General features: G+C 66.9%; 46 protein-coding genes, 4 tRNA genes, 1 pseudogene and 1 riboswitch (2 of these 52 only partly in view). Of the genes and pseudogenes, 15 read left to right on the top strand and 36 right to left on the bottom strand.

Translation table 11 applies throughout. The annotated features are described in order from the left end of the window. The 13 genes and pseudogenes from rpoC to EJE94_RS05325 form a co-directional block, all read right to left on the bottom strand. On the bottom strand, positions 1 to 1,501 hold the 5' portion of the coding sequence (gene rpoC, locus EJE94_RS05385) for a DNA-directed RNA polymerase subunit beta' (RefSeq protein ID WP_121240420.1). 2,708 nt of this gene lie to the left of the window's left edge; the window shows 1,501 of its 4,209 coding nt (coding positions 1–1,501); it begins with the start codon at positions 1,499 to 1,501; its stop codon lies beyond the left edge, outside the window. A 32-nt stretch (positions 1,502 to 1,533) separates the two neighbouring features. Beyond that, a complete protein-coding gene (rpoB, locus tag EJE94_RS05380) occupies positions 1,534 to 5,637 on the bottom strand; it encodes a DNA-directed RNA polymerase subunit beta (protein ID WP_121240419.1) in 4,104 nt (1,367 codons plus the stop codon). A gap of 167 nt (positions 5,638 to 5,804) precedes the next feature. Next, the gene (gene rplL / locus EJE94_RS05375) at positions 5,805 to 6,179 is read right to left on the bottom strand and encodes a 50S ribosomal protein L7/L12 (protein ID WP_121240418.1); all 375 of its coding nucleotides are present in this window, start codon (positions 6,177 to 6,179) and stop codon (positions 5,805 to 5,807) included. Positions 6,180 to 6,230: 51 nt separating this feature from the next. Then, positions 6,231 to 6,734: a 50S ribosomal protein L10 gene (gene rplJ, locus EJE94_RS05370; RefSeq protein WP_121240417.1), complete on the bottom strand. Its 504-nt coding sequence runs from the start codon at positions 6,732 to 6,734 to the stop codon at positions 6,231 to 6,233. 252 nt (positions 6,735 to 6,986) lie between these two features. After that, complete coding sequence (rplA, locus tag EJE94_RS05365; RefSeq protein ID WP_121240416.1) at positions 6,987 to 7,694, bottom strand: 50S ribosomal protein L1; 708 nt, start codon at positions 7,692 to 7,694, stop codon at positions 6,987 to 6,989. Position 7,695: 1 nt separating this feature from the next. After that, complete coding sequence (gene rplK, locus EJE94_RS05360) at positions 7,696 to 8,127, bottom strand: 50S ribosomal protein L11 (RefSeq protein WP_121240415.1); 432 nt, start codon at positions 8,125 to 8,127, stop codon at positions 7,696 to 7,698. A 109-nt stretch (positions 8,128 to 8,236) separates the two neighbouring features. Next, positions 8,237 to 8,770 carry a transcription termination/antitermination protein NusG gene (gene nusG, locus EJE94_RS05355; RefSeq protein WP_121240414.1) on the bottom strand — a complete coding sequence of 178 codons (534 nt, stop codon included), beginning with the start codon at positions 8,768 to 8,770 and terminating at the stop codon, positions 8,237 to 8,239. Then, the gene (gene secE, locus EJE94_RS05350; RefSeq protein ID WP_121240413.1) at positions 8,767 to 9,120 is read right to left on the bottom strand and encodes a preprotein translocase subunit SecE; all 354 of its coding nucleotides are present in this window, start codon (positions 9,118 to 9,120) and stop codon (positions 8,767 to 8,769) included. The genes nusG and secE overlap by 4 nt, the downstream gene beginning before the upstream one ends. A 63-nt stretch (positions 9,121 to 9,183) precedes the next feature. Next, positions 9,184 to 9,259: transfer RNA gene (locus EJE94_RS05345), tRNA-Trp, on the bottom strand. A gap of 63 nt (positions 9,260 to 9,322) precedes the next feature. Next, a pseudogene (gene tuf / locus EJE94_RS05340) lies at positions 9,323 to 10,514 on the bottom strand (elongation factor Tu). A gap of 39 nt (positions 10,515 to 10,553) precedes the next feature. Next, a tRNA-Thr gene (locus EJE94_RS05335) sits at positions 10,554 to 10,628 on the bottom strand. 26 nt (positions 10,629 to 10,654) lie between these two features. Then, positions 10,655 to 10,728 (bottom strand) — tRNA-Gly (locus tag EJE94_RS05330). Positions 10,729 to 10,784: 56 nt separating this feature from the next. Beyond that, a tRNA-Tyr gene (locus EJE94_RS05325) sits at positions 10,785 to 10,869 on the bottom strand. Between the two features lie 132 nt (positions 10,870 to 11,001). Here EJE94_RS05325 and EJE94_RS05320 point away from each other — a divergent pair. The 3 genes from EJE94_RS05320 to EJE94_RS05310 all read left to right on the top strand — a co-directional run bounded on the left by EJE94_RS05320 (position 11,002) and on the right by EJE94_RS05310 (position 13,864). Then, positions 11,002 to 11,598, top strand: coding sequence for a malonic semialdehyde reductase (locus EJE94_RS05320; protein WP_121240411.1), 597 nt, complete (start codon positions 11,002 to 11,004; stop codon positions 11,596 to 11,598). A gap of 1 nt (position 11,599) precedes the next feature. After that, positions 11,600 to 12,985, top strand: a complete 1,386-nt coding sequence (locus tag EJE94_RS05315) for an FAD-binding oxidoreductase (RefSeq protein ID WP_121240410.1) — start codon at positions 11,600 to 11,602, stop codon at positions 12,983 to 12,985. 177 nt (positions 12,986 to 13,162) lie between these two features. Next, positions 13,163 to 13,864: a P-loop NTPase family protein gene (locus EJE94_RS05310; protein WP_243642531.1), complete on the top strand. Its 702-nt coding sequence runs from the start codon at positions 13,163 to 13,165 to the stop codon at positions 13,862 to 13,864. An 11-nt stretch (positions 13,865 to 13,875) separates the two neighbouring features. On the opposite strand, the gene EJE94_RS05305 is transcribed toward EJE94_RS05310, so the two are convergent. After that, positions 13,876 to 14,517, bottom strand: a complete 642-nt coding sequence (locus EJE94_RS05305; protein WP_121240409.1) for a response regulator transcription factor — start codon at positions 14,515 to 14,517, stop codon at positions 13,876 to 13,878. 143 nt (positions 14,518 to 14,660) lie between these two features. Here EJE94_RS05305 and EJE94_RS05300 point away from each other — a divergent pair, with 143 nt between their 5' ends. Continuing rightward, positions 14,661 to 15,062: a PhaM family polyhydroxyalkanoate granule multifunctional regulatory protein gene (locus EJE94_RS05300; RefSeq protein WP_121240408.1), complete on the top strand. Its 402-nt coding sequence runs from the start codon at positions 14,661 to 14,663 to the stop codon at positions 15,060 to 15,062. Here EJE94_RS05300 and EJE94_RS05295 read toward each other — a convergent pair. The 7 genes from EJE94_RS05295 to EJE94_RS05265 form a co-directional block, all read right to left on the bottom strand. Next, positions 15,030 to 15,938 (bottom strand): AEC family transporter, encoded by a 909-nt coding sequence (locus EJE94_RS05295; protein WP_121240407.1) that lies wholly within the window; start codon positions 15,936 to 15,938, stop codon positions 15,030 to 15,032. The genes EJE94_RS05300 and EJE94_RS05295 overlap by 33 nt on opposite strands. A 50-nt stretch (positions 15,939 to 15,988) precedes the next feature. Then, positions 15,989 to 16,822: a peptidylprolyl isomerase gene (locus EJE94_RS05290; protein WP_121240406.1), complete on the bottom strand. Its 834-nt coding sequence runs from the start codon at positions 16,820 to 16,822 to the stop codon at positions 15,989 to 15,991. A 34-nt stretch (positions 16,823 to 16,856) separates the two neighbouring features. After that, positions 16,857 to 19,997, bottom strand: coding sequence for an efflux RND transporter permease subunit (locus tag EJE94_RS05285; RefSeq protein WP_121240405.1), 3,141 nt, complete (start codon positions 19,995 to 19,997; stop codon positions 16,857 to 16,859). A gap of 351 nt (positions 19,998 to 20,348) precedes the next feature. Next, positions 20,349 to 21,854, bottom strand: a complete 1,506-nt coding sequence (locus tag EJE94_RS05280) for an efflux RND transporter periplasmic adaptor subunit (RefSeq protein ID WP_121240404.1) — start codon at positions 21,852 to 21,854, stop codon at positions 20,349 to 20,351. Continuing rightward, positions 21,851 to 23,134 carry a TolC family protein gene (locus tag EJE94_RS05275; protein WP_121240403.1) on the bottom strand — a complete coding sequence of 428 codons (1,284 nt, stop codon included), beginning with the start codon at positions 23,132 to 23,134 and terminating at the stop codon, positions 21,851 to 21,853. Before EJE94_RS05275 ends, EJE94_RS05280 begins: the two co-directional genes overlap by 4 nt. Before the next feature lie 4 nt (positions 23,135 to 23,138). Beyond that, entirely contained in the window at positions 23,139 to 23,429 is a 291-nt protein-coding gene (locus EJE94_RS05270; protein ID WP_121240402.1) for a copper-binding protein, read from the bottom strand. Positions 23,430 to 23,493: 64 nt separating this feature from the next. Next, positions 23,494 to 23,862, bottom strand: a complete 369-nt coding sequence (locus EJE94_RS05265) for a hypothetical protein (protein ID WP_124962398.1) — start codon at positions 23,860 to 23,862, stop codon at positions 23,494 to 23,496. Positions 23,863 to 24,006: 144 nt separating this feature from the next. On the opposite strand from EJE94_RS05265, the gene EJE94_RS05260 reads away from it, so the two are divergent. Genes EJE94_RS05260 through EJE94_RS05250 form a run of 3 tightly spaced genes read left to right on the top strand, consistent with a single transcriptional unit; the run spans position 24,007 to position 28,342 of the window. Further along, positions 24,007 to 24,675: an ABC transporter ATP-binding protein gene (locus EJE94_RS05260; RefSeq protein WP_121240400.1), complete on the top strand. Its 669-nt coding sequence runs from the start codon at positions 24,007 to 24,009 to the stop codon at positions 24,673 to 24,675. Then, a complete protein-coding gene (locus EJE94_RS05255) occupies positions 24,672 to 27,224 on the top strand; it encodes an FtsX-like permease family protein (RefSeq protein ID WP_121240399.1) in 2,553 nt (850 codons plus the stop codon). The genes EJE94_RS05260 and EJE94_RS05255 overlap by 4 nt, the downstream gene beginning before the upstream one ends. Positions 27,225 to 27,238: 14 nt before the next feature. Beyond that, a complete protein-coding gene (locus EJE94_RS05250) occupies positions 27,239 to 28,342 on the top strand; it encodes a lipocalin-like domain-containing protein (protein WP_207855748.1) in 1,104 nt (367 codons plus the stop codon). Between the two features lie 45 nt (positions 28,343 to 28,387). On the opposite strand, the gene fusA is transcribed toward EJE94_RS05250, so the two are convergent. The 6 genes from fusA to EJE94_RS05220 all read right to left on the bottom strand — a co-directional run bounded on the left by fusA (position 28,388) and on the right by EJE94_RS05220 (position 41,288). Then, entirely contained in the window at positions 28,388 to 30,460 is a 2,073-nt protein-coding gene (gene fusA, locus EJE94_RS05245) for an elongation factor G (RefSeq protein ID WP_121240397.1), read from the bottom strand. A 14-nt stretch (positions 30,461 to 30,474) separates the two neighbouring features. Further along, positions 30,475 to 32,295, bottom strand: coding sequence for a glutamine--fructose-6-phosphate transaminase (isomerizing) (gene glmS / locus EJE94_RS05240; RefSeq protein ID WP_121240396.1), 1,821 nt, complete (start codon positions 32,293 to 32,295; stop codon positions 30,475 to 30,477). A gap of 82 nt (positions 32,296 to 32,377) precedes the next feature. Continuing rightward, positions 32,378 to 33,742, bottom strand: coding sequence for a bifunctional UDP-N-acetylglucosamine diphosphorylase/glucosamine-1-phosphate N-acetyltransferase GlmU (gene glmU, locus EJE94_RS05235; RefSeq protein ID WP_121240660.1), 1,365 nt, complete (start codon positions 33,740 to 33,742; stop codon positions 32,378 to 32,380). 115 nt (positions 33,743 to 33,857) lie between these two features. Then, positions 33,858 to 35,318 carry a glutamate synthase subunit beta gene (locus EJE94_RS05230; RefSeq protein ID WP_121240395.1) on the bottom strand — a complete coding sequence of 487 codons (1,461 nt, stop codon included), beginning with the start codon at positions 35,316 to 35,318 and terminating at the stop codon, positions 33,858 to 33,860. Beyond that, a complete protein-coding gene (gene gltB, locus EJE94_RS05225; protein WP_121240658.1) occupies positions 35,318 to 39,955 on the bottom strand; it encodes a glutamate synthase large subunit in 4,638 nt (1,545 codons plus the stop codon). Before gltB ends, EJE94_RS05230 begins: the two co-directional genes overlap by 1 nt. Positions 39,956 to 40,085: 130 nt before the next feature. Further along, positions 40,086 to 41,288, bottom strand: coding sequence for a class I SAM-dependent rRNA methyltransferase (locus tag EJE94_RS05220; protein WP_121240394.1), 1,203 nt, complete (start codon positions 41,286 to 41,288; stop codon positions 40,086 to 40,088). Positions 41,289 to 41,338: 50 nt separating this feature from the next. Here EJE94_RS05220 and EJE94_RS05215 point away from each other — a divergent pair, with 50 nt between their 5' ends. Then, a complete protein-coding gene (locus tag EJE94_RS05215) occupies positions 41,339 to 41,704 on the top strand; it encodes a DUF2784 domain-containing protein (protein WP_121240393.1) in 366 nt (121 codons plus the stop codon). A 2-nt stretch (positions 41,705 to 41,706) separates the two neighbouring features. Here the strand turns inward: EJE94_RS05215 and xerC are convergent, their stop codons facing one another. The 6 genes from xerC to EJE94_RS05185 are packed head-to-tail and all read right to left on the bottom strand — an operon-like array spanning position 41,707 to position 46,404. Continuing rightward, complete coding sequence (gene xerC, locus EJE94_RS05210; RefSeq protein WP_121240392.1) at positions 41,707 to 42,594, bottom strand: tyrosine recombinase XerC; 888 nt, start codon at positions 42,592 to 42,594, stop codon at positions 41,707 to 41,709. Beyond that, positions 42,594 to 43,247, bottom strand: coding sequence for a DUF484 family protein (locus EJE94_RS05205; RefSeq protein WP_121240391.1), 654 nt, complete (start codon positions 43,245 to 43,247; stop codon positions 42,594 to 42,596). The genes xerC and EJE94_RS05205 overlap by 1 nt, the downstream gene beginning before the upstream one ends. 12 nt (positions 43,248 to 43,259) lie before the next feature. Then, positions 43,260 to 44,108, bottom strand: a complete 849-nt coding sequence (gene dapF / locus EJE94_RS05200; protein WP_121240390.1) for a diaminopimelate epimerase — start codon at positions 44,106 to 44,108, stop codon at positions 43,260 to 43,262. Then, the gene (locus EJE94_RS05195; RefSeq protein WP_121240389.1) at positions 44,105 to 44,515 is read right to left on the bottom strand and encodes a CoA-binding protein; all 411 of its coding nucleotides are present in this window, start codon (positions 44,513 to 44,515) and stop codon (positions 44,105 to 44,107) included. Before EJE94_RS05195 ends, dapF begins: the two co-directional genes overlap by 4 nt. A gap of 48 nt (positions 44,516 to 44,563) precedes the next feature. Continuing rightward, positions 44,564 to 45,430: a lysophospholipid acyltransferase family protein gene (locus tag EJE94_RS05190; RefSeq protein ID WP_121240388.1), complete on the bottom strand. Its 867-nt coding sequence runs from the start codon at positions 45,428 to 45,430 to the stop codon at positions 44,564 to 44,566. Continuing rightward, entirely contained in the window at positions 45,427 to 46,404 is a 978-nt protein-coding gene (locus EJE94_RS05185; RefSeq protein ID WP_121240387.1) for a lysophospholipid acyltransferase family protein, read from the bottom strand. The genes EJE94_RS05190 and EJE94_RS05185 overlap by 4 nt, the downstream gene beginning before the upstream one ends. 188 nt (positions 46,405 to 46,592) lie before the next feature. Here EJE94_RS05185 and metK point away from each other — a divergent pair, with 188 nt between their 5' ends. The 6 genes from metK (at position 46,593) to metF (ending at position 54,560) form a co-directional block, all read left to right on the top strand. Continuing rightward, the gene (gene metK / locus EJE94_RS05180; protein ID WP_121240386.1) at positions 46,593 to 47,759 is read left to right on the top strand and encodes a methionine adenosyltransferase; all 1,167 of its coding nucleotides are present in this window, start codon (positions 46,593 to 46,595) and stop codon (positions 47,757 to 47,759) included. A gap of 343 nt (positions 47,760 to 48,102) precedes the next feature. Beyond that, the gene (locus EJE94_RS05175) at positions 48,103 to 50,823 is read left to right on the top strand and encodes a bifunctional diguanylate cyclase/phosphodiesterase (RefSeq protein WP_121240385.1); all 2,721 of its coding nucleotides are present in this window, start codon (positions 48,103 to 48,105) and stop codon (positions 50,821 to 50,823) included. Between the two features lie 79 nt (positions 50,824 to 50,902). Further along, positions 50,903 to 51,328 (top strand): hypothetical protein, encoded by a 426-nt coding sequence (locus EJE94_RS05170; protein WP_121240384.1) that lies wholly within the window; start codon positions 50,903 to 50,905, stop codon positions 51,326 to 51,328. 44 nt (positions 51,329 to 51,372) lie between these two features. Beyond that, a riboswitch (S-adenosyl-L-homocysteine riboswitch) is annotated at positions 51,373 to 51,444 on the top strand. 89 nt (positions 51,445 to 51,533) lie between these two features. Further along, positions 51,534 to 52,931 carry an adenosylhomocysteinase gene (gene ahcY / locus EJE94_RS05165; protein ID WP_207855744.1) on the top strand — a complete coding sequence of 466 codons (1,398 nt, stop codon included), beginning with the start codon at positions 51,534 to 51,536 and terminating at the stop codon, positions 52,929 to 52,931. An 86-nt stretch (positions 52,932 to 53,017) separates the two neighbouring features. After that, positions 53,018 to 53,740 carry a TlyA family RNA methyltransferase gene (locus EJE94_RS05160; RefSeq protein WP_121240383.1) on the top strand — a complete coding sequence of 241 codons (723 nt, stop codon included), beginning with the start codon at positions 53,018 to 53,020 and terminating at the stop codon, positions 53,738 to 53,740. Beyond that, complete coding sequence (gene metF / locus EJE94_RS05155) at positions 53,730 to 54,560, top strand: methylenetetrahydrofolate reductase [NAD(P)H] (protein WP_121240382.1); 831 nt, start codon at positions 53,730 to 53,732, stop codon at positions 54,558 to 54,560. The genes EJE94_RS05160 and metF overlap by 11 nt, the downstream gene beginning before the upstream one ends. Here metF and EJE94_RS05150 read toward each other — a convergent pair. Further along, a complete protein-coding gene (locus tag EJE94_RS05150; RefSeq protein WP_121240381.1) occupies positions 54,553 to 55,071 on the bottom strand; it encodes an energy transducer TonB in 519 nt (172 codons plus the stop codon). The genes metF and EJE94_RS05150 overlap by 8 nt on opposite strands. Positions 55,072 to 55,112: 41 nt before the next feature. Here EJE94_RS05150 and EJE94_RS05145 point away from each other — a divergent pair, with 41 nt between their 5' ends. Continuing rightward, positions 55,113 to 56,024, top strand: coding sequence for an ankyrin repeat domain-containing protein (locus tag EJE94_RS05145; protein ID WP_121240380.1), 912 nt, complete (start codon positions 55,113 to 55,115; stop codon positions 56,022 to 56,024). A gap of 9 nt (positions 56,025 to 56,033) precedes the next feature. Here the strand turns inward: EJE94_RS05145 and EJE94_RS05140 are convergent, their stop codons facing one another. Beyond that, a complete protein-coding gene (locus EJE94_RS05140) occupies positions 56,034 to 56,918 on the bottom strand; it encodes a DMT family transporter (protein ID WP_243642530.1) in 885 nt (294 codons plus the stop codon). A 221-nt stretch (positions 56,919 to 57,139) separates the two neighbouring features. Beyond that, positions 57,140 to 57,671 carry the 3' end of a helicase HerA-like domain-containing protein gene (locus EJE94_RS05135; protein WP_121240378.1) on the bottom strand. It continues 989 nt past the right edge of the window, so only the last 532 of its 1,521 coding nucleotides appear in the window; its start codon lies off the right edge, out of view; its stop codon occupies positions 57,140 to 57,142.

The raw sequence follows: 57,671 nt of genomic DNA, 5'->3' as shown, positions 1-57,671 counted from the left end.
TCGGCGCGCCGTTGGCGGGCGACAGCACGTTGTTCGAGGCGAGCATCAGCGTGCGCGCCTCCATCTGTGCTTCCAGGGACAGCGGCACGTGCACGGCCATCTGGTCGCCGTCGAAGTCGGCGTTGAAGGCGGTACACACCAGCGGGTGCAACTGGATCGCCTTGCCTTCGATCAGCGTCGGCTCGAAGGCCTGGATGCCGAGGCGGTGCAGCGTCGGCGCGCGGTTGAGCAGCACCGGGTGCTCGCGGATGACTTCCTCAAGGATGTCCCAGACGACGGGCGTCTCGGATTCGACCTCCTTCTTGGCGGCCTTGATGGTGCTGGCGACGCCGAGCTTCTCGAGGCGCTCGAAGATGAAGGGCTTGAACAGTTCCAGCGCCATCTTTTTCGGCAGGCCGCACTGATGCAGCTTGAGCTGAGGGCCAACGACGATGACCGAACGGCCCGAGTAGTCGACACGCTTGCCCAGCAGGTTCTGGCGGAAGCGGCCGCCCTTGCCCTTGATCATGTCGGCCAGCGACTTCAGCGGACGCTTGTTGGCGCCGGTCATGGCCTTGCCGCGGCGGCCGTTGTCGAGCAGCGAGTCGACGGCCTCCTGCAGCATGCGCTTCTCGTTGCGGACGATGATGTCCGGCGCCTTCAGTTCGAGCAGGCGCTTGAGGCGGTTGTTGCGGTTGATGACTCGGCGATACAGGTCGTTGAGGTCGGAGGTGGCGAAGCGGCCGCCATCGAGCGGTACCAGCGGGCGCAGGTCGGGCGGCAGCACCGGCAGCACTTCCAGCACCATCCACTCGGGCTTGATGCCGGAAGTCGTGAAGGCCTCGAGCACCTTGAGGCGCTTGGCGATCTTCTTGATCTTGGCCTCGGAACCGGTCGTTTCCAGTTCCTGGCGCAGGGTTTCGATCTCGCGGGGGATATCGAGGCTATGCAGCAGCTCGCGCACGCCCTCGGCGCCCATGATGGCGGTGAATTCGTCGCCGTGCTCCTCGACCTTGGCGAGGTAGTCGTCCTCGGACAGCAGCTGGCCGCGGTTGAGCGGGGTCATGCCCGGATCGACAACGACGAAGGCCTCGAAGTAGAGCACGCGCTCGATGTCGCGCAGCGTCATGTCGAGCACCATGCCGAGGCGGCTGGGCAGCGACTTGAGGAACCAGATGTGGGCGGTCGGCGAGGCGAGTTCGATGTGGCCCATGCGCTCGCGGCGCACCTTGGACTGGGTGACCTCGACGCCGCATTTCTCGCAGATCACGCCGCGGTGCTTGAGGCGCTTGTACTTGCCGCAGATGCACTCGTAGTCCTTGACCGGGCCGAAGATCTTGGCGCAGAAGAGACCGTCGCGCTCGGGCTTGAAGGTGCGGTAGTTGATGGTCTCGGGCTTCTTCACCTCGCCGTAGGACCAGGAACGGATCTTGTCGGGCGAAGCGAGCCCAATGGTGATCGCGTCAAACTCCTCCTCGGCGGCGATGTTCTGCTTGAACAGGTCGGCAAACAGACTTTTCATGTCAGGTTCTCCAGATGTCGAGGTGACGCGAATCAATAACGCTCAAGGTCGATGTCGATGGCGAGCGAGCGGATTTCCTTCACCAGTACGTTGAAGGATTCCGGCATGCCCGCGTCGATCTTGTGCTCGCCCTTGACGATGTTTTCATACACTTTGGTACGGCCATTGACGTCGTCGGACTTGACGGTGAGCATCTCCTGCAGCGTGTAGGTGGCGCCGTAGGCTTCCAGCGCCCAGACTTCCATCTCGCCGAAGCGCTGGCCGCCGAACTGCGCCTTGCCGCCCAGCGGCTGCTGCGTGACCAGGCTGTAGGGGCCGGTCGAACGGGCATGCATCTTGTCATCGACCAGGTGGTGCAGCTTCAGCACGTGCATGTAACCGACGGTGACCGGGCGCTCGAACGGTTCGCCGGTGCGGCCATCGCTAAGCACGACCTGGGTCTTGGTTGCGGTCATGCTCAGCTTTTTCGCGACGTCCTCGGGATAGGCGAGATTCAGCATGGTGCGGATCTCCTCTTCCTTGGCGCCATCGAACACCGGGGTGGCGAAGGGTACGCCGCCGCACAGGTTGCCAGCCAAGGTCATGATTTCGCCATCGACCAGGCTGTCGAGAGTCTCGCCCTTGCCCGAGGTGTTGTAGATGCTGTTGAGGTACTTGCGCACCTCGGTGGCATTGGCCTGACGCCGCAGCATGTCGTCGATGCGGCGGCCGAGGCCCTTGGCGGCCCAGCCGAGGTGGGTCTCGAGGATCTGGCCGATGTTCATTCGCGACGGCACGCCGAGCGGATTGAGCACGACGTCGACCGGGGTGCCGTCCTCCATGTAGGGCATATCCTCGACCGGAACGATCTTGGAAACGACACCCTTGTTGCCGTGGCGGCCGGCCATCTTGTCACCCGGCTGCAGGCGACGCTTGACGGCGAGGTAGACCTTGACCATCTTCTGCACGCCCGGCGGCAGTTCGTCGCCCTGGGTGAGCTTCTTCTTCTTCGCCTCGAAGGCGATGTCGAAATCCTTGCGCGTCTGCTCCAGGCTGTCGCGCAGGTTCTCGAGCTGCTGCTGCGCATCCTCGTTCTCGAGCGAGACGTCGAACCAGTGATAGTGTTCGAGCCCGGCCAGGTAGTCCTTGGTGATCTTGCTGCCCTTGGCCAGCTTCTTCGGTCCCTTGTTGGCGACCTTGTGCAGCAGCAGCTTCTCGATGCGCGAGAAGGTGTCGCGCTCGACGATGCGCATCTGGTCGGCCAGGTCCTGCTTGTAGCCCTTGAGCATGTCGTCGATGATCGACTGGGCGCGCTTGTCGCGCTCGATGCCTTCGCGGGTGAATACCTGCACGTCGATGACCGTGCCGGACATGCCCGAGGGCACGCGCAGCGAGGTGTCCTTCACGTCGGAGGCCTTCTCGCCGAAGATCGCGCGCAGCAGCTTCTCTTCCGGCGTCAGCTGGGTCTCGCCTTTCGGGGTGACCTTGCCGACGAGGACGTCGCCGGCCTCGACCTCGGCGCCGATGTAGACGATGCCGGACTCGTCGAGACGACCGAGCTGGGCCTCGCCCAGGGTGGCGATGTCGCGAGTGATCTCTTCGGCACCGAGCTTGGTGTCGCGAGCGACGACGGTCAGTTCCTCGATGTGGATCGAGGTGAAGCGGTCCTCGGCGACGACGCGCTCGGAGATGAGGATCGAGTCTTCGAAGTTGTAGCCGTTCCAGGGCATGAAGGCGACCAGCATGTTCTGGCCGAGCGCCAGTTCACCGAGGTCGGTGGAGGCGCCGTCGGCCACCACGTCGCCCTTGGCGATGATGTCGCCGACCTTGACCACAGGCCGCTGGTTGATGTTGGTGTTCTGGTTGGAACGGGTGTACTTGGTCAGGTTGTAGATGTCGACGCCGACTTCGCCGGCGACGGTTTCGGCGTCATGCACGCGCACCACGATGCGATCGGCATCGACATAGTCGATGACGCCGCCGCGCAGGGCCTGCACCGCGGTGCCGGAGTCGACAGCGACTGTGCGCTCGATCCCGGTGCCGACCAGCGCCTTTTCCGGGCGCAGGCAGGGCACGGCCTGGCGCTGCATGTTGGCGCCCATCAGTGCGCGGTTGGCGTCGTCATGCTCGAGGAAGGGAATCAGCGAAGCGGCCACCGAGACGATCTGTCCCGGCGCCACGTCCATGTACTGCACCTCGGCCGGACCCTTGAGCTCGAATTCACCCTTGAAGCGGCAGGACACCAGTTCATCGGTGAGGCGGCCCTTCTTGTCGAGTTCGGCGTTGGCCTGGGCGATGATGAAGTTGCCCTCCTCGATCGCCGAGAGGAATTCGATTTCGTCGGTGACATGGCCGTCCGTCACCTTGCGGTACGGCGTCTCCATGAAGCCATAGTGGTTGGTGCGGGCGTAGAGGGCCAGCGAATTGATGAGGCCGATGTTCGGGCCTTCCGGCGTCTCGATCGGGCAGACGCGACCGTAGTGGGTCGGGTGCACGTCGCGCACTTCGAAGCCGGCGCGCTCGCGCGTCAGGCCGCCCGGACCCAGCGCCGAAACGCGGCGCTTGTGCGTGATTTCGGACAGCGGGTTGGTCTGGTCCATGAACTGCGACAGCTGCGAGGAGCCGAAGAATTCCTTGATCGCGGCGCTGATCGGCTTGGCGTTGATCAGGTCGTGCGGCATCAGGTTGTCGCTCTCGGCCTGGTTCAGGCGCTCCTTGACGGCGCGCTCGACGCGAACGAGGCCGGCGCGGAACTGGTTCTCGGCCAGTTCGCCGACCGAGCGCACCCGGCGGTTACCGAGGTGATCGATGTCGTCGATCTCGCCACGGCCGTTGCGCAGCTCGACGAGGATGCGAATGACGTCGACGATATCCTCGTTCGACAGGGTCGATGCACCGTCGAGAGCCTCGCGGCCGACGCGGCGGTTGAACTTCATGCGACCGACGACGGAGAGGTCGTAGCGCTCCTCCGAGTAGAACAGGCCGTTGAACAGCGACTCGACGGCTTCCTCGGTCGGCGGCTCGCCCGGACGCATCATGCGGTAGATGGCGACGCGCGCCGCCCACTGGTCGGCGGTCTCGTCGGAACGCAGCGTGTTCGAGATGTACGGACCGCGATCGAGGTCGTTCACGTAGAGCGTCTGCAGCGTATCGACGCCGGACTCCATCAGCTTGGCCAGCAGGCTGTCGGTGATCTCGTCGTTGGCCTGGGCGATGATCTCGCCCGTCGCCGGATCGACGACGTTGTGGGCGATGATGCGGCCGACGACGTAGTCGTCCGGGACATGGAGCTTCTTCATCCCGGCCTCGTCCATCTCGCGGATGTGCTTGGCGGTAACGCGTTTGTCCTTGGGCACAACGACCTTGCCGTGCTTGTCGACGATGTCGAATTTCGCCACCTCGCCGCGCAGGCGCTCGGGCACGAGTTCGAGCTGCACGCCCTTCTTGGTCAGGTGGAAGGTGTCGAACTGGAAGAAGGCGGCGAGGATCTGCTCGGACGTCATGCCGATCGCCTTGAGCAGGATGGTCACCGGCATCTTGCGGCGGCGGTCCACACGGAAATAGAGCAGGTCCTTGGGATCGAACTCGTAGTCGAGCCAGGAACCACGGTAGGGGATGATGCGGGCAGAGAACAGCAGCTTGCCCGAGCTATGAGTCTTGCCGCGGTCATGCTCGAAGAACACGCCGGGTGACCGATGCAGCTGCGAGACGATGACGCGCTCGGTGCCGTTGATGACGAACGAGCCAGTGGTGGTCATGAGCGGAATCTCGCCCATGTAAACCTCCTGCTCCTTCACTTCCTTGATCTTTTCGGTGCTCGACTCGCGGTCGAGGATGACCAGACGCACCTTGGCGCGCAACGGCGAGGCGAAAGTCAGGCCGCGTTGCTGGCATTCCTTGACATCGAAGGCAGGCTCGCCCAGCTTGTACTCGACGAACTCGAGACGGGCATTGCCCGAATGCGCAACGATGGGGAAGATCGAGCCGAACGCGGCCTGCAGGCCCTGGGTGCGGCGGCTGGGCGGCGACACGTCAACCTGCAGGAACTGGGTGTAGGACTCCAGCTGCGTCGCCAGCAGGAAGGGCACGTTGAGCACGTTGGCGCGCTTGGCGAAGCTCTTGCGGATGCGCTGCTTCTCAGTGTACGAGTACTTCATGGTCGCTCCGTTCTCTTTTCAGAGTCGATGGTCAGGAGAAAAGCCTGGCTGTCCGGGCCACTCTGCTGACCGCCGATTCGGGTTTTCGTTCAGGTCGAATGGCAGAAAAACACAATGCACAACAGGGCTGGCGACGCCAGTCGCCAGCCCGAACCACGATAGGTCTATTACTTGACTTCGACCTTGGCGCCGGCCTCCTCGAGCTGCTTCTTGAGGGCTTCGGCGTCGGCCTTCGAAATCGCCTCCTTGACGGCCTTCGGGGCGCCGTCGACGAGGTCCTTGGCTTCCTTGAGGCCGAGGCCGGTGGCGGCGCGGACGACCTTGATGCATTCAACCTTCTTCTCGCCGGCAGACAACAGCATGACGGTGAATTCGGTCTGCTCTTCGGCAGCGGCGGCGCCACCACCGGCGGCCGGGGCGGCGACGGCCATGGATGCGGCGGAAACGCCGAATTTCTCTTCAAACGCCTTGACCATGTCGTTCAGTTCCATGACGGTCATGGCGCCGACGGCTTCGAGGATTTCTTCTTTGGTGATAGCCATTGCAATTACTCCTAAGTCTGAATTTCGTGAATTATGTTTCCGTACGGTCGATCAGGCGGTGGCGCCTTCTTGCTCGCGCTTTTTGGCCAGCGCGGCAACCGCACCGACGAAGCCCGAGACCGGCGCCTGCATGACACCGAGCAGCTTGGCGAGAAGCTCCTCGCGGCTGGGAATGGAGGCGAGCGCCTGCACACCGGCCTTGTCGAGAACCTTGCCACTAAAGCAGCCCGCCTTGAGCACCAGCTTGTCATTGCTCTTGGCGAAGTCATGCAACACCTTGGCAGCCGCGACCGCATCCGCCGAGAAGGCGTAGATCAGCGGTCCGACCATCTGCTCCGTGAGGCCGGCGAAGGAAGTGTCGACCACGGCCCGACGCACCAGGGTGTTCTTCAACACCCGCAGGTAAACGCCGCCCTCGCGTGCCTTCTTGCGCAGCGCGGTGAGATCTCCCACCTCGATGCCACGATACTCGGCGACGACAAGAGTCTGAGCCTTGGCGACTTCCGCCGACACCTGGGCCACGATGGCCTTCTTGTCGTTCAGATTAAGTCCCATGAATCCAATCTCCTTTCAAGTCCACACGCGACGAAAAAACCGTCGCACCCACGGCGACCTGGATCAGGAGCACGCCCCGGTTTGCGCCGGGGCGGAAATCCTGTTCTGAGCACACCGTCTGCGCAGGTTGCAAGCATGCTGCCTTGCGATTAAGCCTCGGGAACTTCGTCCGTTCGGCGCCTGCGGTCTTTGACGATCCGCCGCCGCCGCCCGAAGGCGCCGGCCACGGCTCAAAGTTTCTGCTATAGATCCTTACTGTGCCTGAGGCGCAACCAGGCTGGCCTGATCGACGCGCACGCCGCCACCCATGGTGGAAGACAGCGCGACCTTCTTCAGGTACACACCCTTGGAAGCGGCCGGCTTGGCCTTGTTCAGTGCATCGAGCAGCGCGCCGAGGTTCTGCTGCAGCGCCTCGACGGTGAAGGAGGCGCGACCGATGGTGCACTGGATGATGCCGCCCTTGTCGGTGCGGTACTGCACCTGACCGGCCTTGGCATTCTTCACGGCGGTGGTGACATCCATGCTCACGGTGCCGACCTTCGGGTTCGGCATCAGGCCGCGCGGACCGAGGATCTGACCGAGCGCGCCGACCACTTTCATGGCGTCCGGCGTGGCGATGCAGACGTCGAAGTCGATGGTACCGCCCTTGACGCTGGCGGCCAGATCGTCGAAGCCGACGACGTCGGCGCCGGCGGCCTTGGCCTCCTCGGCCTTGGCGCCCTGGGCGAACACGGCGACGCGGACGTTCTTGCCGGTGCCGGCAGGCAGCACGACGGAGCCGCGCACCAGCTGGTCGGATTTCTTGGCATCGACGCCGAGGTTCACGGCGACGTCGATGGACTCATCGAACTTGGCAGTGGCGTTGCCCTTCACCAGGCCCAGGGCCTCGGTGACGGGATAGAGCTTGTTGCGGTCGATGGTGGCGCGCAGCGCCTGGGTGCGTTTGGACAGTTTCGCCATGTCAGACTCCTTCCACGGTGATGCCCATGCTGCGGGCGCTGCCGGCGATGGTGCGCACCGCGGCATCCATGTCGGCGGCGGTGAGATCCGGCATCTTGGCCTTGGCGATCTCCTCGGCCTGGGCGCGGGTGAGATTGCCGACCTTGTCGGTATGGGGTTTCGGCGAACCCTTCTGGATGCCGGCCGCCTTCTTGATGAGGACGGTCGCGGGCGGCGTCTTCATGATGAAGGTGAAGCTCTTGTCCGCGAAGGCGGTGATGATCACGGGAATCGGCAGACCGGGCTCGAGGCTCTGGGTCTTGGCGTTGAACGCCTTGCAGAATTCCATGATGTTGAGACCGCGCTGGCCGAGCGCGGGGCCGATCGGGGGCGAGGGGTTCGCCTTGCCCGCCGGCACTTGCAGCTTGATGTAGCCGACGATTTTCTTCGCCATTACAAATGCTCCTAAGTGAGTGATATCGCGCTGTCGATGACTCTACTGGCGCTCCTCTTGCCCCGGAAAAACCGCCGGGGCGACGGCAAACAACCTGATGCTGTGACGCTTAGGCCTTCTCGACCTGAGAGAACTCCAGCTCGACCGGCGTGGAGCGGCCGAAAATCGTGACCGCGACACGCAGGCGGCTCTTTTCGTAATTGACTTCCTCGACGCTGCCGTTGAAGTCGGTGAAGGGACCTTCCTTCACGCGCACCATTTCGCCGGCCTCGAACAGCACCTTGGGGCGCGGCTTCTCCACGCCCTCCTGCATCTGCTGCATGATCTTGTCGACTTCCCTCTCGGAAATCGGCGTCGGCTTGTTGGCGGTGCCACCGACGAAACCGGTCACCTTGGGCGTGCTCTTGACGAGGTGCCAGGACTCGTCGTCCATGTCCATCTCCACCAGCACGTAGCCGGGGAAGAACTTGCGTTCGGAGATGCTCTTCTGGCCGCCCTTCATCTCGACCACCTCCTCGACCGGGACGAGGATCTGACCGAACTTGTCTTGCATGCCGGCGCGAGCAATGCGCTCGATCAGCGCGCGCTGCACCGATTTCTCGAAGCCGGAATAGGCGTGAACGACGTACCAGCGTTTTGTCATGATTTTTTCCAGCCCAGCACCAGATCGTAAAGCACCCACTCGAGGCTCTTGTCGGTCAACCACAGAAACAGGGCCATGACCACGACGAAGCCGAAGACGATGCCGGTCGTCTGCATGGTCTCCTTGCGCGTCGGCCAGGCAACCTTCTTGGCCTCGGCCGTCGCCTCCTTGCTGAAGCCAAAAAAGCGCTGGCCCGGCTCGGTGTACCAGGCAACGGCAGCGCCGGCACCGACACCCGCGAGCACCGACAGCACGCGCACGATCATCGCCTGTTCGCCGAGCATGTAGAAGCCGGCGAGACCGGCGGCGAGCAGCAGAAGCGCCAGCGCGAATTTGATTTTGTCGGCCATCGTTACGGTACGTTACTGTCCTTGGGCAATGCGTCAGCGATCGGGCGTGCGGCGTGTGTTCGGTGGCAGGGGCGGAGGGAATCGAACCCCCAACCTACGGTTTTGGAGACCGTCGCTCTGCCAATTGAGCTACGCCCCTGCAGCAGAGACTCAAAAGGGCGACACCCTCGCAGGTGCCGCCCCAACAAGCCTTGAGACCCCTTTACTCGATGATTTTGGCGACGACGCCGGCGCCGACGGTGCGGCCGCCTTCGCGGATGGCGAAGCGCAGGCCCTCTTCCATGGCGATCGGGCAGATCAGCTTCACGGTCATCTGCACGTTGTCGCCCGGCATCACCATCTCGACGCCCGCCGGCAGCTCGATGCTGCCGGTGACGTCCGTCGTCCGGAAGTAGAACTGCGGACGGTAGCCGTTGAAGAACGGGGTATGGCGACCGCCTTCGTCCTTCGACAGGACATAGACTTCCGAGTTGAAGTGGGTGTGCGGGGTGATGGAGCCCGGCTTGGCCAGCACCTGGCCACGCTCGATTTCCTCGCGCTTGGTGCCGCGCAGCAGCACGCCGACGTTGTCACCGGCCTGGCCTTGGTCGAGCAGCTTGCGGAACATCTCGACGCCGGTACAGGTGGTCTTGACGGTGGGGCGGATGCCGATGATTTCGATTTCTTCGCCGACCTTGACAATGCCTCGCTCGACCCGGCCGGTGACGACGGTGCCGCGTCCGGAGATGGAGAAGACGTCTTCGATCGGCAGCAGGAAGGGCTTGTCGATGGCGCGCTCGGGGGGTGGGAATGTAGCTGTCGAGGGCATCGGCCAGTTTCATGATGGCGCCTTCGCCGAGGTCGCCCTTGTCGCCTTCCATGGCGAGCTCGGCGCTGCCGTGGATGATGGGGGTGTCGTCGCCGGGGAAGTCGTACTTGCTGAGCAGTTCGCGCACTTCCATTTCGACGAGCTCGAGCAGTTCGGCGTCGTCGACCATGTCGCACTTGTTCATGAAGACGATGATGTAGGGCACGCCGACCTGGCGGGCGAGCAGGATGTGCTCGCGCGTCTGCGGCATCGGGCCGTCGGCGGCGGATACCACCAGAATGGCACCGTCCATCTGGGCGGCACCGGTGATCATGTTCTTGACGTAGTCGGCGTGGCCCGGGCAGTCGACGTGGGCGTAGTGGCGGGCAGCCGTCTCGTATTCGACGTGGGCGGTGTTGATGGTGATGCCGCGCGCTTTCTCTTCCGGCGCCGCATCGATCTGGTCGTAGGCCTTCGCCTCGCCACCAAACTTCGCCGACAGAATCGTCGTGATCGCCGCCGTCAACGTGGTCTTGCCGTGATCCACGTGCCCAATCGTCCCCACGTTCACGTGCGGCTTCGTACGCTCAAACTTGCCTTTTGCCATGATCGATCACCCCAATCAAATGAACAGAATTCTGAAATCTGGTGCCCTTGGCGTGGATCGAACACGCGACCTCTCCCTTACCAAGGGAGTGCTCTGCCACTGAGCTACAAGGGCGAAACTTGTCAAACAATCAAACTGCCTGGAGCGGGTAGCGGGAATCGAACCCGCGTCATCAGCTTGGAAGGCTGAGGTTCTACCATTGAACTACACCCGCCCGCCGTGGCCGCCACACGGCGACCGAAACCGAAATTACCTGCTACAGAGAAACCTTGGTGGAGGGGGAAGGATTCGAACCTTCGAAGGCAGAGCCGTCAGATTTACAGTCTGATCCCGTTGACCGCTTGGGTACCCCTCCAGCGAAACCGCGCATTATCGTCACCTATCGAATTCTTGTCAATGCCTCTCACGGCCCGACTTTCCGGCGCCGCGACGCCATCGCCGGGCCTTAGAATCGACACTCCCATCCCCGACCACAGAGACGAACTCCATGTCCGAAAAAATCTCGCAAGATGCCATCAAGGCCCTTTTCACCGAAGCGCGTACTCACAACGGGTGGATGGACAAGCCGGTCGACGACGCCCTGCTGCATCAGGCGTGGGATATCGCCCGCATGGGCCCGACCTCGGCGAACTGCTCGCCGTTACGCGTCGTCTTCGTCAAGTCGGCCGCCGCCAAGGCCCGCCTCAAGCCGGCCTTGATGGAAGGCAACGTCGAGAAAACCCTGTCCGCGCCTGTCGTCGCCATCTTCGGCCAGGACAGCCGCTTCTTCGAACTGCTGCCCAAACTCTTCCCCCACACCGACGCCCGCCCCTGGTTCGACGGCCCCGGCAAGGAAGAGGTGGCGCGCATCACCGCCTTCCGCAACGGCACGCTGCAGACCGCCTACTTCATGCTCGCCGCGCGCGCGCTGGGCCTCGACTGCGGCCCGATGTCCGGCTTCGACAATGCCGCCGTCGACCGCGAATTCTTCCCCGACGGCCGCGTCAAGTCGAACTTCCTCTGCAACCTCGGCTACGGCGACCCTTCCAAGCTGTTTCCGCGCAGCCCGCGCCTAGAGTTCGACGAGGCCTGCAAGATACTCTGACGTGAGCGCGCTGCCCGCCGTCCTGCTTGACGCCCTGCGTGCCCGCTTCGGCGAGCGCTGCGCCACGAGCGAGGCGGTGCGGCTGCAGCATGGCCGCGACGAATCCTCGTTCGCGCCGGTACCGCCCGACGCCGTCGTGTTCGCGCAGAGCACTGACGACGTCGCCGCGACGGTCACACTCTGTCACCGGCATCGCGTGCCGGTGATCGCCTTCGGCACCGGCACCTCCCTCGAAGGCCACCTGCATGCCGTGCGCGGCGGCATTTCGCTCGACCTCTCCGGCATGAACAGGGTGCTCGCCGTGCGCGCCGGGGATCTCGACGCCTCCGTCGAGGCTGGCGTGACGCGCAAGCAGCTCAACGCCAGCCTGCGCGACACCGGCCTGTTCTTCCCCATCGACCCCGGCGCCGACGCCAGCCTCGGCGGCATGGCGGCGACGCGCGCCTCGGGCACCAATGCCGTGCGTTACGGCACCATGCGCGAGAGCGTGCTCGGCATGACCGTGGTGCTCGCCGACGGCCGCGTGATCAGGACCGGGAGCCGCGCGAAGAAGTCCTCCGCCGGCTACGATCTCACGCGGCTGATGATCGGTTCCGAAGGCACGCTGGGCATCATCACCGAGCTTACCGTGAGGCTTTACCCGCTGCCCGAGGCGATCTCCTCGGCGGTCTGCGCCTTCCCGTCGATCGCTGCAGCGGTGGACAGCGTGATCGAGACCATACAGATCGGCGTTCCCGTCGCACGCATCGAGTTGCTCGACGCGCTCGCGATCAGGGCCATAAACCGCCACAGCAAGACGAGCTTGCGCGAAGCGCCGACGCTGTTCTTCGAATTCCACGGCTCGCCCGCCGGCGTCACCGAGCAGGCGCGGACGGTGCAGGAGATCGCCGCCGGCCACGGCGGCATGGACTTCGAATGGGCAGACAAACCGGAGGACCGCTCGCGCCTGTGGCAGGCCCGCCACGACGCCTATTACGCCTGCCTGGGGCTGCGTCCCGGCGCCCGCTCGCTCACCACCGACGTCTGCGTACCGATCTCGCGACTGGCCGACTGCATCGCCGAGACCGTGGCCGACATCGAGAAGAGCCGCCTGGTCGCACCGCTGCTCGGCCACGTCGGCGATGGCAACTTCCACCTGCTGCTGCTCGCCGACCCGGACAGCACCGGAGAGATCGAGCGTGCCCATGCCTTCTCGCAGCGGCTGGTCGAGCGCGCCATCGGCATGGAAGGCACCTGCACCGGTGAACACGGTGTCGGCCGCGGCAAGCGCAAGTATCTCGAACTCGAGCATGGGGTGGCCGCACTCGACGTGATGCGTACGATCAAGCGCGCGCTGGACCCCGACGACATTCTCAATCCCGGCAAGGTGTTGCCGGACTTGCCATGAACCGACTCGCGGGGCGCAAAACCTGATTGCCGCGTCGCACCGGCCTGCGGCCAAGCCGATAAAACCCGCGATTCCGCCCCATTTCCCCCCATCGCGCCGCCGCCGCGTCCCCAATAATCACCGCCTGACACCCCACCCGTTCGTGCCTTTCGGCTGCGGGCGTGTGGAGGAGGGGACATGGCGGACATCATCTGCGTTATCGGCAACAAGGGCGGCACCGGCAAGACCACGCTTTCGCACATGCTGTGCCAGGGCCTTGGCCTGCTTGGCCAACGTTCGGTCTGCGTCCTTACCGACACGGGACGCGAGCCGCTCCAACCGGCTGGCCGTCGCTACCTCGTCGCCGATGCGCGCAGCCGCGAAGCCCTGGCCAAGGTCGCCGGCAAGATCCGCTCGCTGCCGGCCTGGATGGGCGTGATCGACGGCGGCGGCAACCGCACCGAGATGGACCGCAAGCTCTACGGCCTCGCGGATCTCGTGCTGCTGCCCTTCCGTGATTCGCATGAAGACATTCACGCCCTCATGCGCGACCTCGAGATGTTCCCGCGGGCCTACGCCATCCCGATGCAGTGGCCGATCAATGCATGGCAGCGCGAGGCCGCCGAAACGGCCGTGCAGGACATGCTCGCGCCGTACCGCGACCGCCTGCTCGACCCGGTGTTCGCGCTCTCGGCTTCGAAGCTGCTGCTGCAGAAAGAAATCCCCGGGGCGCTGCCGACGCAACTCGCAAACGCCGCGCGCGGCGTAGCGCACCAAGTCCTGGAACTTCTGCAGATCACCATCGAACACGCCGGCGAGGAAGCCAGCCAGCCGCGCGACCAACCCGCCCATGCAGTCTCGGCGGGCGCGGGGTTCGGCGGCGCACTGAAGGCCGCCTGAGGAGGATCGTCCTACCTGGCTTTCAAGCCGTACCGCCCTGCCACCAGCAGGGCCTGCGAGCGGTTCGAGACACCGAGCGCCTTGAATATCGCGGAAACGTGGATCTTCACCGTGCCTTCGGTCACGCCGATGACCTCCCCGATCTCGCGGTTGGTCTTGCCCTCGACCAGCAGTTCGAGCACGCGCATCTGCGCCGCGGTCAGGTGAAAGCGGGTCTGGATGTTGCCACGCGCCCGTTGCGGCGGCGCTTCGGCGAACTGCGGCGGCAGGTAGTGATCGCCGGCCAGCACCTGGCGCACGGCACCGAGCAGGGTATCGGTCGAACTCGCCTTGGGCACGAAGCCGGCGGCCCCCTGGCGCATGGCACGGCGCACGGTTTCGGCATCGTCGAGCGCCGACAGCATCAGCACCGGCACGTCCGGATGGCGCTTGCGCAGAGCACCGAGCAGCGCCAGGCCACCGGTCCCCGGCAGCATCACGTCGAGGAGTATCAGATCGACGTCGGCGTCTTCGCCGAGAAGCGCCAGAGCCTCATCGGCCGACGCCGCGCCGCGCACCTCGACCGGCTCGTCGTCGCCCGCCAGCGTCTGCAATGCCTGCATCAGGCCCTCGCGCACCAGCGCATGGTCTTCGACGACGAACAATTTCAGCATTTGCGGTCCCCTACGGCCTGGCGCGGAGACTCGATGCGGCCTCCTTTTTTGGTTCAAGTCTAGCACGGCGCCATAAGCGGCCGTCAGCCGCCGGAAAGGCGGCCGGGCGTAGAATGAATCACACGTCTCAACGGAGATCCGCCATGACCGAAAACGCGCAGGAACCACTCGATTTCCTCAAATCCATGTGGGGCAACATGGGCTTCCCTTTGCCGGGCATGGTCGCGCCCACGGTCGACACCAATGAGCTCGAACGCCGCATCGCCGACCTCAAGGCGGTGGAAGGCTGGCTGCGCACCAACCTGTCGATGCTGCAGATGACCATCCAGGGGCTCGAGATGCAGAAGAACACCCTGGCGACGATGCAGGCAATCAGTCAGTCGGCCGCCGGCGCCGACACCAATCCCTTCGCCAATCCGGCGCTGTGGCCGTGGAACTTCATGCAGCAGCAGACCGCCGCCCAGAGCGCCGCCGCTGCGCCGTCGGCCGCGGCCGACGCGACGCCATCGACCTCATCCGCGGACAAGGCCAAGCCAAAGGGGTAAGGTCAGCATGGCCGCCAGCGTGCCCGCCGAGATCAGCCAGGCGACGCTGGCACCATCCCCGCCCATCCGCTGGGCCAAGATATAGGCCGAACTCGCCGTAGGCAGCGCGGCGAAGGCCAGCGCGATATCGAAATAGGGGCCGGACAGCCCGAAAAAGCGGGCGATGCCGATGGCCGCCAGCGGGACCGCCAACAGCTTCACCGCCAGAAACCATGCCGCCGTGCCGTGGCCGCCGCCGGGTGCGCCCCTGAGCCGCAGCGCCGCGCCGACCGCCAACAGGCCCAGCGCGATCGCGGCCTCCGCCAGGCGGCCGAGGAACTGCGCCAGCGGCGCCGGCAGCCCCAGGCCCAGCATGTTCCAGAGCAGCCCCGCCAGCGTCGCCAATACCAGCGGATTCTTCGCCAGTTCGCGCCACAGGCTGACGCCGCCATGCCGCGCCAGCATGCCGACCGCGGCGAAGTTGGCCAGCGGCACCATGGCCCCTGTGACCAGGCCCATTGCCGCGATGCCCGCACCGCCGTGCAGCTTTGCCGCCACCGCGAGGCCGATGTAGCTGTTGAAGCGGAAGGCGCACTGGAACTGCGACGCGAACGAAACAGGCGACAGCATGGACGGAGGAAAGAGCCAGCGCGCCAAACCGCCCAGCAGCATGCCGACGATCATCGCGCCGGCAGCGGTCGCCACCAGTGGTGCCGCCGTTGTCCACGCCAGATCGGCACGGGCCAGGGCGTTGAAAAGCAGGGCCGGGAACAGCACGAAATAGACCAGCTTCTCCAGCCCGGTCCAGAAGTGATCGCCCAAGTGCAGCCAGCGGCGCAAGGCCTGGCCGAGCAGGATCAGCAGGAAATCGGGGAGCAGGGCCAGTGCGACCGGCATCGGATGTCAGGAAACGTGGTGAAGGAGAACGCCGGCTGCCGCGAGCCCACCTACTCGACCTTCGCGCTTTTCAGCAGTTCTCCCAGATGGGTGGCGAGCGCCTGTCGCGCCAGCGCCTGCCGCAACTGCCCCTTGATCTTGTCGTCATAGGGCGGCATGGTGAATGGCCGTGTGTCCTCCACCAGAAGCACGTGCCAGCCAGCAGGTCCCTTGACCGGCTGCTGCGTGGTTTGTCCCTTGGCCAGCTTCGTCGCCGCCTCTGTCAGCTGCGGCGGCAGGTTCGAGGCATTGCGCCAGCCGAGTTCCCCGCCACGCGTGCGACTGCCTTCGTCCTTGGACAAGGCGGCAAGGCTCTGAAAACTCTCGCCGCCGCGCAGGCGGGTGATTACGCCCTTGGCCTCGTCCTCGCTCGCCAGCATGATGTGGCGGACGAGGAATTCCTTGTCGCCCGAGCGCGCCTTGATGCCGTCGTACTCCTTGCGCACTTGCTCGTCGCTGGACGGATGCTTGACCAGGTAATCCTCTTCGTAGGCACGCGCCAGCAGTTCCTCCTGGGCCATGCGCATCCGCGCCCGCAGCACCGCGTTCTTGTCCAGCCCCTGCTTGCGAGCCTGCTGGGCGAACAGTTCCCGCGCCACCAGCTGGTTGCGCACGGCATTCTGCAGGGCCGGCGAGTCGGCAACGCCGGCGGCCCGCCGATCGGCGACGGCGATGCGCGCGTCGATTTCGGGAACCGCAACGCCATTGACGGTGACGACGGGCCGCTGCTGCTCAGCGCTACCCTGCACCGCGGGCTTCTCGGCGGGGTCCTTCTTCGCCGCCAGAGCGACGAGCGGGGTCGTCGCGGCCAGGACGACTGCGATGGCCGAAATCAGTGTTCTCAACGTTTTCTCCTCGACGGGCGACAGTCGGGCAATGTTAACCCACGCGCCGATGTCGCAACCGCCATTCCTCGACCAGGGCATAGATCGCCGGAATCACGATCAACGTGAGCACGGTCGAGGAGATCATGCCGCCGACCATGGGCGCGGCGATGCGGCGCATCACCTCCGATCCCGCTCCCGTGCTCCACATGATGGGCAAGAGGCCCGCCATGATCGCGACCACGGTCATCATCTTCGGCCGCACGCGTTCCACCGCGCCCTCCATCACCGCCGCGTAGAGTTCGGCGGCGCCCGCTCGCCGTCCCGCCAGCGCCGACTTATTCCGCGCGGCTTCCCAGGCGTGGTCGAGGTAGATCAGCATCACCACGCCGGTCTCGGCCGCGACGCCGGCCAGCGCGATGAAGCCCACCGCCACCGCCACGCTGAGGTTGTAGCCGAGCAGGAACATCAGCCAGACGCCGCCGACCAGGGCGAACGGCACCGACAGCATCACGATCAGCGTCGGCGCGAGGCGGCGGAAGTTGAGGTAGAGCAGCAGGAAGATGATCAGCAGCGTGAAAGGCACGACGACCTTGAGCCGCTCCAGCGCCCGCTCCATGTACTCGAACTGGCCGCTCCAGGTGACGTAGCTGCCCTGCGGAAATTTCACCTTGTCGGCCACCGCGCGCTTGGCCTCGGCGACATAGGAACCGATGTCGCGATCGCGAATGTCGACGTAGATGTAGGCCGAGAGCAGCGCGTTCTCGGTGCGGATCGAGGGTGCCCCCTTGACGATGCTCACCTTCGCCACCTGGCCCAGCGGCACCATCGCCGCCTGCCCGCCCATCTCGCTCATGATCGGCACCAGCACGTTGGCCGCGATCTTCTGCGGGTCGTCGCGCAACTCGCGCGGGTAGCGCAACGACACGCCGAAGCGCTCGCGGCCCTCGACGGCCGTGGTCACCATCTCGCCGCCGAGTGCCGTGGCGATGACCTCCTGCAGGTCGCCGACGAGGATGCCGTAGCGCGCCAGTGCCTCGCGGTCCGGTTCGATGTCGAGGTAGTAGCCGCCGGTGATGCGCTCGGCGTAGGCGGAGCTGGTGCCGGGCACGGCCTTGACCACGGTCTCGATCTCGCGCGCCAGACGCTCCATCTCGTCCAGGTTCTTGCCGAAGACCTTGATGCCGACGGGCGTGCGAATGCCGGTGGACAGCATGTCGATGCGCGCCTTGATCGGCATGGTCCAGGAATTGGCGATGCCGGGAAACTGCAGCGCCTTGTCCAGCTCGGCGATGAGGCCGTCCACCGTCAGGCCCGGCCGCCACAGCGACTCCGGCTTGAGGTTGATCACCGTCTCGAACATCTCCACCGGCGCCGGGTCGGTCGCCGTCTGGGCGCGGCCCGCCTTGCCGATCACCGAGGCGACCTCGGGGAAGCTCTTGATGATCTTGTTCTGCGTCTGCAGCAGTTCCGCCGCCTTGGTCACCGACATCGAGGGCAGGCCGGTCGGCATGTAGAACAGCGTGCCCTCGTTGAGCGTCGGCATGAACTCGCTGCCGAGCTTCATCGCCGGCCAGATGGAGACGGCCATCGCGGTCACCGCGATGGCGATGGTCGCAATCTTGGCGCGCATCACCAGCGCGATCACGGGGTGATAGAGCGCGATGAGGATGCGGTTCACCGGATTCTTCGCCTCGGGCAGGATGCGGCCGCGGACGAACAGCAGCATCAGCACCGGCACCAGCGTCACCGACAGCAGCGCGGCACCGGCCATGGCGAAGGTCTTGGTGAAAGCCAGGGGCGCGAACAGGCGGCCCTCCTGCGCCTCCAGCGTGAACACCGGCAGGAAGGAGACGGTGATGATCAGCAGCGAGAAGAACAGCGCCGGCCCCACCTCCTTGCACGCCGCAATCATCGCCTCGGTACGCGACTCGCCTTCCTTCAGCCGCTCCAGATGCTTATGCGCGTTCTCGATCATCACGATGGCCGCATCTACCATGGCGCCGATGGCGATGGCGATGCCGCCGAGGCTCATGATGTTGGAGTTCATGCCGAGCGCGCGCATGGCGATGAAGGCGATCAGCACGCCCACCGGCAGCATCAGGATAGCCACCAGCGCCGAGCGCACGTGCAGCAGGAAGACGATGCAGACCAGCGCCACGATCAGCGATTCCTCGGTGAGCGTGGTCTTCAGCGTGGCGATCGCCCGCTCGATCAGTTCGGAGCGGTCGTAGACGGTCTCGATGGTCACGCCCGCCGGCAGGCCGGCCGCGACTTCCTTGATTTTCTCCTTGACGCTGCCGATCACGTCGAGCGCGTTCTGGCCATAGCGCGCCACCACGATGCCGGACACCACCTCGCCGTCGCCGTTGAGTTCGGCCACGCCGCGCCGTTCGTCCGGGCCGAGTTCGACGCGCGCGATGTCGCGCAGAAGAACCGGCGTGCCCTTATCGGCTTTCACCACCAACTGTTCGAGGTCGGACCTGCCGCGCAAATAGCCGCGGCCGCGCACCATGTATTCGGCCTCGGCCATCTCGATGGCGCGGCCGCCGACGTCGCGGTTGGAATTGCGGATGGCATTGGCCACGGTCATCAGCGACACGCCGTAGGCGCGCAGCTTCACCGGATCGACCGTCACCTGGTACTGCTGGACGAAGCCGCCGATGCTCGCCACCTCGGCCACCCCCTGGGCCTTGGTCAGCTGGTAGCGCAGGTACCAGTCCTGCAGCGTGCGCAGTTCGGCCAGGGTGCGGTTCTTGCCGAGCACCGCGTACTGATAGACCCAGCCGACGCCCGAGGCGTCCGGCCCCAGGCTCGGCGCCACGCCCTGCGGCAGGCGGCCGGCGACGGTGGAGAGATACTCCAGCACCCGCGAGCGGGCCCAGTAGATGTCGGTGCCGTCCTCGAAGATCACATAGACGAAGGAAGCGCCGAAGAAGGAGAAGCCGCGCACCACCTTGGACTTCGGCACCGACAACAGCGCCGTCGTCAGCGGGTAGCTGACCTGGTCCTCCACCACCTGCGGCGCCTGTCCCGGGTACTCCGTGTAGACGATGACCTGGACGTCGGAGAGATCGGGCAACGCATCGAGCGGGGTCTTGACCACAGCGTAGACGCCGGCGAGCACGACGAACAGCGTGGCGAGCAGGACGAGAAAGCGATTGCGCGCCGACCAGTCGATGATGTTGGCTAGCATGTCAGTTGCTCCAGCGCGTTTCGCCCGACCCCTGATGCATGAACCGCCTTGTTCGTTAGGGGGGCGGAGCACGCCAAGGGCGACGGGTGGCCGACGCTGCTCATGTCACCCGAACCGGGCTGCGCCCGGTTCTCCTTCTTTATTTCGCTGCGTCGGCCACCCGCCACCCTTGGCCGGTCACGCCGGTGCGGCCTTTCCGCCAAACACCCGCGACGCCCGCCCGGAGGGCTGGTGGGGTGCTCTGCGCAGCGAAGTAAAGGGGGAGGAGGCGGTCGGAGACCGCCGCCGGAGGACATGAGCGGAGCAGAGCCCCCCACCGGCCCGATCGCGCACCAAACGTCGGGTCTCATTTCAGCGCTTCCTGCTTTCCAGCTTCGTGATCACCCACTCGCCAGGCTTCCTCTCGACGAATTCGAAACTGATCGCCGCGCCCGGCTTGAAGCCGGCCACCAGCGAAGGATTCGCCGGCACGAACTCCATGGTCATCGCCGGCCACTTGAGGCTGGCCACCGGCTCGTGCGTCACCGTCACCGTGCCGGCCTTGCTGTCTATGGCATCTAGGGTGCCAACGGTTTGGTGGCTGACGCTGGCTTTGGTCGGCTCAGACATGCCGCCCAGTGCCGCCTTGAGGTTGCTCTCCGAATCGATGAGGAAGTTGGCAGCGACCACCACCTGCTCTCCTTCCTGCACGCCGTCCTTCACCTCGACGTAGTCGTCGCCGCGCGCGCCCAGCTTCACCTCGCGCGGCTCGAAGCGGCCCTCGCCCTTCTGCACCAGGATCGTCTGCCGCGTGCCACTGTCGATCACCGCCGAGGTCGGCACCGTCACCACCTTCGCCGTGCTGCCGGAACCGACTTCGACGCTGGCGTACATCGCCGGCCGCAGCAGCCCGCCGGGATTGGCCAGTTCGACGCGGATCGGCACCGTGCGCGTCTCGGCCTTCAGCGTCGGGTAGATGTAGGCGATGCGGCCCTCGAAGATCTTGTCGGGATAGGCGTTGATGCGCACGCTCGCCTTCTGCCCGACACTGAGCGAGCCGATGTCACGCTCGAACACGTCGGCGATCACCCAGATGCCGCCGGTGTCGGCGATCTGGAAGAGCATCTCGCCGGGCATGAAGCGCATGCCGGCGACGGCCTTCTTCTCCAGCACCACGCCGCCGGCCGGCGCGCGGTAGGTGAGTGTGCGCGTGGCCTCGCCGCCGGACTTGAGCCGCTCGATCTGCTCGGACGAAATGTCCCAGTTGGAGAGACGGGCCAGTGCCGCGTCGGCGAGCCGGCGCATCGAGGCCTGCGCGTCGGGCGGCGCGTCCTTCAGAGCCGCCAGTCCCTGCGCGGCGAGCTGGTATTCGCGTTGCGCCGAGACCAGTTCGGGGCTGTAGGCCTCGAACAGCGGCTGGCCCTTCGCCACCGGCTGGCCCGTGGCGTTGACATGAAGCTTCTCGACCCAGCCCTCGAACTTCGGCGCGACGTTGTGCAGCCGCCGCTCGTCGACCTCGACGCGGCCCGCCGCGCGGATCGGGCGCGACAGCTCGCGCAGGCTCGCCGCCTCGACCTTGACGCCGAGCTTCTGCACCTTGGCCGTGCTGACCTTGACTTCATTGCCGCCGCCTTCGTCCTCGCCCTCGTAGACGGGGATGTAGTCCATGCCCATCGAATCCTTCTTCGGCGTCTGCGAAGTGTCGGGCAGGCCCATGGGGTTGCGGTAGTAGAGCAACTTTTTCCCGGCGGGAGCCGCCGGTGCAGCAGCGCTCGCCGTGTCCCCCGAGGGGGCTTTCTTCTGGCCGCCGGCCCAATAGCCGGCGCCGGCCGCGATGGCGACGACCAGCGCGAATGCGGCGACTGCGCTTGTCTTCATAGTTCTTCTCCGATCAGTCGTTCGATCTCGGCCAGCCGCACCTGCTGGTCGCCGCGGGCCTTGACGAGGTCCTGCTGCACCTTGCGCACCTGGCGCTGCGCGTCGAGCACCATGGCGAAGTCGACGCGGCCGGTCTCATAGCCGGCCAGGGCCGACTGCAGGGAAAGCTCGGCCTGCGGCAGCAGGCTGCCGGCGATCAGCGCCTCGATGCGCCGCGCCGACTCGAGGCCAGCGAGGCGTTCGCTCAGCTCCGACAGCCCCTGATTCAACGCGGCCTCGCGCCGCGCCCGCGCCGCTTCGGCCATGCGCTCGGCCTCGCGCTCCTGCGCACGGCGGCTGTCCTGCTGCAGCGGTATGTTCAGCTCGAACATCAGCTCCCACTCGGAGACGCGCGAGCCGGTCTGGATCGGAGATATGCCGACGCTGACATCGGGATAGCGATTGCGGTAGGCGAGCTCGCGGCCCTTGTCGGCCGCCGCGATGCGCGCCGCCTCCGCGCCCAGTTGCGGATTGTTGGCGACGAGGCGCGCCTCGAGCGCGGCGAATTCCAGTTTCTCCGGCGGCGGCAGCGGGCGCAGCTTCTCCGGCGGGCGCAGCTTGACGTTGGCCGACGGACGCCCGAGCAAGCTGCGCATGCGCGCACTGGCCTGGGCGCTCTCGCCTTCGAACATCGCGAGGTCGCCCTGCAGCATGGCGCGCTCGGTCTGGGCACGGATCACCTCCTGCTGCGTGCCGATGCCCCCGGCGTAGCGCACCTGCGCGATCTCGCCGATGCGCGACAGCAGGTCGATGTTCTCGCGCAGCAGCCGCAGGATGGAGAGATGGACATGATGCTCGGCGTAGGTCTGCTTGATCCTCGTCGCCAGTTCCATCCAGGTCGCACGCGTTCGCGTCTCGGCCTCGCTGGCACCGGCGACGGCGACGTCGCGCCGCAGCTCGCGCTTGCCGAACCAGGGCAGGGTCTGGGAGATGGTGTATTTGGTGCTGCCGACGCGCGCCGGCAGCACACTTGGACTCGCCGCCGGGTTGGCCTCGTTGGTGATGTCGCGCAGTTCCGTGCGAAACATCGGATCGGGCAAGGCACCGGCCACTTCGATACGCTCCGCGGCGGCGGCCGCCTCGTGACGCATGGCGGCGAACTCCGGATGGCGTTCGCGCGCGAACTCGAGCAGGCTCTCGACGTAGCCGCCGATGTAAACGTCTTCCGCTGCCCGGCCGACCCCGGAGAACGTCAGCCCGGCGACCGCCGCCGCGGTCGCCAGTACGACTTGCGGGCGCACGGCCTTACTTCGCCGCTTCGATGCGCACGACGGTATAGGTGCCGCCGATCTCCTCGACGCGGAAGCGCACCTTGTCGCCCTCCTTCACCTTCTTCAGCATCGCCGGATCCTTGACCTTGAACATCATGGTCATCGGCGGCATGCCGATATTTTCGATGGGCCCGTGGGCGAGGGTCACGCGGCCGGCGGCCGCCTCGACCTTCTTGACGGTGCCCTCGGACAGCGCGTCGGCAGCATGGATGGAAAAGGGGACGACAAGCGCCGCGATGGCGAGCGCACGCAGAATGGCTTTCATGGGAACCTCCCGAATGACGATTGAACGGAAAAGCGGGCCCGCACCGATGCGGGCGCCGGGACTCTCAATTCAAGCGTCTGGGCGGATGCTGCGGAGGTTCGGGAATGAAGCTGGGCGAGGCGAGAACCGGGCGCGCTTCGAAGTCGCGCGCCGGCGGCAGGTGGCCGGCCATGGCCACGGCCGGCAGCATGTAGCCGGCACTGGCGAGGTGGCAGAGTTCGCAGCCGTCGCAGTCCTGGTCGGCAGCGGCACCTGCCGACGGGGCGTCGTTGCCGGCATGGCCACGGCAATGCGCCTCTGACGCCGACGCATCCAGCGCCACGACCTGTTCGGCGGCGTGGCGGCAGTAGGGCATGGCGATCGCCGCCACGGCCTGCAGCGGCAACCACAGGGCGGTGATCAGCAAGGGAAGCAATCGAAACCAGCGGCGCATGGTGAAGCCATTGTAGGAAGCGAACGGTTCGACCGCAAGTCCGCCCCATGGTTCCGCGGCCGCCGCAATGGCCCGAGGCTACCCCGGGCCGCTGCGACTGGCATAAAGTACCGGACTCGCCTCCCGCTCCCGAACCCGCACACCGTGCTCGAACTCGACCGCATCGCCAAGACCCCTCCCGGCGGCCACACGCTGTTCGCCGATCTGTCGCTGACGCTGGCCGGCGGCGAATACGTCGCGATCATGGGCGAGTCGGGTGTCGGCAAGTCCACGCTGCTTAACCTGGTGGCCGGCCTCGATCATCCCGATGCCGGAGAAATCCGCGTCGGCGGCCAGCGCATCTCCGGGCTGGCGGACGAGGCGGCGGCACGCCTGCGGCGCGAGAAGCTCGGCTTCATCTTCCAGGCCTTCCACATCCTGCCGCACCTGACGCTCGAACAGAACGTGCGCGTGCCGCTGCTGCTGTTGCGGCGCGACGACCCCGCACGCGCGGCCGCCATGCTCGAGGCCGTCGGCCTCGGCAGCCGCCTCCATGCCTACCCGCGCGAGTTGTCGGGCGGCGAGATGCAGCGCGTCGCGATCGCCCGCGCCCTGGTGCACCGGCCGGCCCTGCTGCTGGCCGACGAGCCGACCGGCAACCTCGATCCCGAGACCTCCGACAGCGTCCTCGCCCTGCTGCGCGAGGAGATCAAGCAGAACGGCGCGACGGCGATCCTCGTCACCCATTCGGCCCACGCCGCGGCCGGTGCCGATCGCGTGCTCGAACTGACGCGCGACGGCCTGGCTCCGCGCACCCTGCCACGCGTCGCATGAAACTCGGCTTCTGGCTCGCCGGCGGCGAAATGCGCACCCATCCCTGGCGCGCGCTGTCGGCGCTCGCCGCCATCGCCATCGGCGTCGCCCTCGGCCTCGCCGTCCAGCTCATCAACACCTCGGCCGTGACGGAATTCGCCCAGGCCGTGCGCGCCGCCAGCGGCCAGGCCGACCTCGAGATCCGCGGCCCGCGCGGCGGCTTCGACGAAAGCGTGTTCGCGCGCGTCGTCACCGATCCCGACATCGCCGTGGCCAGCCCCGTCGTCGAGGTCGACGCGCTGGTGCTCGGCGCCACCGCGACCGCTCCCGGGCAAACGCGAACGCTGAAGGTCCTCGGCATCGATCCCTTCCGCGCCGGCCAGGTCGCGCCCGCGCTGATCGGCGCCCCCGCCGCTGACGGCGCCGACCTGCTGGCCGACGACGCGATCTTCCTCTCGCCCGCCGCGCAGTCATGGCTGGACCTCGCCCCGGGGGCGACGCTGACGCTGCAGGTCGGCCTCGAGCGCGTCGCGCTGCGCGTGGCCGGCAGCCTGCCCGGCGCGCGGCCGCGCCAGCGCCTCGCCACCATGGACATCGGCGCGGCGCAATGGCGGCTCGCCCGCCTCGGCAGCCTCTCGCGCATCGAACTGCGCCTCGCCGCCGGTGCCTCGCGCGAAGCCGTGACGCAGCGCCTTGGAGCATGGCTGCCCGCCGGCGTCTTCGTCAGCCCGCCGGAGGCCGGCGACATTCGCGCCGCCAACCTGTCGCGCGCCTACCGCGTCAATCTCAACGTGCTGGCGCTGGTTGCGCTGTTCACAGGTGCCTTTCTCGTCTTCTCGACGCAGGCGCTGTCGGTGGTGCGGCGGCGCGGCGAGTTCGCGCTGCTGCGCACGCTCGGCTGGCCGGCACGGGCGCTGGTGCGACAGATATTGGCCGAGGGCGCGGCCATCGGCTTCATCGGCAGCGCCGTCGGCGCCGGCCTCGGCATCGCGGCTGCGCAAGCGGCGGTGACGCTGTTCGGCGGCGACCTCGGCGGCGGCTACTTCGCCGGCGTCGCGCCCGCTTTGCTGCTCGATCCGACGGCGATATTCGGATTCGTCGCGCTCGGCACACTGGCGGCCGCCGCCGGCAGCCTGGCACCGGCGCTCGAGGTCGCCCGCGCCGCGCCGGCCCAGGCCATCCGCAGCGGCGCCGAGGCGGCGCTGTTCGGCTCGGGCAGCGCGCTGCGCCGCCTCTGGCCGGGGCTGGCGCTGATCGCGCTCGGCGGCGTGCTGACGCGGCTGCCGCCGCTGCAAGGCCTGCCGGTGGCCGGCTACCTCGCCATTGCCTGCTGGCTGGTCGGTGGCATCGCGCTGGTACCGGGGCTCGCCGGCCACGCCTTCGCCATCGTCGCCCGCCGGGTGTCGCCGCGAACCCATCCGCTCGCTTTCCTCTCGACGCAGCGTCTCGCCGCCGCGCCGGGCCAGGCCGGCATCGCGCTGGCCGGCGTGGTGGCGAGCTTCGCCCTGATGGTGGCGATGGCGATCATGGTCGGCAGCTTCCGCGATTCGGTCGATCGCTGGCTCGGCCGCGTCCTCGCCGCGCCGCTCTACTTCCGCGTGCCAATTGGTGGCAACAGCGCCTTCGTCGCGCCGGCCGAGATCGCGGCCATCGCCGCCCACCCCGCGCTCGAGCGCGTCGAGTGGATGCGCATCCAGCAGTTCGACCTCGATCCGGCGCGCCCGCCGGTGACGCTGATGGCGCGCACCCTCGACCTCGACAATCCCGGCGAGCGCATTCCGCTGACCGGCGACGCACTGGCGCGGGCGCAGATCCCGGCCGGCACCCTGCCGGTCTGGGTGTCGGAGGCCATGGTCGACCTTTACGGCTGGTCGCTCGGCAGCCGCCAGACGCTGCCGCTCGGCGGGCGTGCCGTCGCGGTGACGGTGGCCGGCGTCTGGCGCGACTTCGCCCGCCAGCACGGCACCGTCACCCTGAATCTCGCCGACTACCAGCGCCTGAGTAGCGATCGCGGCATCACCGACGCCGCGCTGTGGCCGCGCCCGGCCACGACCCCGGCGCAACTGACAGAGGCGCTGCAGCGCGACGTGCCGGCGACGCGGCACCTGGAATTCGGCGAACCGGGCGCGATCCGCGAGCTGTCGCTGCGCATCTTCGACCGCAGCTTCGCCGTCACCTACCTGCTGGAACTCGTCGCCATCGCCATCGGCCTGGCCGGCATCGGCGCCACCTTCTCGGCGCAGGCGCTCGCCCGTGCCAGGGAATTCGGCATGCTGCGCCACCTCGGCATCACCCGCGCCGAACTGCTGCGGCTGCTGGCGCTCGAAGCGGCAGGGCTGACGCTGTTCGGCATCGTCGCCGGCGGCGTGCTCGGGCTGGCCATCGCGCTGGTGCTGGTGCGGGTGGTCAATCCGCAGTCCTTCCACTGGAACATGGATCTGGCCGTGCCCTGGGGGCTGCTCGGCGTCGTGACGGCCCTGCTGGTGTTCGCCGGTATCGCCACCGCGCTGCTGGCGACGCGCCAGGCCACCGGCGCCGGCCCGCTGCGCGCGGTGAGGGAGGACTGGTGATGCGGCGGCGCCGAATGCTGCAGCTGCTCGGTGCGGCCGGCTGCCTGCCGCTGGCGAGCCTGCTGCCAAGCCGGGCTGCGCTGGCCGCCGCGCCGTCGTTCCCGCCGGTCCGGCCGCGAGCGCTCGCCTTCCCGCGCGATCACGGCGCCCATCCGGACTACCGCACCGAGTGGTGGTATGCCACCGGCTGGCTCGAGACCGCGGAAGGCCCGGCCGGCTTCCAGGTCACCTTCTTCCGCTCGCGCACCGCGCACGACCCGGCCAACCCCTCGCGCTTCGCGCCGCACCAGTTGCTGTTCGCCCACGCCGCGCTCGCCTGGCCGGGCCACGGCCGCCTGCGCCACGCGCAGCGCGCGGCCCGCGTCGGCGACGGCGACGAATCGACGCGCTTCGCCCTCGAGGACACGGCGGTGGCCGTGCAGGGCTGGAGCTTCAGCCGCGATGCCGCCACGGGCCGCTACGCCGCGACGGTCGCCGACCAGGCACTGGCCCTGCGGCTCGGACTCGCGCCGACGCAGCCGCTGCTGCTGCAGGGCGATCGCGGCTTCTCGCGCAAGGGCCCGCGCCCCGAGCAGGCCAGCCACTACTACAGCCAGCCGCAACTCGCCGTCAGCGGCACTGTCGGCTTCGAAGGCAAATCATTGCCCGTGCGCGGCCGCGCCTGGCTCGACCACGAATGGTCTACGGCGGTGCTCGACGAGGAATCGGTCGGCTGGGACTGGATCGGCATCAATCTCGACGACGGCGGGGCGCTGATGGCCTTCCGCATCCGCGGCCGCGACGGCGCCGCCGTGCGCTGGGCCAGCGCGCGCTTGCGCGAGCGCGATGGCCGCGAGCTCAGCTACGGGCCGGACGCAGTGCGCTTCGAAACGCTGGGAACCTGGCGCTCGCCGCGCACCGGCACAAGTTACCCGGTACGCAGCCGCCTCACGCTCGGCCAGGGCACGGCGGCGCTGCGCTTCGACATCGAGCCGCTGATCGAGGATCAGGAACTCGACGCGCGGCTGTCGACCGGCGCGGTCTATTGGGAGGGGGCGGTCAGTCTGCGACACGACGGGCGAACCGTCGGTCGCGGCTACCTCGAACTGGTCGGCTATCACCGGCCGATGAAGCTGTAGAAAGTCGGCGCCGGCGGGACGGCGCCGACTTTCTGCGGGCCTCGCTTATTCCTCGTCCTCGCGCAGCTTGTGGCCGGCGGCGAGCTTCTGCTGCACCGGGGGCGGCACCTGGGCGTGGCGGGCGAACTCGATGGTATAGGCGCCCTGGCCGCCCGTCATCGACTTGAGGCGCGAAGCGTAGTCGGTGATCTCGGCGAGCGGCACCTCGCCGGCGATCGCCACCGTGCCGTGGCCGCGCGGCGTGGTGCCGGTGACATGGCCGCGCCGCGACGACAAGTCGCCGGCCAGGTCGCCCATGTTGACCTCGGGCGCGATGATCTCGATGCTGACGATGGGCTCGAGCACGATGGGATTGGCCGCCTGGATCGCCTCGATGGTGGCCTTGCGGCCGGCGGTGACGAAGGCGACTTCCTTGCCGTCGACCGCGTGGGTCTTGCCGTCATAGACGATGACGCGCAGGTCCTCGACCGGGTAGCCGGCAACGACACCATCGTCCAGCGCCTGGCGCACGCCCTTCTCCACGGCCGGCATGAACACGCCGGGAATCACGCCGCCCTTGACGCGATCGACGAACTCGAAGCCGGCGCCGCGGGCCAGCGGCTCGATCTTGAGATAGACCTCGCCGAACTGGCCGGCGCCGCCGCTCTGCTTCTTGTGGCGGCAGTGGCCCTCGGCATTGCCGGTGATGGTCTCGCGATAAGGCACGCGCGGGGGCTTGGTATCAAGTTCCATCTTGAACTGCGTCGCCATCTTGTCGAGCTTGTAGCGCAGGTGCATTTCACCGAGGCCGCGAATCACGGTCTCGTTGGTGGTCGGGTGGCGTTCCATCTCGAAGCAGGGGTCCTCCAGCTCGAGCTTGTGCAGGATTTCGAACAGGCGCTGCTCGTCGCCCTTCTTCCTGGTCTCGACGGCCAGGCCCTGCATCGGCTTGGGGAACTCCAGCGGCTTGAGATGGATGTGATCCTCGTCGTGCGAGTCGTGCAGCACCGCGTCGAAATCGATGTCATCGATCTTGGCCACCGCGCCGATCTCGCCCGGCAACAGTTCATTGACCTCGACATAGTCCTTGCCCATCAGCTTGTAGAGGTGGCCGGCCTTGATCGGACGCTTGCCGTCGCCGACGAACAATTGCGCATCCTTCTTCACCGTCCCCTGATGCACGCGGAAGACGCTGACCTTGCCCATGTAGGGATCGACGATGACCTTGAAGACGTGGGCCAGCACATGCTTGGCCGGATCGGGGACAGCCGCGAATTCCTCGGGCTTTGCACTCCCTTCGGTCGTCGCGCCGCCCGGCTCGCCCCTGAAGAATGGCGGCGGGTTGCCTTCGGCCGGATTCGGCGCCAGCGTTTCCAGCACGTGCAGAAGTTCGGGGATGCCGGCGCCGGTCCTGGCCGAAACGAACAGGATCGGGATCAGGTGCCCGGCGCGCAGCGCCTTCTCGAAGGGCGCGTGCAGCTCGGCGGCGGAGGGCTCCTGGCCATCCTCGAGGTATTTCGCCAGCAGGTCCTCGTCCTCCTCGATGATCTGGTCGATCAGCGCGCGATGGGCAGCGGCGACGGAGTCGAAATCGGCGTCGCCCGAATCCTTCTCCAGCACCTCGACCACGTCGTGGCGATCGTGCGCCGGCAGGTCGAGGATCAGGCATTCCTTGCCGAAGCGCTCGCGGATGTCATTGACGAGGCCGGGCAGGTCGACGTTGTCGGCGTCGATCTTGTTGACCACGATCATGCGGCACAGCCTGCGCGCGGCAGCGGCCTTCATCATGCGCTCGGTCGATAGCTCGATGCCGGTCTGGGCGTTGATCACCACCAGCGCCGTGTCGACGCCGGCCAGCGACGCAATGGCCTGGCCGGCGAAATCGGGATAGCCCGGGGTGTCGATGAGATTGACCTCGACGTTGCGGTCGGAGAAATGCACCACCGCCGAGTTGAGGGAGTGGCCCGCGGCCTTCTCCTGCGGGTCGAAGTCGCAGACGGTGTTGCCCTTCTCGACCGCGCCCCGCGCCTCGATGGCGCCGGAGGCATGCAGCAGCGCTTCGGCCAGCGTGGTCTTGCCAGCGCCGCCGTGGCCGACCAGGGCCAGCGAGCGGATGGTTTCGACGGAAATGTTCGACATGATGGACTCCCTTGTTATTCGACAGTAACTGATTTGGCCAGGTTTCTAGGCTTATCGACGTCGGTCCCCTTGACCAGCGCGGCGTGATAGGCGAGCAGCTGCAGCGGCACGACGTGCAGCACCGGCGACAGCGCGCCATAGTGCTCGGGCAGGCGCAGGATGTGCACGCCCTCCGATTCGGCGACTTCCGAATCGGCGTCGGCCAGCACGTAGAGTTCGCCGCCGCGGGCGCGCACTTCCTGGATGTTGGACTTCACCTTCTCCAGCAACGCGTCGTTGGGCGCCACGGCGATCACCGGCATGTCCTTGTCGACCAGCGCCAGCGGGCCGTGCTTGAGTTCGCCGGAAGGGTAGGCTTCGGCGTGAATGTAGGAGATTTCCTTGAGCTTGAGCGCGCCTTCGAGCGCGATCGGGAAATGGTGGCCGCGGCCGAGGAACAGGGCGTGGTGCTTGGCGGCGAAGCGCTGCGCCCAGGCGGCGAGCTGCGGTTCGAGGTCGAGTACCTTCTGCACGGCGACCGGCAGGTGACGCAGGGCATGGAGGTGCGCCTGTTCCACCGCGGCCTCGAGACGGCCGCGCTGCTTCGCCAGCACCAGCGTCAGCAGAAAGAGGGCGGCGAGCTGGGTGGTAAAGGCCTTGGTCGAGGCCACGCCGATCTCGGGACCGGCGCGCGTGATGAAGCGCAGCGCGCACTCGCGCACGATGGCCGACTCCGGCACGTTGCAGATCGCCAGGGTCAGGGGCTGGCCGAGCTCGCGCGCATGGCGCAACGCGGCCAGGGTATCCGCCGTCTCGCCCGACTGCGAGATGGCGACGACGAGCTGGCTGGCGCGCGGCACCGAGACGCGGTAGCGATATTCGCTGGCGATCTCGACCGTGCAGGGGATGCCGGCTATGGCCTCGATCCAGTACCGCGCCGTCATGCCGGCGTGGGCGCTGGTGCCGCAGGCGAGGATCAGCACCGAGTCGGCGCCGGCCAGCAGCTTCGCCGCGTCGGCGCCGAACAGCCCCGGCTGCACGCTCTTCGCGGCACCCGCCATCTCGAGGGTATTGGCCAGCGCGTCGGGCTGCTCGAAGATTTCCTTCTGCATGTAATGGCGGAAGCGGCCGAGCTCGACGGCGTCGGCCGAGAGCTGCGACAGCGCCACCGGGCGCTCGACCGGCGTGCCGTCGAAGCGCATCACGTGCCAGGCATCGGGACGCAGGTCGGCGAGGTCGCCGTTCTCCAGATAGACCATGCGCCGCGTCACCGACAGCAGCGCCGAGGCGTCCGACGCCGCGTAGTTGCCGTCTTCGCCGATGCCCAGCAGCAGGGGCGAGCCCTCGCGTGCCACGATGACGCGGTGCGGTTCCCGCTCATGCACCACGGCGATGGCGAAGGCGCCGCGCAGCTGTCGCACGGCGGCGCGCACCGCCTCGGCCAGATCCGCTGCGGTCTTGAGGGAAGACTCGACCAGGTGGGCGATGACCTCGGTATCGGTGTCCGAGGTGAAGACGTAACCCTGCGCACGCAAGGCCTCGCGCAGCGACTCGTAGTTCTCGATGATGCCGTTATGCACCACCGCGAGGCCGCCGGAGATGTGCGGATGGGCGTTGCGCTCGGAGGGCACGCCATGGGTGGCCCAGCGGGTGTGGGCGATGCCCGTCTGCGCCGACAGTCCCCCTGCCTGCGCCTCGAGCTCGGCGACGCGGCCGACGCTGCGCAGGCGGGCCAGTGCGGGCTTCAGCACGGCGAGGCCGGCGGAATCGTAGCCGCGGTATTCGAGCCGCTTGAGCCCCTCGATCAGGACCGAAACGATATTGTTGCGAGCCGCCGCCGCGACGATTCCGCACATTTATGCCTCCCGCCGGGCCGCCCCAAGGGAGGCATAGCCCCCTGTGGGGGCAGCGAACGAAGTGAGCGTGGGGGCCATAGCTTTAGGCCTTCTTCTTGGTCGGCCGCTTCCAGCCTGCGACGGAAACCTGCTTGGGACGCGAAACCGTGAGCTGCTCCGGCGGCGCGTCGCGCGTCAGCGTGGTGCCGGCGCCCAGCGTGGCACCGCGGCCGACGGTGACCGGCGCGACGAGCTGGGTGTCGGAGCCGATGAAGACGTCGTCCTCGATCACCGTGCGGTGCTTGTTGGCACCGTCGTAGTTGCAGGTGATGGTGCCGGCGCCGACATTGACGCGGCTGCCGATCGTGGCGTCGCCGATGTAGGCGAGATGGTTGGCCTTGGAGTGGGCGGCGATGGTCGAGTTCTTGACCTCGACGAAGTTGCCGACGTGCACGTCTTCGCCCAGGTCGGCGCCTGGGCGCAGCCGGGCAAAGGGTCCGACCAGGCTCTGCGGCCCGACCGTGGCGCCCTCGATGTGGCAGAAAGGATGGATGCGGGCGCCGGCGCCGATGCTGCAGTCCCTCAGCACGCAGTGCGCGCTCACCGTGGCGCCAGCGCCGAGTTTTACCGTGCCCTCGAAGACGCAGCCGACGTCGATGAAGACGTCGCGGCCGCATTCGAGGGTGCCGCGCACGTCGATGCGCTCGGGATCGGCCAGCGTCACCCCTTCGTTCATCAGCGCCTCGGCGATGTTGCGCTGGTGGATGCGCTCGAGCCGCGCGAGCTGCACCTTGCTGTTGATGCCGTCGGTTTCCCACGCGGCATCGGGATGCGCGGTGACGATGTCCATGCCTTCGGCAGCCGCCAGTGCCACGACATCCGTCAGGTAGTACTCGCCCTGGGCGTTCGCCTTGCCCAGCTGCGGCAGCCAGCGCGCGAACGCGTCTCCGGGCGCGACGAGAATGCCGGTGTTGATTTCGCGGATCGCGCGCTCGGCGTCGTCGGCATCCTTCTCCTCGACGATGCGCGTAACCTGCCCTTCGACGCGAACGATGCGACCGTAGCCGTGCGGATCGGGCAGGTGCGCGGTCAGCAGCGCCAGGCAGTCATCGGCGGCTGCCTCGATCAGGCGCCGCAGCGTCGCCGCGCGGATCAATGGCACGTCGCCGTAGAGCACCAGGGTCAGGGCGGCAGGGTCGATATGCGGCAGCGCCTGCAGCACGGCATGGCCGGTGCCCAGCTGCGGCTCCTGTTTCGCCCAATGCAGATCGGGGGCGTCGAGCGCGGCGCGGACCTGTTCGCCGCCATGGCCGTAGACAACGCATGTCCTCGTCGCGCCGAGCTGGCGCGCGGTGTCGAGCACATGGGCCAGCATCGGCTTGCCGGCTATCGGGTGGAGGACCTTGGGCAGATCCGAGCGCATGCGCTTGCCGAGGCCGGCGGCGAGTATGACGACGTTGAGCGCCATCAGAAACAACACCTGACGCGGAGGCGCGGAGGCGCGGAGAAAATCACAGCCTTGTCTCGCATTTCTCAGCGTCTCCGCGTCTCTGCGTCTCTGCGTCTCTGCGTCGAAGGACTGCTTATCTGGGCAGCGTGCTGCTGCCCATGAGGAACTCGTCGACGGCGCGGGCGCACTGGCGACCCTCGCGGATCGCCCAGACCACCAGCGACTGGCCGCGGCGCATGTCGCCGGCGGCGAACACCTTGGCGACGCTGGTGGCGTAGCAGCCCTCGCCGTCGGTCGTCGCATTGGCGTTGCCGCGACCATCCTTCGCCACGCCGAAGCCGTCGAGCACCGAGGCGATGGGGTTGGTGAAGCCCATGGCGAGGAAGACGAGGTCGGCGGGGACTGTGAACTCGCTGCCCGGCACTTCCGTCATCCTGCCGCCGGCCCATTCGAGGCGGACGCATTTGAGCGCCTTGAGTTTTCCGTTCTCGCCGATGAACTCCTTGGTGGCGATCGACCAGTCGCGCGAGCAACCTTCGTCGTGCGACGAGGAGGTGCGCATCTTGGTCGGCCAGTAGGGCCAGACCAGCGGCTTGTTCTCCTGCTCGGGCGGCTGCGGCAGCAGCTCGAACTGGGTCACGGAAGCGGCGCCGTGGCGGTTGGAGGTGCCGACGCAGTCGGAGCCGGTGTCGCCGCCGCCGATCACCACGACGTGCTTGCCGGCAGCCGAGATCGGGTTCTTCCTGCCGCCGCCGACTTCCTTGTTCTGCGGGATCAGGAACTCCAGCGCGTAATGCACGCCGTCGAGATCGCGGCCGGGAATCGGCAGGTCGCGCGGGGTCTCGGAACCACCAGCGAGGATGACGGCGTCGAAATCCTTCATCAGCTTGGCCGGCGCGATCACCTTGACGGCATCGTTGGCGACGCCTTTGGGCATGTCGGTGCCGACGAGGGTCTTCGTCACGAACTTGACGCCCTCGGCCCTGAGCTGGGCTGCGCGCCACTCGACGAGACGCTTGTCGAGCTTGAAGTCGGGAATGCCGTAACGCAGCAGGCCGCCGATGGCATCGTTCTTCTCGAAGACGGTGACGTCGTGGCCGGCGCGCGCCAGCTGCTGCGCGGCGGCGAGGCCGGCGGGGCCGGAGCCGACGACGGCGACCTTCCTGCCGGTCTTGGCGCTCGCGACCATCGGCACGACCCAGCCGTTCTCGCCGGCCTTGTCGATGATGGCATGTTCGAGCGACTTGATGCCGACGGGGGCGGCGTTGATGCCCAGCGTGCAGGCGGCCTCGCACGGAGCGGGGCAGATGCGGCCGGTCATCTCGGGAAAGTTGTTGGTCGAGTGCAGGATCTCGATCGCCGCGCGCCAGTCGCCGCGATAGACCGCGTCGTTGAAGTCCGGGATGTTGTTGTTGACCGGGCAGCCGCTGTTGCAGAAGGGAATGCCGCAGTCCATGCAGCGCGCCCCCTGCGTCTTGGCGCCGGCGTCGTCGAGGTGCGCGACGAACTCCTTGTAGTGCTTGAGCCGCTTCTCGACCGGCGCATAGGCCTCGGAAAGACGTTCGAATTCCAGAAAACCGGTAGGCTTACCCATCACGCTGCCTCTTTGATTTGACGTGCCGCGATTTCCTTCAGGGCGCGGCGATATTCGTTGGGGAACACCTTGACGAACCTGGCGCGGAACTTTGCCCATTCGGCCAGAATGCGGCGCGCCACTTCGCTGCCGGTCTCGTCCAGATGCTTCTGGATCAGCCCCTTCAGCAGGTCCTCGTCGGCCGTCTGCTTGTGGCGCGTGCCGTCGTTGGCCTGCTCGGCGCTCGGCAGCACCTTCTCCAGCGTGACCATGGACAGGTTGCAGCGCTTGGCGAAGCTGCCGTCCTCGTCCAGCACGTAGGCGATGCCGCCGCTCATGCCGGCGGCGAAGTTGCGGCCGGTCTGGCCGAGCACCGCTACGGTGCCGCCCGTCATGTATTCGCAGCAGTGGTCGCCGGTGCCCTCGACGATGGCCGTGGCGCCGGAGTTGCGCACGCAGAAGCGCTCGCCGGCGACACCGCGGAAGAACACCTCGCCTTCGATGGCGCCGTAGAGCACGGTGTTGCCGACGATGATGTTCTCGCAGGGCTTGCCGCGGAAGGCGGCCTGCGGCTTGACCACGATCTTGCCACCGCACAGCCCCTTGCCGACGTAGTCGTTGGCCTCGCCCGAGAGTTCGAGCGTGATGCCGCGGGCGAGGAAGGCGCCGAAGCTCTGGCCGGCGGTGCCGCTCATGCGGATGTGGATGGTCTCATCCGCAAGGCCGGCATGGCCGTAACGCTTGGCCACTTCGTGCGACAGCATGGTGCCGACGGTACGGTTGAGGTTCTTCACCGGCATGTCGAAGGCGACCTTTTCGCCGCGCTCGAGCGCGGGGCGGGCCTTCTCGATCAGCTGGTGGTCGAGCGCCTTGTCGATGCCGTGATTCTGGGTCTCGCAGTGGATACGCGCGACATCGGGGGCGGCCGCCGTCATGTGGAAGATGCGCGAGAAGTCGAGTCCGCGCGCCTTCCAGTGGGCGATGCCCTTCTTCATGTCGAGCAGGTCGGCGCGGCCGATCAACTCGTCGATCCTGCGGATGCCCATCCCGGCCATCAGCAGGCGCGCTTCCTCGGCGACGAAGAAGAAGTAATTGACGACGTGCTCGGGCTGGCCCGAGAAGCGCTTGCGCAAGACCGGGTCCTGCGTGGCGACGCCGACCGGGCAGGTGTTGAGGTGGCACTTGCGCATCATGATGCAGCCCTCGACCACCAGCGGCGCGGTGGCGAAGCCGAACTCGTCGGCACCGAGCAGCGCGCCGACGACGACGTCGCGGCCGGTCTTCATCTGGCCGTCGACCTGCACGCGGATGCGGCCGCGCAGGCGGTTGAGCACCAGCGTCTGCTGCGTCTCGGCCAGGCCCAGTTCCCACGGCGTGCCGGCGTGCTTGATCGACGACAGCGGACTCGCGCCGGTGCCGCCGTCGTAGCCGGAGATCACGACATGGTCGGCCTTGGCCTTGGACACGCCGGCGGCGACGGTGCCGACGCCGACTTCGGAGACCAGCTTGACCGAGATCGAGGCGCTGGGGTTGGCGTTCTTGAGGTCGTGGATCAGCTGCGCCAGATCCTCGATGGAGTAGATGTCGTGGTGCGGCGGCGGCGAAATGAGGCCGACGCCCGGCACCGAGTGGCGCAGGAAGCCGATGTAGTCGGAGACCTTGTGGCCGGGCAGCTGGCCGCCCTCGCCGGGCTTGGCGCCCTGGGCCATCTTGATCTGGATCTGGTCGGAGTTCGACAGGTACTCGATGGTGACGCCGAAGCGGCCCGAGGCGACCTGCTTGATCGCCGAGCGCAGCGAGTCGCCCTCTTTCAGCGGAATGTCGCGCTCGATGCGGCTGGCACCGACCACGCTCGCCACCGTGGCGCCGGCGCCGACTTTCTGGAAGCGGCGCGGATCCTCGCCGCCCTCGCCGGTGTTGGACTTGCCGCCGATGCGGTTCATGGCGATGGCCAGCGTGCTGTGCGCCTCGGTCGAGATCGAGCCGAGCGACATGGCGCCGGTGGCGAAACGCTTGACGATCTCGCTGGCGGGCTCGACTTCGTCCAGCGGCACCGGCGCGCCGGCCGGCTTGAGCTCGAACAGGCCGCGCAGCGTCATGTGGCGCTTGCTCTGGTCGTTGATGATCGCAGCGTATTCCTTGTAGGTGTCGAACTTGCCCGAGCGCGTCGCATGCTGCAGCTTGGCGATGGCATCCGGCGTCCACATGTGCTCTTCGCCGCGCACGCGGAAGGCATATTCGCCGCCGACGTCGAGCATGCTGGCGAGCACCGGGTCGTTGCCGAAGGCGGCGCCGTGGGTGTTGAGCGCCTCGAGCGCGACTTCCTTGAGGCCGATGCCCTCGATCTTCGTCGGCGTGCCGGTGAAGTAGCGGGCGACGAAATCCGACGAGAGGCCGATGGCCTCGAAAATCTGCGCGCCGCAGTAGGACTGGTAGGTGGAGATGCCCATCTTCGACATCACCTTCATCAGCCCCTTGCCGATGGCCTTGGTGAATTTCTTGTGGCAGTCGTAGGCCGAGGGCTGGCCCGGCAGGCTGGACGCGATGGCGGCGAGGCTGTCGAAGACCAGCCAGGGGTGGATGGCCTGGGCGCCGTAACCGGCCAGCAGGGCGAAGTGGTGCGTCTCGCGCGCCGCGCCGGTTTCGACCACCAGGCCGGCGGAGGTGCGCAGGCCCGTCTTCACCAGGTGTTGATGCACGGCCGAGCAGGCCAGCAGTGCCGGAATCGGCGCGCGCGCGGCATCGACGGCGCGATCGGAGAGGATGATGACGCTGCAGCCTTCGCCCACCGCGCGCTCGGCGCGGATGCAGACCTGGTAGAGCGCATCGCTGAGGCCGGCGGGACCCGCCGCCGCCGGGGTGGTGATGTCGATGACGCAGGCGCGGAAGGCGCCCTTCGTCAGCTTGTCGACCTGCTTCAGCTTGGCCATGTCGGCCGGCGACAGAATGGGCTGCAGCACCTCGAGGCGGGGCGTCGGCGCGGTTTCGTCGACGCCGAGCAGATTGGGATTGGGGCTGACCAGCGAGATCAGCGACATGACGATTTCCTCGCGGATCGGGTCGATCGGCGGGTTCGTCACCTGGGCGAAGAGCTGCTTGAAGTAGTGGAAGAGCGGCTTGTTCTTACCCGACAGCACCGGCAGCGGAATGTCGTTGCCCATGGAGCCGGTGGCTTCCTCGCCGGTCAGGGCCATCGGTTCGAGGATGAACTTGAAGTCCTCCTGCGTGTAGCCGAAGGCCTGCTGCATGTCGAGCAGGGGCGCGGCCAGCTTGTCGCGCGACTTGACCTCGGGCAGGTCGTCGACGAAATAGCGCGACTTCTCGATCCATTCGCGATAGGGCTTGGCTGCCGCCAGCTGGCGCTTGACCTCGTCGTCGCCGATGATGCGGCCTTCCTCGAGGTCGATCAGCAGCATCTTGCCCGGCTGCAGGCGCCACTTCTTGACGATGCGCTCCTGCGGAATCGGCAGCACGCCGATCTCGGAGGAGAGGACGACCATGTCGTCGTCGGTGACCAGATAACGGGCGGGGCGCAGGCCGTTGCGGTCGAGCGTGGCGCCGATCTGGCGGCCGTCGGTGAAGGCCACCGCCGCCGGGCCGTCCCACGGCTCCATCAGCGCCATGTGGTATTCGTAGAAGGCGCGGCGATCCTCGTCCATCAGCGGGTTGCCGGCCCAGGCCTCGGGGATCAGCATCATCATGGCGTGGGCCAGGCTGTAGCCGCCCATGACCAGCAGTTCCAGCGCGTTGTCGAAACTGGCGGAATCGGACTGGCCTTCGTAGATCAGCGGCCAGATCTTCTGCAGGTCGTCGCCGAGCACCGGGGAGGAAATGCCGTGCTCGCGGGCGCGAATCCAGTTCACGTTGCCGCGCAGGGTGTTGATCTCGCCGTTGTGGGCGATCATGCGGAAGGGATGGGCCAGATCCCAGGTCGGGAAGGTGTTGGTGGAGAAGCGCTGGTGCACCAGCGCCAGCGCCGTCACCACGCGCTCGTCCCGGAGATCGAGGAAATACTCGCCGACCTGGTCGGCCAGCAGCATGCCCTTGTAGACAATGGTGCGCACCGACATCGAGGCCACGTAGAACATCTTGCCGTCGGGCAGCTTGAGCGCCTGCACGCGGTGACCGGCTTCCTTGCGGATGACGTAGAGCTTGCGCTCCAGCGCGTCGGCGTCGGTCACGCCCTCGCCGCCACCGATGAAGACCTGGCGGATCACCGGTTCGATTTCCTTGGCCGCCTGCGCCAGGCCCGAGTTGTCGACCGGCACATCACGCCAGCCCAGCAGCACCTGGCCCTCGTAGCGGACGGTGCGTTCGATCGCCGCCTCGCAGGCGCGCCGGCTTTCGGCATCGCTCGGCAGGAAGACCATGCCCACGCCGTATTCGCCGGCCGGCGGCAGGTTCACGCCCTGCTTCGCCATTTCCTCGCGGAGGAAACCGTCGGGAATCTGGATCAGGATGCCGGCGCCGTCGCCGAGCAGCGGGTCGTAGCCGGTGGCGCCGCGGTGCTCGAGATTCTTGAGGATCTGCAGGCCCTGCTCGACGATCGCATGGCTTTTCTTGTTCTTGATGTGGGCAACGAAGCCGACGCCGCAGGCGTCGTGTTCGTTGGCGGGGTCGTAGAGACCCTGGCGCGCGGGGGCGGGATGCTGATCCATCATGCTTTTCCTGAAAATGCGGCCGTCAAAAAAGCCGGCCCCAAAACTGTGCCGGCTTGCTGTAAACCCTTTGGGCGAACTGGTAAATATAGCGAAAATCGCCCCCCGACTCAATATCTCCTGCTGGGTATCAGGCCACTTGGACCAGCAAACCCTTGAGGTATTCGCCCTCGGGAAAGGTCAGCGCCACGGGATGGTCGGCGGCGCCCTGCAAGCGCTTGACGATGGCCGCATCGCGGCGGGCATCGAGCGCCGCGCCGGCGACGATCTGCTGGAACAACTCGGCCCCGATGCCGCCGGAGCAGGAATAGGTCATCAGCAGCCCGCCCGGCGCCAGCAGCTTGAAGGCATTGAGGTTGATGTCCTTATAGGCACGGCTGGCGCGCTCGACATGGGCGGCCGAGGGCGCGAACTTGGGCGGATCGAGCACGATGAGGTCGAATGTTTCATTGGCATCGCGGCGGCGGCGCAACTCCTCGGCCACATTGGCGTCCAGCCATTCGGCACGCACTGCGTCGAGCCCGGGGTTCAGCGCCAGGTTTTCCGCGGCCAGCGTCAGCGCCGGCGCCGAACTGTCGACCGAGATCACCTCGCGGGCCCCGCCGGCCAGGGCTTGCAGGCTGAACCCGCCGGTGTAGCAGTAGCAGTTCAGCACGCGCCGGCCGGCGGAGAGGCCGCGCAGCATCAGTCGGTTTTCGCGCTGATCGAGGTAGAAGCCGGTCTTGTGGCCGGTGGCGACATCGACGGCAATCCTGACGCCGTGCTCGTCGATGACGATGCGGCTGTCGCCCTCACCGAGCAGCCAGCCGCTCTGCGGTTCCAGCCCCTCGCGCGCCCGGACTTCCGAGTCCGAACGGTCGTAGATGCGCGCGCAGCCGGTGGCCTTATGCAATCCATCGGCGATGGCGGTACGCCACTTGTCGGTCCCGGCGCTGGTGAGCTGAATCACCACGGTATCGCCATAGCGGTCGGCGATCAGGCCCGGCAGACCATCGGATTCGGCGTGGATCAGACGCACGCCGTCCTGCCCGGCCAGTTCGGGCAGCGCCGCGCGGCGCGCAACGGCTGCCGCGATGCGCCGCTTGAAGAAGGCGTGATCGACCGTCTCCGTCGGATCGAAGCTCCACACCCGCGCACGTATCTGCGAGGCCGGGCTCCATGCCGCCTTGGCCAGCACCTGTCCGGCGTACCTGCCCCCGCCCGCGACCACGTCCACTGTGTCGCCCGGACGCGCGCGACCCTCGAAGCCGGCCACCGATCCGGCGAAGATCCACGGGTGGTGCCGCAACAGGGATTTCTCCTTGCCGGCCTGCAAAATCAGTTGTGCGCTCATGACCCGAATGTAACATCGGAACGCCGGTTCACTTTCGCAAGGACATATCCGTGCTCCTGCTGCTCGCCGACCTGGTCGTGCTGCTGCATCTCGGCTTCGTCATCTTCGTGGTGAGCGGGGGCCTGCTGGCGTTGCGCTGGCCGCGAGCCGCCTGGCTGCACCTGCCCGCCGCCGCGTGGGGTGCGGCGGTCGAGTTCTTCGGCTGGATCTGTCCGCTAACGCCGCTGGAGAACGCGTTGCGCCAGACGAGCGGCGGTGGCGCCTATAGCGGCGACTTCGTCTCCCGCTACCTCTTGCCCGTCCTCTATCCGGCCGGGCTGACCGCGGAGATCCAGATGCTTCTGGGCATCGGCGTGCTGGCGACCAATGCCACCGTTTATGCCTGGGTGTTCCACCACCGCGTCAGGCAGCGCTAGCCCTACTTCTTCCTGGCCCTCGGATGGGCGGCGTCGTAGACCTTGGCCAGATGCTGAAAATCCAGGTGGGTGTAAATCTGCGTCGTCGCGATATTGCTGTGGCCGAGCATTTCCTGCACGGCGCGCAGGTCGCCGGAGGATTGCAGCAGATGGGAAGCGAAGGAGTGGCGCAGCATGTGCGGATGGACGTGCAGGCCGAGACCCTGCTTCGTCGCCCAGCGTCCGAGCCGGCGCTCGATGGATCGCACGGCCAGGCGGGTGCCGCGACGGCTGACGAACAACGCGAGCTCCTCGGCCAAGGCGGTGCTGCCGCGCTCTTTCAGCCATTCGCGCAAGGCCGCAGTGGCCTTGGTGCCGACCGGTACCGTACGGGTCTTGCTGCGCTTGCCGGTGACGGTGACCGTGCCGGAAGCGAAGTCGATGCCGTCGACATCGAGCGTGGCCAGCTCCGACAGACGCAGGCCCGAGGAATAGAAGAGCTCGAACATCGCCTTGTCGCGGGTCTCGAGTTCATCGTCCGGCGAAGCGTCGAGCAGAGCCGTCACCTGGTCCACCGCGAGCGCCTTGGGCAGCGTACGAGGCTGCTTCGGCGCGCGCAGGCCGTCACTGGGGTCGGCGGCGATGGCGCCGCGCCGCGCCAGCCAGCGGTAATAGGCGCGCCAGGCCGACAGCGTCCGTGCCAGCGAACGCGCGGCGAGCCCCTTGCCGTGCAGTTGCATCAGCGCCCTGCGCAACAGGGCATGATCGAGGCCAGCCAGGGGCCGGTCGCCGGCGACTCCGGCGAGTGCCGCCAGATCACGCCGGTAGGCGGCGACGGTGTGCGGGCTGGCAACGCGCTGGTGCGCGAGGTCGGCGAGGAAATCCTCGACGCCCAGCCGCACCGCATCCATCAGCTCAGCACGCGCCCCAGCGCGGCGGCGGCCATGTCGCCGATGCGATCGAGATAGAGCGTGCCCATCTCCGGATAAAAGCGGTGCGCTTCCTCGCTGGCGAGGACGAGAACGCCGAAGGTCTCGTCGCCGCGTCGCAGCGGCACCTGCGCCACTGAGCGCACATGCCCGCCGCGTTCGCCGAACCAGTCGGCGGTTTCCTGGCCGGCCGCGGGGCCGCAGTAGGGATGCTTGAGGGCCGCGACGGTGGTGCGGATGCTTTCCGCCGTCGGCGCGAATTCGGCGCTGGCGCCCCCGCCATCGTTGGCGGCCCACAGCCGCACCACGACGTGAGGCACCGCGAACGCGCCGCCCAGATGGGCGTAGATCGCGCGCAGCACCGCGGGCAGGTCGGCAGCGACCGTCAGGGCGACACAGAGCTCGTGCACCTTGTCGCCGATGGCGTCGTTCTCCTCGCCGAAGCGTATCAGTTCTGCCATCTTGGCTTCGAGCTGCTTGGCCTTGTCGCGCAGCGTCGCCATCTGCCGCTCGGTGATCGAAATGGCGCTGTTGCCATGGGGGCTCGGAATGTCGATCTGCGACAGCAGGTCGGCGTATTGCTCGAAGAACTCGGGGTGGTCTTTCAGATATTCGGCGACTTCGTTGGCGTCCATGGCGGCTTTCGTTCAAGGTTCAAGTTGGCTGGGCAAGTCGATCTCGCCCTCGAAGACTCTGACGGCGGGACCGGTCATCAGCACCGGCTGGCCGTATCCGGCCCAGGCGATGGTCAGCTCGCCGCCACGGGTAGCGACGCGCACCGGCGAATCGAGCAGGCCGCGGCGGATGCCGGCGACCGCGGCGGCGCAGGCGCCCGTGCCGCAGGCCAGCGTCTCGCCGGCGCCACGCTCATGGACGCGCAGCCGGATGGCGTGGCGATCGACGATCTGCATGAACCCGGCATTGACGCGGCGCGGGAAACGCCGGTGGTTCTCGATCAGCGGGCCATACCTCCCTACCGGCGCCGTGCCGACATCGTCGACCACCTGCACCGCGTGCGGGTTGCCCATCGACACCACGCTGATGTCGAAAATCGCGTCGTCGACTTGCAGCGGCTGGATCACCGCATCGGAATCGCTATCGAAGGGGATATCGGCCGCTGCGAAACGCGGCTCGCCCATGTCGACCGTCACTTCGCCGCTCGCTTCGAGCCGCGGCGAGATGATCCCTGACCTCGTCTCGACGCGGATCTCGGGCTTGTCGGTGAGGCCGTGGTCATGGACGAAGCGCACGAAGCAGCGCGCGCCGTTGCCGCACTGCTCAACCTCGCCACCGTCTGCATTGAATATGCGGTAGCGGAAGTCGGTGCCTGCCTGCGAGGGCTCCTCGACGATCAGGATCTGGTCGCAGCCGACGCCGAAATGGCGGTCGGCGAGGAAGCGGGCCTGTGCCGGCGTCGGCACGAAGGACTGGTGGATGGCGTCGAGCACGACGAAATCGTTGCCAAGGCCGTGCATCTTGGTGAAGCGGATTTTCATAGCAGGGAATGCGCGTCCTTCCAGACGCAGCGATCCATGATCACGGTGATGTCGGCGGCGCGGGCGCGCAGGGCGGCGGGCTCGTTGACCACGCCTTCCTGCAGCCACAGCCGCTTGGCACCGATGGCGATGCACTGGTCGACGATGCCATCGACGGCGTCGGGGTTGCGGAAGACGTCGACGAGATCCGGCGCCTCCGGAAGATCGGTCAGTTGCGCATAGGCCTTCTCGCCGAGAACCTCGGTCTGCGCCGGACGCACGGGGATGATGCGGTAGCCGAGGCCCATCATGGCCTGGGCCACGCGGTAGCTGGGGCGCGCCGGGTTGTCGGAGAGCCCGACAACGGCGATGGTCCTTACGCTTTTCAGCAGCGCGCGGATTTCATCATGGGAGGGATTGGTGAACATCAGGCAATGGTAGCGGAGACGGCGGGGCCCGAAAACGGAATAGGCACCTCAATAGACCCCCTTTTCCCCGGGTGGTCGCGTCTTGAAGCGCTTGTGCAGCCAGTAGTACTGCTCGGGCATTTTCACTATCTCGGACTCGATGAAGGCGTTCATGCGCCGGGTATCGGCCTCGACGTCGCCGCTCGGGAAGTCCTGCCACGCCGGATGGAAGGTCGCGACGTAGCCGGCACCGCCGGGAAGCTGCCGGGTGACGCAAGGCACCACGGCGGCGCCGGTGATATTGGCCAGGCGCGACATGGCCGTGACGGTGGCCGTCGGCACGCCGAAGAAGGGCACGAATACCGCGTCGCGCGCGCCGAAGTCCATGTCCGGCAGATAGTAGAAGGGCCGTCCCTTGCGCATCTCGCGCACCACCGGCTTGAGGCCGTCCTGGCGCGACGCCATCGGCGAATTGCCGAAACGGGTGCGCGAATGCAGCAGCAGCGCATCGACCAGCGGGTTCTTCTGCCGGCTGTACATGGAGACCAGGGGGAATTCGGTGGTCAGGCGCACGCCGCCCATGTCGAGGCCGACGAAATGCGGCGCCAGCCAGATCACCGGCCGATCGGCCACGGCGCGCCAGTGCTCGATGCCTTCGATGCGCACCAGCCGCTGGATGCGCTCCTTGCCCGACCACCACAGGATGCCCCGCTCGAGGACGCTGCGGCCAAAGGCCTCGAAGTGGCGCCTGGTCAGCGCCAACCGCTCCGCCTCGGTCATCTGCGGAAAGCACAAACGAAGATTGGTCAGGGTGACTCGCCGGCGCTCGCGGCCGAGCGCGAACAGCAGGCGGCCGAAACCGCGGCCGACCGCCGCGAGCAGCGGCAGCGGCAGCCAGTGCAGCAGCCAGACCAAGGCAAGGGCAATCCGGGTCATGCGGCGTCTGGTTCCCCACCGCTGCCAGCGGGCGCCGCTGGAACGCGGAGCAGTGCCTTCCCCGACGGGGAAGGTGCGACCGTGGAAGCGGATGCAGCGCCCGCGGCTTCGGAGTCCAGCGGCCGCATCCCGCTGACCGACGCTTCGCCCCCGGCTGCGCCGGGTCCCCCTCCGCTGCCAGCGGGCGCCTTGTATCTGTTGTAGCCCCACAGGTACTGCTCGGGACATTCGCGGATCAGGCCTTCGATGGCACGATTGACCGCGGCCGCATCGGTCAGCGCCTCCGTGGGGCGGCGCAGCTTGAGGTGGTAGCCGGCACCGTAGTGGAGCCGCTCGGCGTAGGCCAGCAATACCGTCGCCCCGGTCGCGGCCAGGCGCGGCGCCAGGGTCATGGTGTAGGCCGGACGGCCGAAGAACGGCGCCCAGACTCCCTCGCCGGCGCCCGGCGCCTGATCCGGCAGCATGCCGGCGGCCGCACCATACTTGAGGGCCTTGAGCAGTTTCTTCACCCCGGACATGTCGGCCGGCGCGAGTTCGAGATTGGCGCCACGGCCCTGCTCGATGATCGGAATCAGCCAGTCCTGCTTGGGCCGGCGGTAGAGCACGGTCATCGGCCGGAAACTGGCGTAGTACTGTGCGGTGATCTCGAAGCAGCCGAGGTGCGGCGTCAGGAACAGGATGCCCCTGCCCTCCTGCCACGCCTCCACGACCAGTTCCCAGCCGCTGACCTTGACGACACGGGCCACGACCTCGTCGTGCGGCCGCAACCAGAGTTTCGGCAGCTCGAAGATCGACTTGCCGGCCTCGGCGATCGCCGCGCCACGAACCTCGGCCAGGCCGGCCAACGCGGTGTTCTCGCGCAGGTGGCGGCGATAGGTGGGCGAAAGCAGCCAGATCAGCCAGCCGGCCGCTGCACCGAGATTGTGTAGCAGGGGCAGGGGCAGGAACGACAGGAAGCGAAACAGGAAGCCCATGCAGGGGCGGTTTGACCGGCGATTAACGAAAGGCTAATATTATCGCTTCCGCCGAGTTAATCAGGACAACTTGCAGGGCGGCAGGCCGGTCTAACGGTCTCAAATACTGCTAAAGCGTCGCCTGCTCCACCCCGAGCCGGTCACGCCGGACAACATGGGGAAATACCAAGCAGCAAAGGAGCAGGCAGATGTCAAACGAATACCTCTTCACTTCCGAATCCGTTTCCGAAGGCCATCCGGACAAGGTCGCCGACCAGATCTCTGACGCCATCCTCGACGCCATCCTGGCGCAGGACAAGCACTCGCGCGTGGCCGCCGAGACGCTGTGCAACACCGGCCTCGTGGTGCTGGCCGGCGAGATCACCACCAGTGCCAACGTCGACTACATCGGCGTGGCGCGCGACACCATCAAGCGCATCGGCTACGACAACACCGAGTACGGCATCGACTACAAGGGCTGCGCCGTGCTGGTCGCCTACGACAAGCAGAGCCCTGACATCGCCCAGGGCGTGAACAAGGCCTACGACGACGACCTCGGCCAGGGCGCCGGCGACCAGGGCCTGATGTTCGGCTACGCCTGCGACGAAACGCCGAGCCTGATGCCGCTGCCGATCTATCTCGCGCATCGCCTGATGGAGCGCCAAGCCATGCTGCGCAAGGATGGCCGCCTGCCCTGGCTGCGCCCCGACGCCAAGTCGCAGGTCACCGTGCGCTACGAGAACGGCAAGCCGGCCGCGATCGACACCGTGGTGATCTCGACCCAGCATGCGCCGGAAATGTCCCTGGAAGACATCCGCGAAGCGACCATCGAGGAAATCATCAAGCCCATCCTGCCGAAGGAACTGGTCAAGGGCGAGATCAAGTACCTGGTCAATCCCACCGGCCGCTTCGTCGTCGGCGGCCCGCAGGGCGACTGCGGACTGACCGGCCGCAAGATCATCGTCGATACCTACGGCGGCGCAGCGCCCCACGGTGGCGGCGCGTTCTCGGGCAAGGACCCGTCCAAGGTCGACCGCTCCGCCGCCTACGCCGGCCGCTACGTCGCCAAGAACATCGTCGCCGCGGGGCTGGCCTCGCGCTGCCTGATCCAGGTTTCCTACGCCATCGGCGTGGCACAGCCGACCTCGGTCTGGGTCACCACCTATGGCACCGGGAAGGTCTCCGACGAGACCATCGCCGAACTGGTGAAGAAGCACTTCGACCTGCGTCCCAAGGGCATCGTCAACATGCTCGACCTGCTGCGCCCGATCTACCAGAAGACCGCCGCCTACGGCCATTTCGGCCGCGACGAGCCGGAATTCACTTGGGAAAATACCGATAAAGCGGCGTTGCTGCGCAACGACGCCGGCCTGTAAGGCCGGCCGCGCAGCGACTTTATCCGTATTTCGGTGAAGGCTAACCTCCGCGCAAGCGGAGGTTAAGGCGCGAAGCGCCGGCCGAAACCAAAACACGGACAAGGCGGCGTTGCTCCGCAACGACGCCGGGCTGTAAAGAACCTCCTGACTCCCCGCCCGGCTCGGTGACATCGCCGACGGCGTGCCCGTCGCTGCGGCGACGGGTTGAGCCGGGCAAGCCCACCGACGGATTGGGGCGAATATGGCCTTTGATATAGCGTCAACTGTGACGGTTGCCACACCCGGAACAAAAAATGCGTGGCCGAATCCCGCTTGGGGATACCAAGGGCGCTATATTTAGTACATGAATTCCAAGGAGAATTTCGGCGATCCGTCCGAAAGAGTTGAGATCGCGCCGCGCGGTTTTGCCTCTTACCGGTGGGTGGCGTGGCTGGTTCTCGCACTAAGCCTGAGCCTGAATCTGCTCGGATGGAACAGTATGGTCGCCGACTTGCAATCCCAGTCGGAAGATCGCTTCGAACTCACGGTTGACGAGTTTCACCGTGCGATGAACGGGCGGCTGGACGGCTATGTGCGTGCCGTAAAAAGCATGCAGGCTTACGTCAGCGCGACCGACCGTACGCCTGATTTGACCCGCCTGAAGGAGACCATGCGGGTTGCGGAGGACTACCCGGGGGTCGCCTGGATCGCCTATATGAGGATTCCCGCCCGCGAGGTCGAGCCGCAACAGGCCGGCTTCGCTGTCGACCAACTGGCGTCCCTGAGCGAGGGCAAGCGCATCGCGGCGCAAACGGCAGTATTGCCCCTCAGTCACGCTCCGGAAGGGTGGCGACCTGCCGAGCATCGCCGGGTCCTGGAGTTGGCCCGCGATAGCGGCGAAAACCGGATAAGCGGAAACATTGCGCTCGCTTCAGGCGACGTCAACGGCCGCCGCCCCGGCTTCCTGATGGTCCAGGCCGTCTACCGCGACGGCTCGGTACCGCACGAACTCTCCGCGCGGCGCAACAACTTGACCGGTTTCCTTTCGGTCGGAATTCGCGTTGACACGCTGCTGTTCGGTCTGCTCGGCGAAAAGCCCAAGGAGATCGCGGTGCGGCTTCATGATGGTCCGAATGCCCGCTCCCCGCTATTCCATGAGAGCCACCAGGCATCCGACTTCGCCGCCGCACGCTTCCACCAGGAGCGGTACCTCAATGTCGGTGGCCGCGTCTGGACCGTCGATTACGCCAGTCTTCCCGGTTTCGAGAGCAAGGTCGCCAGCCGGCAACCGGTCCGCTTCCTGGCCGCCGGCGTCCTGGTCAGCCTGCTGCTGTTTGCCGTCGTGTGGTCGCTGTCGAGGACGCGGATTCAGGCGATCGACGTCGCACGCAGGATGACAGCATCGCTCCGTGGCAGCGAAGCCAAGCTGCGCCAACTGTTCGTCCAGGCTCCCCTCGGCGTAATGACCCTCGACAAGAGCGGCCGGATCACCGACTGCAACGAAAAACTCCTGCGCTACACGGGTGCAGAGCGGGAGCGGGTTCTGGGTGTCGACATGCTGCGGGACGGCAACCCGGACCTGGTAGCGTCATTGCGGAATGCCATCGAGGGCGCTACCACCACCATCGAGACGGACCGAACGCCGGTTACCGGCGAGGCGGGAGATCATTTCCGCTGTCATTTCCAGCCGATCAAGCTGGACGGGGAACTCATCAACGTCCTCTGTTTCGTCGAGGACATCAGCGAACGCAAGCGCGCAGAAGCCCACATCGAGCATCTCGCCCATCATGATGCCCTGACCGGCCTGACCAACCGCCATCGCTTCGGCGAGCATCTGGACATAGCGATCGCCAATGCGGCCCAGGTCAACCGCTCGGTAGGGCTGCTTTTCCTCGACCTCGACGACTTCAAGACGGTCAACGACACTCTGGGACATTCCGTTGGCGATGCCTTGCTGGTCCAGATAGCGCAGCGTCTGGAGCAGTGCGTCCGCGAATCCGACCAGATCGCGCGCATCGGCGGTGACGAGTTCCTGATCCTGCTCAACAATCTGACGGAGCCCAAAGCCTGCGCCCGCGTCGCGGAAAAGATCATCGCCGCGGTGTCCCAACCGCTCGAACTCGGCGAGCGCCAGTTCTCGATCACCGTGTCCATAGGCATCGCCGTCTGGCCGGGCGATGGCGCCAACGCGGATGCCCTGGCACGAAGCGCCGATCTGGCCATGTACCACGCCAAGAACAGGGGCCGCAACAACTACCAGTTCTTCACGGCCGAACTCAACGCCAAGGCCTTCGAAACGCTGGCGACCGAGGCGGCCCTGCGCAAGGCTCTCGAGCATCAGGAATTCGTGCTCCATTACCAGGCCCAGGTGGATGTCGCCAACAGCCGCATCACCGGCGCCGAGGCATTGGTGCGCTGGCAGCACCCCAAATTGGGGCTCATAGGACCCGACAAGTTCATTCCGGTGGCCGAGGAGCGGGGGCTCATCAACCGCATCGGCGACTGGGTACTGCACGCCGCCTGCCGCCAGGCCAAGGCTTGGGAGGATGCCGGCCATCTACAACTGCCCGTGGCCGTCAATATTTCGGCCCGGCAATTGCGGGAAGGCACCCTCCGCGATAGCGTGCTTGGAGCACTGGCGGCGAGCGGCCTTGATCCGCACCTGCTCGTGCTGGAAATCACCGAAACGGCGGTGATGGAAGACATGGATACGGCAGTGGCCGTCCTCGAGGACCTCTGCAAGCTGGGTGTCGCCATCGAGATCGACGACTTCGGTACCGGCTATTCCTCGCTGGCCTACCTCAAGCGCCTCCCGATCCACCGGCTCAAGATCGACCGGTCGTTCGTGCGGGACGTTCCGGGCACCAGCGACGACGAGGCCATCATCCGCGCCATCGTCAGCATGGCACACAGCCTCAAGCTCGACGTGATCGCGGAGGGCGTGGAAACGGCGGACCAGGCCGGCTTCCTGCGCGGCCTCGGTTGCCCCGACATGCAGGGCTTCTGGCTCGCACGGCCCGAACCTCCCGTGGAGTTCGAACGCCTGCTGGCCCGCGGCGATATCGTCCCGACCGCAGACGGCTAAGGGACGCAGGCGGTCCGGCGACAGCCGCCATGTCCGCGTGCGAACCAGCCGCCGACGTTGTCGTGTGCCAGGAGGACCGTTGGACATTGTCGAGGGTGTGCGCAAGCTCGGTTTTCGCAAGTGGTACGAACACCAGCTCGTCGAGGCGCATGCCTGGTTGGTGACGGGCTTTCTCGCGCTGATCCTCGCCTTCGCCCTGTTCGAACTGCACAACGACGCCGGCGGTGTCCAGCCCCGCTTGCTGCTGCTTGCCGGGGCGCTCGCCAGCGCCGCCGGCGGCATTCTCGCCTGGCTGCGTTATCACCATGTCCTCGAATCCACCGAGCTGGCGGCGCAACTTGCCACCTGCCCGCATTGCGGCACCTACGGCCGGCTGGCGGTGGTCTGCAGCGCACCGCAGTCGGGAACGGCAGTAGCCGCCAACCCGCTCCTCGAAGACCTGCCCCATCTGCGCGTGCGCTGCCGTCGCTGCGAGGGCGAATGGCGACTGGAGCCTCCTCCGTGAGGGCGGGGGTTTGACGCATGGCGTGGGCGCGTATAATGCGTCGCTCATCCGAGGAGCGCTGCGAGGTGCAATTGCTGCCCCCAGGCTCGGATCAGCTAGAACGGCGCTCACCTGACCAACCCGTGCCGGCACGGGAGCGCGGGTGAGTCCGGCCACTCTGGCCCTCCCCCGCCTCCGTCCCGGCCGCAAGCAAAGGAGTTCCGCTGTGGCCAATCAAGATTACGTTATCGCCGACCTCGGTCTCGCCGACTGGGGCCGCAAGGAAATTCGCATCGCCGAGACCGAAATGCCCGGCCTCATGGCGATCCGCGAGGAATACGCCAAGGCGCAGCCGCTGAAGGGCGCGCGCGTCACGGGCAGTCTGCACATGACCATCCAGACCGCCGTGCTGATCGAGACGCTCACCGCGCTCGGCGCCGAAGTGCGCTGGGCGTCGTGCAACATCTTCTCGACCCAGGACCACGCCGCTGCCGCCATAGCCAAGGACGGCATCGCCGTCTTCGCCGTCAAGGGCGAGTCGCTGGTCGATTACTGGGACTACACCCACCGCATCTTCGAATGGCCGGACGGCGGCTACAGCAACATGATCCTCGACGACGGCGGCGACGCCACGCTGCTGCTGCACCTGGGCACCAAGGCAGAGAAGGACATCTCCGTACTGGCCAAACCCGGCAGCGAGGAAGAGACCATCCTCTTCGCCGCCATCAAGGCCAAGCTTGCCACCGACAAGACCTGGTATTCCACACGCCTGGCCAAGATCAAGGGCGTTACGGAAGAGACCACCACCGGCGTGCATCGCCTCTACCAGATGCATGAGCGCGGCGACCTCAAGATCCCCGCGATCAACGTCAACGACTCGGTCACCAAGTCCAAGTTCGACAACCTCTACGGCTGCCGCGAATCGCTGGTGGACGGCATCAAGCGCGCCACCGACGTGATGATCGCCGGCAAGATCGCGCTGATCGCCGGCTACGGCGACGTCGGCAAGGGCTCGGCCCAGGCCATGCGCGCGCTGTCGGCCCAGGTCTGGGTCACCGAGATCGACCCGATCTGCGCGCTGCAGGCGGCGATGGAAGGCTACCGCGTGGTGACCATGGAATACGCCGCCGACAAAGCCGACATCTTCGTCACAGCCACCGGCAACTTCCACGTCATCAACCACGACCACATGGCGAAGATGAAGGACCAGGCCATCGTCTGCAACATCGGCCACTTCGACAACGAGATCGACGTCGCCTCGATCGAGAAGTACCAGTGGGAAGAGATCAAGCCGCAGGTCGATCACGTCATCTTCCCCGATGGCAAGCGCATCATTCTTCTTGCCAAGGGCCGCCTGGTGAACCTCGGCTGCGGCACCGGCCATCCGAGCTACGTCATGTCGTCGTCCTTCGCCAACCAGACCATCGCCCAGATCGAGCTGTTCACGCGCAACGCCGACTACCCGGTGGGCGTCTACGTGCTGCCCAAGCATCTCGACGAGAAGGTGGCGCGGCTGCAACTGCGCAAACTCAACTCGCAGCTGTCCGAGCTGACCGATCAACAGGCCGCCTACATCGGCGTGCCCAAGACCGGTCCGTACAAGTCCGACAACTACCGCTATTGAAGTCCTTCCACCGCCGCAGCGCGCGTCCCGCACCGAAGCCCCACGCTCCGGTGCGGCCGCCGCACGCCGGTCCTCCCAGGGCTGACATGCTGCTGGTCGCACGCGGCCTCGCGCCTTCCCGCACGGCGGCGCAGCGCCTGATCGAGGCCGGTCGCGTTTTCGCCGGCGGCATGCCCGTGCAGAAGCCGGCGCAGGAACTGCCGGAAGGCGTCGAACTGCACATCGAGGAGGACGCGTCCGACCGCTACGTTTCGCGCGGCGGCATCAAGCTTGCCGGCGCGCTGACCCATGCGGGCATCGCGGTCGAAGGCCGCCGCTGTCTCGACGTCGGCCAGAGCACCGGCGGCTTCACCGACTGCCTGCTGGCCAATGGCGCGGCGCGGGTCACCGGCGTCGACGTCGGCCATGGCCAATTGCATCCCCGGCTTGCCGTCGACCCGCGGGTCGAGCAGTTCGAGGGCATCAACGCCCGCGAACTGAAAAAGTCGGCGCTGGCGGGACGCCGCTACGATCTCATCGTCGCCGATGTATCCTTCATTTCACTGACGCTGGTGCTGCCGCAGCTTCCCGCCTTCCTCGTCCCGAACGGCGACCTGCTGCTGTTGGTCAAGCCGCAGTTCGAGGTCGGCCCGGCAGGTGTCGGCAAGGGCGGCATCGTGCGCGATGCCGCGTTCTATGCCGAGGTGGAAGCAAAGCTGCGCTCCTGCTGCGGTGAATGTCACCTGACGGTCAAAAACTGGTTCGACAGCCCGATCACCGGGACCGACGGCAACCGCGAATTCTTTATCCATGCAAAACATGAAAACTGAACTCTCCTGCGAATTCTTCCCCCCGCAAACCGCCGAGGGGGTCGACAAGCTGCGTGCGGTGCGGGCCAAGCTCGCCGTACTCAAGCCCGGCTTCTTCTCCGTCACCTACGGCGCCGGCGGCTCCACCCGCGACCGCACCCTCGAGGTCGTGCTCGACATCCAGCGCGAAGGCCACGCCGCCGCGCCGCACCTGTCCTGCATCGGCTCGACGCGCGACTCGATCCGCGCGTTGCTCGGCGAATTCAAGGCCGCCGGCATCCGCCGCATCGTCGCCCTGCGCGGCGACCTGCCCTCGGGCATGGCGGATGTCGGCGAGCTTCGCTACGCCAACGAACTGGTCGAATTCATCCGCAAGGAGACCGGCGACCACTTCCACATCGAGGTGGCGGCCTATCCGGAATGGCACCCGCAGGCCCGCAGCCCGCGCGAGGACCTGCTGAACTTCAAGCGCAAGGTCGATGCCGGTGCCGACTCGGCCATCACCCAGTACTTCTACAACGCCGACGCCTACGAGCACTTCGTCGGCGAGGCGCGGGCGCTGGGCGTGACCATCCCGATAATTCCGGGCATCATGCCCATCGGCAGCTTTTCCAAGCTGGCCCGCTTCTCCGACAGTTGCGGCGCCGAGATCCCGCGCTGGATGCGGCGCAAGTTCGAGAGCTACGGCGACGATGCCGATTCGATCCGCGCCTTCGGCCTCGATGTGGTCACCGGCCTGTGCCAGCGCCTGCTCGAGCGCGGCGCGCCCGGCCTGCACTTCTACACGCTCAACCAATCGGTGCTGACGTTGGAAATCGCCCGGCGCCTGAAGCTCATTTGAGCCGGAAGGAAACCGGCAGCATGGTTTCGCCGCTGCCGCCGGGCACGGACTTGAGCGAAAGCGCGGCCCGCACCGCCGCCTGGTCGAGGATGGCGTGGCCGCTGCCGCGTTCGAGCTGCGCGCCGACCACCCGGCCGCGCCCGTCCAAGGTCACGGCGACCAGCGCCTCGCCCTCGAGGCCGCGGCGCACGGCCTCGTACGGATAGAACTCGGGGGGTGCAGATTTGTTCGCAGGCTTGAGTTCCGCCTGTGGCTGCGACAGAGCGGCCACCGGTGCGGGTGCCGGCGGTGGCCGCTCGGGCGTTGGCGTGGCGAGCGGCGGTTCGGGCGGCATCGGGTCGGCCGGCGGTTCGGCTGGCGGTTCGGACGGAATGTCGGGCAGAATCAGCGTCGCCTCGAGCGACATGCGCTGCACCGACGGCTGCGGCGCAAGCAAGCCGGCCCAGTCGGCCAGGGCGTAGGCCGCCAAGTGCAGGAAGAAGGACAGGACAAGGGCGATATGCAGCGGCACAACAGGATTCCGGGCGGTCAGGCGTTGACCGCGATGATTACATGAAATTGCTTCGCACCTTGCTGCTGATCCTCGCCGTCGTATCGGCGTCGGCGTCCGCGGCGACGATCTCGACCAATCTGCCCGACCCCGTGCGCTTCGGTGCGGTCATGGAACTCGGCGACGTGGCGCAGGTGCGCGCCTGGCTCGATGCCGGCCTCGATCCCAACTTCGTCGCCGACCGCATCGGCACCGGGCTGATGATCGCCGCCTGGACCGGCAACATCGCACTGATGGAGCTTTTCGTCGAGCGCGGCGCCGACATCCACCGCGCCAACGCTTTCGGCGAGACGGCGCTGCTCCACGCAGCCTGGCGCGGCCAGACCGAGGCGGTCAAGTGGCTGTTGGCGCGCGGCGCGAAGGCCAACCGCGAGGGTGCCGAGTGGTCGGCGCTGCACTACGCGGCCTTCGCCGGTCACGGCGAGGCGAGCCAGTTGCTGCTCGAGCGCGGCGCCGACCTCAATGCCCGCAGTCCCAATGGCTCGACGCCGCTGATGATGGCCATCCATGAAGGCCACGAGGAAATGGCCAGCTACCTGATCAAGCGCGGGGCCGACCGCAAGGTCCGCAACGAACGCGGCGACACGGCGCTCGACTGGGCGGTGAAGTACAACCGCACCGCGATCGCCAAGCTCATCGGCAGCGCCGACGAACTCGCGGCGGCGGCGGCCCAGGCGAAGAACGCGCCGGTGCCGCATTCGCAGTGGGAACCGGACAGCGTCGAGGAACTGCTGCGCATCCGCCGCCTCCTCGAGGCGCGCGGCATGTCGCTGAATGTCATCGACCAGCGCATCAACGCCCTGCGCGCGCGGCTGGCAGCGCAGGGCGGCGCCCAGAAACGTACGCCGGTGCTCGAAATCACCGCCAGGCGCAGGGCGCCGGCCCAGCAAGGCATGCGGTTGATTTTTCGCTGAGCAGTCGCCTCAGGCCGCGCTGCGCCGCCCGACCAGCGCGATGCCGGCGATGACCAGCGCCGCGCCGGCCATCTGCCAGGCGGAGATCGCTTCGCCGAGCAGCCACCAGCCGAGCACGATGGTGAGCAGCGGCCCGACCATGCCGATCAGCGCGGCGCGGCCGCTGCCGATGCGGCGGATCGCGGCGGACTGGGCGAATACCGGGATCACCGTGGACAGGATGGCCATGGCCAGGCCGTAGCCGTAGATGGGCAGCGGCTGCACCAGGGCGGCGAGCGGCTGGGTGGCGAAGAAATGAACCAGTGTAGCGGCGGTGGACACCAGCATCGCCAGCGCGGTGAAACGGGCGGTGCCGAGACGAACGATCATGCGTGCGCTGCCCGAAAGGTAGAGCGCGTAGGAAAGTGAGGAGGCGAAGACGAAGCCGCCGCCGACCCAGACCGCCGCCGTGTCGCGACTCATGCCGAGATCGTGGGCGAAGGCGGCGGCGATGCCGACATAGCAAAGCGCCAGCGCCGCCCATTCGCGCCGGCCGATGTGCTGGCCGAGGAACAGTACGCCGATGAGGATGACCAGCGTCGGGTAGGTGAACAGGATCAGCCGCTCGAGGCCGGCGCTGATGTACCGCAGGCCGAGGAAGTCGAAAATGCTGGCGCCGTAATAGCCGAGCAGGCCGAGGGCGACGACGAGCGCCCAGTCGCGTCGTTCCAGCGGCACCGCACCGCGCGAGGAATGCAACCCGACCCAGAGGAAGACCGGCAGGGCGAAGGCCATGCGCAGGGCCAGCAGGGTTACGGCCTCGACCGGCGCCGCAGCGTAGGCGAGCTTGACGAAGATCGCCTTCAGCGAGAAGCCGAAAGCAGCGAGGACTGCGAGCCAGAGGCCCGCAGTCACGCCAGCCACCTCAACGCCCGCCAGCCCCCAGCCCCCTCCGCCCGGAGCGGGCGGCTTTCGGCTCGCTGCGACCGAAGGAAGTGCAAAGCCGACCGAAGGAAGTGCAAAGCCGACCGAAGGAAGTGCAAAGCCGACCGAAGGAAGTGCAGAGCCGCTCGACTGTCACGGGGCGCGGTCATCGCGGCACGGGGCAGATTGCGGCTTCGCCGCGTGGCACTGGTTCAGCGCCGCCTGCCGCCGAGGATGGAGCCGAGCACGCCGCGGACGATTTCGCGGCCGACCTGGGAGCCGATGGTGCGCACCGCGGACTTGACCATGGCCTCGCCGACTCCCTGGCGGCGGCTCGCGCCGCCGCCGAACATGCCGCCCAGCATATCGCCGAGTCCGCCGAGCATGCCGCCGCCCGAGTCCGGGGCCGGCGCGGCGACGGGTGCCGTACCGCCAGCACCGAGTTTTTCCGTGGCGGCCGGCACGCCCCCCTTGAGCTTCTCGTAGGCCGACTCGCGGTCCACCGCCTGTTCGTAGTGGCCGTAGATCACCGAGCCCTTGATCGCCGCCGCGCGTTCTTCCGCCGTCAGCGGCCCGATGCGCGAAAAGGGCGCCAGCACGAAGCCGCGCTCGACCACCGTCGGGCTGCCCTTCTCGTCGAGGAAGGACACCAGCGCCTCGCCGACGCCGAGTTCGGTGATGGCGGTCTCGGCATCGAACTGCGGATTGGCGCGCAGCGTCTCGGCCGCGGACTTCACCGCCTTC

Origin of the sequence: Sulfurisoma sediminicola (assembly GCF_003865015.1) — a bacterium.
GTDB classification, from domain to species: Bacteria; Pseudomonadota; Gammaproteobacteria; order Burkholderiales; family Rhodocyclaceae; genus Sulfurisoma; species Sulfurisoma sediminicola.
Note: the sequence above shows the minus strand (reverse complement) of the source record. Positions and strands in the feature narration are given on the sequence as shown.

Bases quoted from the DNA above. Each gene is read 5' to 3' on its own strand.
- rpoB (WP_121240419.1), bottom strand. From the start codon at position 5,637: ATGAAGTACTCGTACACTGAGAAGCAGCGCATCCGCAAGAGCTTCGCC.
- rplL (WP_121240418.1), bottom strand. From the start codon at position 6,179: ATGGCTATCACCAAAGAAGAAATCCTCGAAGCCGTCGGCGCCATGACC.
- rplJ (WP_121240417.1), bottom strand. From the start codon at position 6,734: ATGGGACTTAATCTGAACGACAAGAAGGCCATCGTGGCCCAGGTGTCG.
- rplA (WP_121240416.1), bottom strand. From the start codon at position 7,694: ATGGCGAAACTGTCCAAACGCACCCAGGCGCTGCGCGCCACCATCGAC.
- rplK (WP_121240415.1), bottom strand. From the start codon at position 8,127: ATGGCGAAGAAAATCGTCGGCTACATCAAGCTGCAAGTGCCGGCGGGC.
- nusG (WP_121240414.1), bottom strand. From the start codon at position 8,770: ATGACAAAACGCTGGTACGTCGTTCACGCCTATTCCGGCTTCGAGAAA.
- secE (WP_121240413.1), bottom strand. From the start codon at position 9,120: ATGGCCGACAAAATCAAATTCGCGCTGGCGCTTCTGCTGCTCGCCGCC.
- EJE94_RS05320 (WP_121240411.1), top strand. From the start codon at position 11,002: ATGTCCGAAAAAATCTCGCAAGATGCCATCAAGGCCCTTTTCACCGAA.
- EJE94_RS05310 (WP_243642531.1), top strand. From the start codon at position 13,163: ATGGCGGACATCATCTGCGTTATCGGCAACAAGGGCGGCACCGGCAAG.
- EJE94_RS05305 (WP_121240409.1), bottom strand. From the start codon at position 14,517: ATGCTGAAATTGTTCGTCGTCGAAGACCATGCGCTGGTGCGCGAGGGC.
- EJE94_RS05300 (WP_121240408.1), top strand. From the start codon at position 14,661: ATGACCGAAAACGCGCAGGAACCACTCGATTTCCTCAAATCCATGTGG.
- EJE94_RS05295 (WP_121240407.1), bottom strand. From the start codon at position 15,938: ATGCCGGTCGCACTGGCCCTGCTCCCCGATTTCCTGCTGATCCTGCTC.
- EJE94_RS05285 (WP_121240405.1), bottom strand. From the start codon at position 19,997: ATGCTAGCCAACATCATCGACTGGTCGGCGCGCAATCGCTTTCTCGTC.
- EJE94_RS05280 (WP_121240404.1), bottom strand. From the start codon at position 21,854: ATGAAGACAAGCGCAGTCGCCGCATTCGCGCTGGTCGTCGCCATCGCG.
- EJE94_RS05270 (WP_121240402.1), bottom strand. From the start codon at position 23,429: ATGAAAGCCATTCTGCGTGCGCTCGCCATCGCGGCGCTTGTCGTCCCC.
- EJE94_RS05265 (WP_124962398.1), bottom strand. From the start codon at position 23,862: ATGCGCCGCTGGTTTCGATTGCTTCCCTTGCTGATCACCGCCCTGTGG.
- EJE94_RS05255 (WP_121240399.1), top strand. From the start codon at position 24,672: ATGAAACTCGGCTTCTGGCTCGCCGGCGGCGAAATGCGCACCCATCCC.
- EJE94_RS05250 (WP_207855748.1), top strand. From the start codon at position 27,239: ATGCTGCAGCTGCTCGGTGCGGCCGGCTGCCTGCCGCTGGCGAGCCTG.
- fusA (WP_121240397.1), bottom strand. From the start codon at position 30,460: ATGTCGAACATTTCCGTCGAAACCATCCGCTCGCTGGCCCTGGTCGGC.
- glmS (WP_121240396.1), bottom strand. From the start codon at position 32,295: ATGTGCGGAATCGTCGCGGCGGCGGCTCGCAACAATATCGTTTCGGTC.
- glmU (WP_121240660.1), bottom strand. From the start codon at position 33,742: ATGGCGCTCAACGTCGTCATACTCGCCGCCGGCCTCGGCAAGCGCATG.
- EJE94_RS05230 (WP_121240395.1), bottom strand. From the start codon at position 35,318: ATGGGTAAGCCTACCGGTTTTCTGGAATTCGAACGTCTTTCCGAGGCC.
- gltB (WP_121240658.1), bottom strand. From the start codon at position 39,955: ATGGATCAGCATCCCGCCCCCGCGCGCCAGGGTCTCTACGACCCCGCC.
- EJE94_RS05220 (WP_121240394.1), bottom strand. From the start codon at position 41,288: ATGAGCGCACAACTGATTTTGCAGGCCGGCAAGGAGAAATCCCTGTTG.
- xerC (WP_121240392.1), bottom strand. From the start codon at position 42,594: ATGGATGCGGTGCGGCTGGGCGTCGAGGATTTCCTCGCCGACCTCGCG.
- EJE94_RS05205 (WP_121240391.1), bottom strand. From the start codon at position 43,247: ATGGACGCCAACGAAGTCGCCGAATATCTGAAAGACCACCCCGAGTTC.
- dapF (WP_121240390.1), bottom strand. From the start codon at position 44,108: ATGAAAATCCGCTTCACCAAGATGCACGGCCTTGGCAACGATTTCGTC.
- EJE94_RS05195 (WP_121240389.1), bottom strand. From the start codon at position 44,515: ATGTTCACCAATCCCTCCCATGATGAAATCCGCGCGCTGCTGAAAAGC.
- EJE94_RS05190 (WP_121240388.1), bottom strand. From the start codon at position 45,430: ATGACCCGGATTGCCCTTGCCTTGGTCTGGCTGCTGCACTGGCTGCCG.
- EJE94_RS05185 (WP_121240387.1), bottom strand. From the start codon at position 46,404: ATGGGCTTCCTGTTTCGCTTCCTGTCGTTCCTGCCCCTGCCCCTGCTA.
- metK (WP_121240386.1), top strand. From the start codon at position 46,593: ATGTCAAACGAATACCTCTTCACTTCCGAATCCGTTTCCGAAGGCCAT.
- EJE94_RS05175 (WP_121240385.1), top strand. From the start codon at position 48,103: ATGAATTCCAAGGAGAATTTCGGCGATCCGTCCGAAAGAGTTGAGATC.
- EJE94_RS05160 (WP_121240383.1), top strand. From the start codon at position 53,018: ATGCTGCTGGTCGCACGCGGCCTCGCGCCTTCCCGCACGGCGGCGCAG.
- metF (WP_121240382.1), top strand. From the start codon at position 53,730: ATGAAAACTGAACTCTCCTGCGAATTCTTCCCCCCGCAAACCGCCGAG.
- EJE94_RS05145 (WP_121240380.1), top strand. From the start codon at position 55,113: ATGAAATTGCTTCGCACCTTGCTGCTGATCCTCGCCGTCGTATCGGCG.